Below are 57,318 nucleotides of genomic sequence, written 5' to 3'. Positions count from 1 at the left end.
CGAGTTGACCGGTATCCAATTTGGCGATGTCGAAGCACCAGAAGGATGGATTGTCAAAGTCGATTAAACCGAAAGCATCTGAGATCAAAGTGTCCAGGCTTCAATGAGAACAAGTCTTAACGAAAAGACGCAGTAGCTAATGTTTCTCTTCATTCGCTTTTAGGAATAGAAGGATGACGAATGACTCTTGCGGGGGTGGGATAAAGAAGGAATTTCTAACTAAATTCTTTCTGACCCACTCCCTTTTCTCTTGCGTCATCAAGAGAATTTTTGTAAAATAGAAAAAGTGAAAAGAGGGTTGAAATGAGAAAAAAAGATAAGAAAATTGAGATTCAAATCGTTGATAGTAAAGTAACCGTCGGGAAAGACACTTTTGATGGATTCACTTTGTCCATTGGAAAGAAAACGATTGGTGAAATTGCAGACATGTCTGGTCAATTTGCCATTATCAAAAATGGAAATGTGGATTCTCTTTACAAAAAACTTGAAAAAGCCGTTGAAATTTTAATAGAAAATTATAATTTGAATAAATAAGGGCTTGCAATCATAGTAAATCAATGGTATAATAGATCCTGTTGATTTATATGGAGAGATAGCGAAGAGGCTAAACGCGGCGGACTGTAAATCCGCTCCTTCGGGTTCGGGGGTTCGAATCCCTCTCTCTCCATTTCATCCATGGGGTATAGCCAAGCGGTAAGGCAAGGGACTTTGACTCCCTCATGCGTTGGTTCGAATCCAGCTACCCCAGTTCTTAGGTAATATCAGATAAGTGATAAAATATCTATCCAGGTATTTTATTTCTTTATAGGATGAGTCGTTAAAGATTGTAGTTGATCTCATTGCGAGTGCTTGCTTAGGAAAAATAATTATAAGTATGTCAAGTTTTAGAAAACTTGATTGTTGGAGGATTTTTTAGATGAATGAATTTGAAGATTTGCTAAACAGTGTTAGCCAAGTTGAACCAGGTGACGTTGTTACTGCTGAAGTATTGACAGTTGACGCGAACCAAGCTAACGTTGCAATCTCTGGAACTGGTGTCGAAGGTGTCTTGACTCTTCGCGAATTGACAAACGATCGTGATGCTGACATCAACGACTTGGTAAAACCAGGTGAAACACTTGAATTGCTTGTTCTTCGTCAAGTAGTTGGTAAAGATACTGATACAGTAACTTACCTTGTATCTAAAAAACGTTTGGAAGCTCGCAAAGCATGGGACAAATTGGTTGGACGTGAAGAAGAAGTTGTTACTGTTAAAGGAACTCGCGCTGTTAAGGGCGGACTTTCAGTAGAATTTGAAGGACTTCGTGGATTTATTCCAGCTTCAATGCTTGATACTCGTTTTGTACGTAACACTGAACGTTTCGTAGGTCAAGAATTTGATGCTAAAATCAAAGAAGTAGATCCAAAAGAAAACCGCTTTATCCTTTCACGTCGTGAAGTTGTTGAAGCTGAATCAGCTGCAGCACGCGCAGAAGTATTTGGTAAATTGAACGTTGGCGATGTCGTAACTGGTAAAGTTGCACGTATCACAAGCTTCGGTGCTTTCATCGACCTTGGTGGTGTTGATGGATTGGTTCACTTGACAGAATTGTCACACGAACGCAACGTATCACCTAAATCAGTTGTAACTGTAGGTGAAGAAATCCAAGTGAAAGTTCTTGACTTGAACGAAGAAGAAGGTCGTGTATCACTTTCATTGAAAGCTACAACACCTGGACCTTGGGATGGCGTTGAACAAAAATTGGCTGCTGGTGATGTTATCGAAGGAACTGTTAAACGTTTGACTGACTTCGGTGCATTCGTTGAAGTATTGCCAGGTATCGACGGACTTGTACACATCTCACAAATTTCACACAAACGTGTTGAAAATCCAAAAGATGTTCTTAAAGTTGGACAAGAAGTAACTGTTAAAGTTCTTGAAGTAAATGCTGCAGATGAACGTGTATCACTTTCTATCAAAGCTCTTGAAGAACGTCCAGCTCAAGAAGAAGGCGAAAAACAAGAAAAACGTCAATCTCGTCCACGTCGTCCAAAACAAGAAAAACGCGACTTTGATCTTCCAGAAACTCAAACTGGATTCTCAATGGCTGACTTGTTTGGCGATATCGAATTGTAATATTCAAAAGAGGCTAGGACAAAAGTCCTAGCCTCTCAATTGTTTTTGGATTGTCGAGCAAGACGCAGGGGTTGAGTGGGCTCTACTACGCTGATCTCATCAGCTTTTACAGCCCTACTCAACTGTGCGGAGGTGGGACAACGAAATCGAATTCTAACGAATTACCGATTTCTGTCCCACTCTCTTTTTTACTTGTAAAATTCTCAAGAATTTGATATACTATAACAGTTGCCACCCTTAGTGTAATGGATATCACGTAAGATTCCGGTTCTTGAGATGGGGGTTCGATTCCCTCAGGGTGGAAAGAAGAAAAGGTTGAGTGTTCTCAGCCTTTTATTTTTTTATTCAATTAAAAAAGACTCTCGAAATTTGAGAGTCTTTTCCAATCAGATTAGTTTTTTGATGCTTCTTGGAATTCAGGGTTTTTCCATGCTTCATCAATAATTGCTTTCAATTCTTTAGCAGAAGCGTGCATTTTTTGAAGTTCTGCATCATTCAATGGAATGTTTACTGGACGTACAATACCGTGTGCTCCAACAACAGCTGGTTGACCGATAAAGACATCATTGATTCCATATTGACCTTCTTGGAATACTGAAAGTGGAAGAACCGCATTTTCATCATCAAGAATAGCCTTAGTGATACGAGCAAGGGCAACAGCGATACCGTAGTATGTAGCACCTTTTTTGTTGATGATGGTGTAAGCCGCGTCACGAACACCTTCGAACAATTCAATCAATTCAGATTCTTGAACGTTTTGAGTGTCTTTAAGGAATTCTTCAAGGTTTACACCAGCGATGTTAGCGTGTGACCATACAGCGAATTCTGAGTCACCGTGTTCACCCATGATGTAGGCGTGTACTGAACGAGCATCCACATCCAATTTTTCAGCCAAAGCTTGACGGAAACGAGCAGAGTCAAGTGAAGTACCTGAACCGATAACGCGTTCTTTAGGGAATCCAGAGAATTTCCATGTAGAGTATGTCAATACGTCAACTGGGTTAGCAGCTACGAGGAAGATTCCGTTAAATCCTGATTCAACAACTTGTGTTACGATTGATTTGTTGATCGCAAGGTTTTTACCAACAAGATCAAGACGAGTTTCACCTGGTTTTTGAGGAGCACCTGCAGTAATTACAACAAGATCAGCGTCTGCACAGTCAGCGTACTCAGCCGCATAGATCTTCTTAGGTGAAGTGAAGGCAAGGGCGTGGCTAAGGTCAAGCGCATCTCCGACAGCTTTTTCGTGCAATTGAGGAATTTCGATAATTCCAAGCTCTTGTGCAATTCCTTGGTTAACAAGTGCAAAAGCGTAAGATGAACCTACAGCACCGTCACCGACAAGGATAACTTTTTTGTGTTGTTTAGTCAAAGTCATGAGTCTAAACGTCTCCTTCATTTTTTTTTGAGATAGATTCTCATACGTCTTCATTCTACCACTTTTGAAAGTCTTTGTCATCTGATACAGTATGAATCCTTGATGTAAACGTTTTTACGTTTGTGTTCCTAAGAAGAAAAATAGGCTAAAATGTGTTATAATAGTATGGTGAATTAAGTAAAGAGAGGCATTTTTTGAATGCAGGATAAGAATCTAATTGATGTGAATTTAACATCAGAAATGAAGACGAGTTTTATCGATTATGCCATGAGTGTTATCGTTGCTCGTGCCCTACCTGATGTTCGTGATGGTTTGAAACCTGTTCACCGTCGTATTTTGTACGGAATGAATGAATTGGGTGTTACACCAGATAAACCACATAAGAAGTCAGCCCGTATTACAGGGGATGTTATGGGTAAATACCACCCACACGGGGATTCCTCTATTTATGAAGCCATGGTTCGGATGGCGCAATGGTGGAGTTATCGGTACATGTTAGTGGATGGTCATGGAAACTTTGGTTCTATGGACGGTGATGGCGCCGCTGCACAACGGTATACAGAAGCCCGTATGAGTAAGATTGCTCTTGAAATGTTGCGGGATATCAATAAAAATACAGTTGATTTCGTTGATAACTATGATGCCAGTGAGCGCGAACCTTTGGTCTTACCTGCACGTTTCCCTAACCTTCTCGTCAATGGTGCTACTGGGATTGCTGTTGGGATGGCTACAAATATTCCTCCTCACAATCTGGGAGAAACCATTGACGCAGTGAAGCTGATGATGGATAATCCTGAGGTGACGACCCGTGAACTTATGGAAGTTCTTCCTGGTCCAGATTTCCCGACAGGTGCTTTGGTCATGGGGAAATCAGGTATCCACAAAGCCTATGAAACAGGGAAAGGCTCGATCGTTCTTCGTTCTCGTACAGAGATTGAAGTGACCAAGAGTGGCCGTGAACGGATTGTTGTCACTGAGTTCCCTTATATGGTCAATAAAACCAAGGTTCACGAGCACATCGTTCGCTTGGTGCAAGAAAAACGGATCGAAGGGATTACAGCTGTACGTGATGAATCAAACCGTGAAGGGGTTCGTTTTGTGATTGAGGTCCGCCGAGATGCTTCGGCTAACGTTATTTTGAACAACCTCTTTAAGATGACGCAAATGCAAACCAATTTTGGATTCAATATGTTGGCGATCCAAAGTGGTGTTCCAAAGATTCTTTCTCTTCGCCAAATTTTAGGGGCTTATATTGAGCACCAGAAAGAAGTGGTGACTCGCCGGACCATCTTTGATAAAGAAAAAGCGGAAGCACGTGCCCATATTTTAGAAGGTTTGCTCATTGCTTTGGATCACATCGATGAAGTGATCCGGATCATCCGCAATAGCCAGACAGATGCTGAAGCACAGGCTGAATTGATGGCGAAGTTCAAGCTTTCTGAACGTCAAAGTCAAGCCATTTTGGACATGCGTCTTCGTCGTTTGACCGGTTTGGAACGAGACAAGATCCAAAGTGAATACGATGATTTGGTTGCCTTGATTGCCGATTTGGCTGATATTTTGGCGAAACCAGAACGTGTGGCGACCATCATCAAGGAAGAATTGGAAGAAGTCAAACGCAAGTTTGGCGATGCTCGCCGAACTGAGTTGATGATCGGAGAAGTCCTTTCTCTTGAAGATGAGGACTTGATTGAAGAAACAGATGTCTTGATCACCCTTTCTAACAAAGGCTACATCAAACGTCTGGACCAAGCGGAATTTACGGCTCAAAAACGTGGTGGACGTGGGGTTCAAGGAACTGGTGTCAAAGATGATGACTTTGTCCGTGAACTGGTCTCTACGAGCACCCATGATCATTTGCTCTTCTTTACCAATAAGGGGCGTGTCTATCGTCTGAAAGGTTATGAGATTCCAGAATATGGCCGGACAGCCAAAGGATTACCAATCGTCAACCTCTTAAAATTGGACGAAGGTGAATCGATTCAAACCATTATCAATGTGGAGCAAGATCGCAGTGACGAAGCTTATCTCTTCTTTACGACGCGACAAGGTTTGGTCAAGCGGACCAATGTAGCTGAATTTTCAAATATCCGTCAGAACGGTCTCAAAGCTCTGAATCTACGTGATGAGGATGAATTGATCAATGTCTTCCTTACAGACGGTAATACTGACGTCATTATCGGTACCAAGTATGGTTATTCTGTCCGCTTTAATGAGGCTGTAGTCCGGAATATGGGGCGTTCTGCCACAGGTGTACGTGGTGTGAATCTCCGGGAAGGAGACAAAGTTGTTGGTGCAAGTGTCGTCACCGATCAGGATGAAGTATTGATCATTACCGAAAAAGGTTATGGAAAACGCACCATAGCGAGCGAATACCCAACTAAAGGCCGTGGCGGTAAAGGAATCAAGACAGCCAATATTACAGAGAAAAATGGTGCATTAGCTGGTCTTTTAACTGTTAAAGGGGATGAAGACCTGATGATCATCACTGATACTGGGGTCATGATCCGGACGGGTGTGGCCAACATTTCTCAGACAGGTCGTTCCACTCAGGGAGTGAAAGTGATGCGACTTGATCAGGATGCTAAAATTGTGACCTTTACAACAGTGCAACCTGATGAAAAGGATGAAGAAGTAGTGGAAGAAAACGAATAGATAAGGGGACAGCATGTCACGCAAAAGAAAAAAGAAAAAGAGTTTACGTAATGCTCTTATCAACATCGTTGCAACACTTTTGATTATTCTCTCGCTTCTCTTGATTTTCAATGCTCCGATCCGTAATATGATTATGGTTTGGCATACCAACCAATACCAGGTTAGCAAGGTCGATAAAAAAACCATTGACAAGAATAAAGAAGTGAAGACGAGCTTTGATTTTCAACATGTCCAGTCACTCTCGACGGAAGCCGTCATCAATGCCCAATGGCAAGCTCAAAAGCTACCAGTAATTGGGGGAATTTCGATTCCTGAATTAAACATGAACCTTCCGATCTTTAAGGGGCTTGAAAATGTAGCCCTCTACTACGGAGCAGGGACCATGAAGGAAAACCAAGTCATGGGGCAAGGCAATTATTCTCTTGCTAGTCACCACGTGTTTGGTCTAACTGGAGCAAATGCCATGTTATTCTCACCATTAGAGAAAGCCAAGGCGGGTATGAAGATCTACATCACGGACAAAGAAAAAATCTATACTTATGTCATCTCATCTGTTGAGACAGTGACTCCAGACCGTGTAGATGTTATTCAAGATCGTGAAGGCGTCAATGAGATCACCTTGGTGACCTGTGAGGATGCTGCAGCGACTTACCGTACGATTGTAAAAGGGAATTTGGAAACCTCTGTTGACTATGACAAGGCTCCAAAAGACATCCTGGATTCATTCAGCAAGTCTTATAATCAAATGCAACTTTAAGAAAATAAAGCCCGAGGCAGAGATGCTAGGGCTTTTTCTATGTAGGAAGCTAGGAGAAATTCTTGTAAAATTGTAAGAGATTGGTAATATTATGTAAGGAATTTGTCATAATATTGAGGGAAAATCAGTATATAATAGAGGAGAAAGAGTATGATAAGGAGGTAGAATAGTGACAAAAGAGCGAATTTATCATCTCTTGCATCATTTCTATAATCTCTTAGTAAACGATTTTCCACGAAATGGTTTAATTACGAAAGGTATCTACGAAGTAGAGCAGGTCTACCAAGCTTTAGAGGCCATTCCTCAGAGCCAGGAGTACTTGTTCCGCTGTGAAATTCAACAGTTTTTAAAGGAGCTTGAACAAGTTCAAACAGGTTATCAGATCCGCTTTAATAAAGATGAAGTCTTAGTGTTAGATGATTTGAAGGAAGAAATCGCCTGTAAATAATGAAAGGTTGTCGTTTTCTCCATTTATTACGAATTAATAAGTGAGGAGGAAATTATGTACGACATATCATTTATTGAACCATCTTTGCTTCCTAGAGAACGTTTGGTTTCTGAAGGAGTGGATAAGCTGAGTCACCAAGAATTGTTATCCATTCTCTTACGGACAGGCAATAAGCAAAAAAGCGTTTATGAGATTGCACAAGGTCTTTTGAGCTCAGTTAATAGTTTAAAGGAGTTAAGTCAATTAACCCTAGAGGAGCTACAGGAAATCTCTGGCATTGGCCGGGTGAAGGCCATCGAACTTCAGGCTGTGATTGAGTTTGGACGAAGGATTCATAAAGACGAATTAATGAGTTCTGAACAGATCATGAGCAGTCAGAAATTGGCCCATAAAATTCAACAGGAAATCGGCCATAAGAAACAGGAGCACCTGGTTGCTCTCTATTTAAATACGCAGAATGAAATTATTCATCAGCAGACCATTTTTATTGGAACCGTGAATCGAAGTATTGCGGAGCCACGTGAAATCCTGCATTATGCACTGAAGCACATGGCAACCTCTATCATCTTGGCTCACAATCATCCATCTGGTGCCGTATTTCCGAGTAAAAATGATGATGAAGTAACGCAACGAGTTTTAGAGGCCTGTGAAGTGATGGGCTTAACCCTATTAGATCACTTGATTGTATCTGAAGAAAACTATTATAGTTACCGTGAAGAAACCGATTATTTGGTATAAAATAGAGAGTGGGACAGAAATCGGTAATTCGTTAGAATTCGATTTCGTCGTCCCACCTCCGCACAGTTGAGTAGGGCTGTAAAAGCTGATGAAATCAGCGTAGTAGAGCCCACTCAACCACTGCGTCTTGCTCGACAATCCAAAAATAATTGAGAGGCTAGGACTTTTGTCCCAGCCTCTTTTCTTGTTAATGTATAAGTCTTTATTCTTCGTTTTTTCGCATGAAATAAAGGAGTGTTTGCAATTCACTAGTGAGATCGACATATTGGACGACGACATCCTTAGGGACTGTCAGATGCACTGGTGAGAAGCTAAGGATTCCCTTGACCCCAGCGTCTACTAAAAGACTAGCAACTTCCTGCGCTTTAATACTTGGGACAGTTAAAATTGCTGTTTGAATGCCTTCTTTTTTGAGATTCTCTTTGATCGTAGAAATCCCATAAATGGGGATCCCATCCTTACTTTTGGTATTAATCAGTTCATGATCATCTACATCAAAAGCCATGACAATTTTCATCTTATTGCGTTCATGGAAGCGATAGTTGAGGAGCGCACTTCCCATATTTCCGATCCCCACAATAGCGACATTGGTAATGGCATTGTCATTTAAGAGATCGGCAAAGAAGTTCATCAGTTTTTTTACGTCATAACCAAATCCACGTCTTCCTAATTCACCAAAATATGAGAAATCTCGTCGAACAGTAGCAGAGTCAATCCCAATTGCATCAGCAATTTGCTTGGAATTGGCGCGCTCTATTTTTTCAGAGTTAAAGCGTTTAAAAATGCGGTAGTAGAGCGATAAGCGTTTTGCTGTTGCGCGTGGAATTGGAGTATTTTTATCATGTTTCACAATATCACAACCTTTCCCTCTTATTGTATAGGAAGATTGTGAAAAAATCAACTATCTAGAGTGGTTTTTCAAAAATATTTTTGTCTAAAGAAAAAGCTGATGACGATGGGAGAGTTCCATCAGCATCAGCTTAGTTTTCAGCTTGTTCTACCTTTTTCAAAAAAGCATAGAGTCCATCGACTCGTCCTGTATAGGGGAGCTTTTCCCCCTTGTATTCAATGGATACGATTGAGTAAGAGTCAGGCAGGGTTACACAGCCTGAAAAATCTAGGATGCAGGCTGCAAGGTCGGGATAAGTAGTCGTTCGTTCTACTTGGTAAGCATCGATATAAGTTAGGGTTACCATATTAGGCCTCTGTTTTGTTGAAAATTTCTCTTTCGACAAGACTATCCATTAAGAAATAGAATTTTTGTTGGATAATGTCATTTTCTGGATTTTTAAAAATATTAACCAGGCGAAGCCCAGACTTGTCTGTAATATTGATCTTAAAACCTGTCAAATCTTTATTGAAAATGATTTTAAGTAGGAAGCCTTCGCCACTATTTGGAACGGCTTCGAGCAAACGATTTAACTCGTAATTTCCAACTTTTGTAACAGCGAATGTATTGTCACGTAAGGTATATTTTTTAACATTTGGGTGTAGACTATAGGTATATTTGCAGTCTTTCAATGAAACACTTGTTTCAAAAGCCATATTGTTCTCCTATGATATAATTTCTTTAAGTTTTGAGAGGAAGTCTTGAACCTCCTCTACGGTATTGAGTTCTGAAAAACTAATTCGAAGGGATTCTTTTAGGCGTGAGCTATCTTTTCCATATAGCGCCTCAAGGACATGGCTGGGTTGAACTGTACCAGCGGTACAAGCAGAACCTGTAGAGACAGAAATTCCAGCAAGATCGAGTCGCATCAGTAAAACGTCATTTTGGACACCCGGAAAGCCAAGGTTCCAAACAAATGGAATATGGTCGTCATTCGCATTTACGTAGTAGTCGTAGGCTGCTAAACCATTGACTAGCTCTTGGCCGAGTTTTTGAACCTGGTTGAAATTTTCTTCTTGATGAAGTGTAGCTTGCTGAAGCGCGGTTGCCATCCCGACAATAGAAATGAGATTTTCCGTGCTGGCTCTCATCTTACTTTCCTGATCCCCCCCATGGATGAGATTATCAAAATCTGGGACGGCTGCATAAAGGAAGCCGACTCCCTTTGGTCCGTGGAATTTGTGGGCAGAAGCACTGAGAAAATCAATTCCCAACTCTTCGGGATAGACAGGGACCTTTCCGATTGCTTGGACCGCATCAACGTGAAAGGCAGCTGGATGATCTTTTAAGAGTTCTCCGATTTCTTTAATCGGTAGAAGATCGCCTGTCTCGTTATTGGCAAACATGGTAGAGACAAGAATGGTATCCGGTCTAAGAGCCGCCTTGATATCACTAGCCTGAATGCGTCCATCTCTTGGTTGGACGATCGTAACTTCAAATCCGAAACGTTCTACAAGATATTCGATGGGTTCAAGAACCGCATGGTGTTCCAAAGCGGTCGTAATGATGTGTTTGCCATCTGCTTGGTGTTTCAAGCAGTAGCCTTTTATAACGGTATTATTACTTTCTGATCCACCTGAAGTGAAGAAAATACGATTTGGAAGAGTATGGAGAGACTGAGCAATTTGCTCGCGAGATTCTCGGAGAAGTTTACTAGCCATCCGTCCATGAGCATGAAGGCTCGATGGATTTCCAAAAGTGGTCTTCATAGTTTCAGACATTTTATCAATGACTTCAGGTAGAAGGGGAGTTGTTGCGGCATTATCAAAATATATCACATTAAGACCTTATTTCTTATGGTAGGCAAATAGAGGACTAACAGGTTTTCTTTCTTGAATGCGAACAATAGCTTCAGCGATCAGTTCGCTAGCTGTCAGATAGTTAATATTTTTTGGTGTTGGTCCATTTGGAGCAACAGAATCGGTTACTAAGATTTCTTTGATCGGAGCTTGATCTAATAATTCAACAGCACCTTTAACAAATAAGCCGTGGCTTGATACAGCATAAATTTCAGTAGCCCCTTCGCGTTCGACAATTTTCGCAGCTTCTGAGAATGTCTTACCAGTATTGAGGATATCGTCAATCAAGATTGCTTTCTTATCTTTAACATCCCCGATGATATAGCCATAATCACGGTTCGCATCATCTTGCTCGTAATCAATGATGGCAATCGGTGCATCAAGATATTCTGCTAAACTACGAGCCCGTTTGACACCTGAGTTTTTAGGGCTGACGACTACAACATCTGGACCTGTTAGACCTTTGTTGATGTAGTGCTCTGCAAAAAGTGGAATGGTAAAGAGGTTATCCACGGCAATATCAAAGAAACCTTGGACCTGAACAGCATGGAGATCAAGTGTGACGACGCGATCCACCCCAGCTTTGACCAACATGTTTGCGACGAGCTTAGCTGTGATTGGTTCGCGAGGAGCAGCAGTTCGGTCTTGGCGAGCATAGCCAAAATAAGGCATGACCACATTGACGGTGTTTGCGCTAGCCCGTTGGCAAGCATCCACCATGATTAACAATTCCATCAAGTGATTGTTAACAGGAAAACTGGTTGATTGAATGATATAAATATCATATCCACGAACACTTTCCTCAATATTGACTTGGATTTCACCATCTGAAAACTGACGGGATGAAATTTTCCCAAGCGGAACCCCAGCATGATCCGCGATTTTTTGCGCAATCTCTGGGTTTGAATTGAGAGAGAAGAGCTTCATATTTTTTTTATCTGACATGTGATTCCAACCTCATTTAGATTTTTGATCTTAGCACTATTTTAGCAAAAATTTGCGATAATTTCAGCTTTTTTACAATCTTTCAGCTAATCTAGCGATTTTATTTTTTGCTGCTTTGTAGACGATTCCATGGTCTGAAATGAACTGATGAAAATTTTCTTCCTGTTCAGCAGTTTCCACCTCAATTTCCAACTCATAATCTTCAGTGTCTAGATAGAGACTGTGGTCTAGTGCCACCAAGCCTGCAGCTGTTTCTTTTTCGAATCGTTCTGTTGTCAGGCTTCCCCAGACAGCAAGTTGTTCAACTGGGATTCCTTTTGACTCCAAGAGGTTTTTGATTTCTCCATCAGGAAACTGTTGTTGTTGAAGAATCTCCTTGGTTTCTTCTGGGCTGAGTGCTTGATTGTACTCGAAATGGCCAACTGTTTCAGGAACTTTGAGGGTCAATTCCGCCTGATCTGTGAAGGTACGCACCCGCAAGGCCATTTTTTCCTTGCGGATGAGCTGGTCGGGTGTATCGATATAGTGGTTGGTTTGGACAACCAATTCTGTATCAGCAAAAAGTGGAAGGAGGGATTGGTATTCCTCCTTATCTAGCAAGGTTTTGTATTCAATTTCTAAATGGTTCATTTTGTAGTCCTTTGCTTTTTTTCGAAAGCGATTCATGATATAATAAGAGATGTGTTTATTGTATACAAAAATGGTTCAGATTACAAGGTGGTAGGATGACAATTGATTGGGAAAACTTCTTAGATCCTTATATCCAAGCAGTTGGGGAATTAAAAATCAAACTGCGTGGGATTCGAAAGCAATATCGTAAGCAACAAAAGCATTCTCCAATCGAGTTTGTGACAGGTCGTGTTAAGCCGATTGAGAGCATCCGAGAAAAGATGATCCGAAGAAATATTTCTGAAGAAAATCTGGCACAGGACATGCAAGATATTGCTGGTCTTCGCATCATGGTCCAGTTCGTAGACGATGTCGAAGAGATCCTAGAGGTTCTGAGACAACGGCAGGATATGCGCGTGGTCCAAGAGCGAGATTACATTCGCCACAAGAAATCAAGTGGCTACCGGAGTTACCACGTCGTGGTGGAGTATCCAGTCGACACCATTGATGGAAATGAAACAATCTTAGCAGAGATTCAAATTCGGACCTTGTCCATGAATTTTTGGGCAACGATTGAACACTCGCTCAATTATAAATATAAAGGAGACTTTCCAGACGAGATCAAAAAACGCTTAGAGACGACAGCAAACCTGGCCTATCTCTTGGATGAAGAGATGGGGGCAATTCGGGATGCGATTCAGGAGGCTCAAGCCCTGTTTGATCCACTTCATCGTAAGTTAAATGATGGCGTTGGAAATAGTGATGACACAGATGAAGACTACAGGTAAAAAAGTATCCATTATTCGCAATCGCAAGCGTCAAAGTGAAGAGGTTTTTCAGCAGTTGCGCTACAAGCTTAGGAAAAATAATTTTATTTTGACGGAGAAGCATCCGGATATTGTGATTTCAATTGGTGGTGATGGGATGTTGCTATCGGCCTTTCACAAGTATGAACACCAGTTGGATCGGGTACGATTTGTTGGCGTCCATACCGGACACTTAGGATTTTATACAGATTACTTAGACAGTGAAATCGATAAGCTGGTTGAGAACTTAAAATATGATACTGGAGCTAAGGTTTCCTACCCCATTTTGAATGTCAAGATCACTTTCGACAATGGGGAAACCCGTACCATGAGAGCCTTGAACGAAGCGACAATTAAGAGAAGCGACCGGACCATGGTTGCCGATCTTACCATCAATGGGGTTGATTTTGAGCGCTTTAGAGGAGACGGCATTACTGTTTCGACTCCTACAGGAAGTACGGCTTACAACAAATCCTTGGGAGGAGCAGTACTTCACCCAACTATTGAGGCGCTGCAGATTGCGGAAATTGCTAGTCTCAACAACCGTGTTTATCGTACCTTGGGTTCTTCTGTCATTGTCCCTAAAAAGGATAAGATCGAGATTACACCGACGCGTCCTGGCTTCCACATTATCTCTGTCGACAATTCAACCTATTCCTATCGCAACATTGCAAAGGTAGAATACCAGATCGACAACCATAAGATTAATTTCGTGGCAAGCTCCAGTCATACCAGTTTCTGGAATCGGGTCAAGGATGCCTTTATCGGAGATGATAGAGAATGAGATTTGAATTCATTGTCGATGAGCATGTCAAGGTCAAGACCTTTCTGAAAAAACACGAGGTTTCTAAGGGCCTCTTAGCAAAGATTAAGTTTCGTGGTGGCCAAATCCTTGTCAATGGACGTCCGGAGAATGCGATTTATTTGTTGGATATTGGGGATCGCTTGGTCATTGACATTCCAGCAGAAGAAGGGTTCGAAACCCTAAAACCCATGGATCGGCCTTTGGATATTTTGTTTGAAGATGATCATTTTTTGGTCTTAAACAAACCCTTTGGCATTGCCTCGATTCCAAGTGCGATTCATTCTAATACCTTAGCAAATTTTGTAAAAGGCTATTATGTGAAGCAGGGATATGAGAATCAGCAGGTTCACATTGTCACTCGCCTGGACAAGGACACTAGTGGCGTTATGCTCTTTGCCAAACATGGTTATGCTCATGCTCGATTAGATAAGCAATTGCAGTCTAAAACGATTCAAAAACGCTATTATGCCTTGGTCAAGGGATCTGGGAAGCTTGATCCTGTCGGAGAGATTATTGCTCCGATTGCGCGTGATGAAGATTCAATTATCACCCGCAAGGTAGCTAAAGGCGGCAAGTATGCCCATACTAGCTATCAGGTTGTTCAATCTTTTGGTAATATTCACCTAGTGGATATTCAGTTACACACAGGTCGAACCCATCAGATCCGCGTTCATTTTACCCATATTGGTTTTCCGCTCTTGGGAGATGATCTCTATGGCGGAAGTTTAGAAGACGGCATTGAGCGCCAAGCCCTTCATTGTCATCGTCTATCCTATTATCATCCATTTCTAGAGGAAGAATTGGTCATAGAAAGTCCACTGCCTCCAGATTTCCAAGCTGTATTAACACAGCTTCAAACTAGTTATTAATTATTAAAAGGAGTAAAACTCATGGAAGTTTTCGAAAATCTCAAAGCCAACCTCGTTGGTAAGAATGCTCGTATTGTATTACCAGAAGGTGAAGAACCTCGTATCCTCCAAGCGACAAAACGCATTGTGAACGAGACAGAAGTAACCCCTGTCTTGCTTGGTAATCCGGATAAAATTCGGATTTATCTTGAAATCGAAGGGGTTTTGGATGGATATGAAGTCATCGATCCTCATTCTTATCCAGGTTTTGAAGAAATGGTAGCTTCCTTGGTAGAACGTCGTAAGGGCAAAATGACTGAAGAAGAAGCGCGTCAAGTCTTGAAAGACGACGTTAACTATTTTGGTGTCATGTTGGTGCACATGGGAATTGTTGATGGGATGGTTTCTGGTGCGATTCACTCAACAGCCGCAACCGTTCGTCCGGCCTTGCAAATTATCAAAACTCGTCCAAATGTAAAACGGACTTCAGGGGCTTTCCTTATGGTTCGTGGATCTGAACGCTACTTGTTCGGCGACTGTGCCATCAACATCAATCCAGATGCTGAAGGATTAGCCGAAATTGCTATCAATTCAGCTATCACAGCCAAGATGTTTGGTATTGATCCAAAAATTGCTATGTTGAGCTATTCAACAAAAGGATCTGGTTTCGGTGAAAGTGTTGATAAGGTTGTAGAAGCGACTAAGCTTGCCCATGAACTTCGTCCAGACCTTGAAATTGACGGGGAATTGCAATTTGACGCAGCCTTTGTCCCTGCAACTGCAGCCTTGAAAGCTCCAGGAAGCAAGGTGGCAGGACAAGCCAATGTCTTTATCTTCCCAGGTATTGAGGCAGGTAACATTGGATACAAGATGGCAGAACGTCTTGGTGGCTTTGCGGCGGTAGGTCCTGTCTTGCAAGGGTTGAACAAACCAGTCAACGACCTCTCTCGTGGATGTAATGCAGATGACGTGTACAAATTAACCTTGATTACAGCGGCACAAGCAGTAGAACAATAAGAATGATTGAAAGGCTCAGGATGATCTTGAGCCTTTTTCTTTATAAAATCAGAATTTCTAAACTATAACTCATTCTATGGTATACTAGGAATATGTTAGATTTAAAAGATTACGGGATTATCATGTGGGAGGAGGAAAAAATTGCTTCCTTCCGAGAAAAGTTATTAGCCTGGTATGATGCCCATAAACGGGATCTCCCCTGGAGACGGACGCAAGATCCTTATAAAATATGGATCTCAGAAATTATGCTCCAGCAGACACGTGTCGATACGGTTATTCCCTATTATGAGCGCTTTCTGGACTGGTTTCCAACTGTCGCTGATTTGGCTCAAGCTCCTGAAAAAAGGCTCTTAAAAGCATGGGAAGGCTTGGGCTATTACTCACGAGTCCGCAACATGCAGAAAGCTGCCCAGCAGATTATGGGGAACCACGGAGGAGTGTTTCCATCAAGTTATGAGGCTATCTCAAAACTTAAGGGAATTGGGCCTTATACTGCTGGTGCCATTGCGAGTATTGCTTTTGGCCTACCGGAGCCTGCTGTGGATGGTAATGTCATGAGAGTACTGGCTCGCTTGTTTGAAGTGGACTACGATATCGGAGTCCCGACCAATCGCAAGATTTTCCAAGCCATGATGGAGATCTTGATTGATCCAGATCGTCCTGGTGATTTCAATCAGGCTTTGATGGATTTGGGATCAGATATTGAATCCCCAGTCAACCCGCGGCCGCAAGAGAGTCCTGTCAAGGAGTTTAGCGCAGCCTATCAACATGGGACCATGGATCGTTATCCCATTAAGGCTCCTAAGAAGAAACCGGTACCTGTCCATCTAACAGCCTTTATTATCAAGGATAGCCAAGGGCGCTATTTGCTGGAGAAAAATGAGCGAGAAGGGCTTTTGTCAGGTTTTTGGCATTTCCCTTTGATCGAAGTGGATAGCCTATCTGAGAACCTAGGCCAATTGTCACTACTGGATGGGCAGGGTCATTTAGTAGACAACCCAGAAATTCTCTCCTTTGAGCAGGACTATGATTTGGTCATTGATTGGCAGGATAGGTCTTATCCTATCGTTCAGCATGTTTTTTCGCATCGCAAGTGGCAGGTTCAACTTCGATACGGCTTGGTAAAAGAAGGAGAGCAAGAATCAAGTGAATCGACTGTTTGGTTAAGACCTGAGGAATTTTCAGATTATCCTTTTGCCAAACCCCAGCAAAAGATCTGGGAAGCATTTAATAAATGAACGTTTATTTTAATTTAATATAGAGCATAAGTTTATGAAGATAGAATAGGATTATGTAAGTTATATGGATTATATACCAGATTATTCAGATAAAAATTTTATTGGATCTCGTAGTATATTTGCTAGTATTCTCTATTTTATATTAGCTTGTTTTAATTATATTATGGCTGGCGTATATTATTATATTATTTACAAATTATATTCTAATCATGTGAAAATCAGCTTTATCTTAATTTATTTATTTATTTTTTACAATTTATTTTGGTTAACACGTGAGTTAAATTTTAAAATACTTCACTGGCTTGGTTACCACGCCTCGCCAAAATATTATGGAAGTTTTAAAAGCAGGTTTCCTTTATTCAATAAAATAACGAAAACATATAAAATGCATTACAGAAGAAGATCAAAGAAACACCAATTTCTATTCTTATGCAGTTATTTGCTTTATTTAAATTTTGTGCCTATATGTTTCTTTCTTTATTTTTATTTTATAAGGTACTATACAGTTATGAACTATACAACTGACTTTAAAAATGTAAATAAAATATATCTTACTATCTTCTTAATCTTGATATTTGCTACCATATTCATAAATGAATTACTATTTGAAAAGTACAGAAAATGGTTTACAAAACGCTTTAATCTTGATGATAGGCTAGAGGAGCATGAATTTCCAATATTTTTCTTAAAAGAAAAGAAGATTTATTAAAATAGTTCGATTAAAAGATTTTGACAATTTTTATTGAGAACGAAAAATAGCTAGAGAATCATCTCTAGCTATTTTTTCTTATAAATGAGCAAAGGCTTTGATTTCTTCTTCAGACATGGAAGAGTCGCAACGAACATTGACTTCGCCGGATTCAACATGTAAAAATCCAGGGACAGTTGGAATACCGTAAGTTGAGCGGAAGGCTTGTAATGCGTCTAGCTGACTTGGTTCTTCACTATTGATGAAGTAGATATGAGCTTTTGTTTCAGCTACGACAGTTGCTAACTTACTAGCAAACTTCCGGCAGTAAGGACAAGTCTTGCGTCCGATAAAGAAGGTTGCTGTTTCTTTTTGATCGATCGCTTCTTGCGCACGCGCTACAGTTGTAACTTCAAGATCTTTAATATCTTCTAAAAATTGTTCCATGAGATTACCTCGCTTTCTTCTAAATCTAGTATGCCATATTTTCTAAAAAATCGCTGGTATTTGCTACGAAAGAAAGAGAAAAGCTCCATTGAGGAGCTTTTCATGTTTTAGCCTACAAAAGCATTAATTTCTGCTTCGATATTCGCAATTTTTTCTTTAGCATCTGCTTCAGATTCACCAACTGTAGCAATGTAGAATTTGATTTTTGGTTCGGTACCTGAAGGACGAACAGCAAACCATGAATCATCAGCCAAGATGTATTTCAATACGTTACTTGGAGGAGTTGTTAATTTTTCAACGCCGTCGGCAGTAGTAGCTGTTTGTTCCAAGAAGTCTTCTGTCTTAGAAATGTCTGTATTGTTAAATTGTTTAGGAGCATTGCCACGGAATTTATCCATGATTTTCTTGATTTCAGCAGCTCCATCCACACCTGAAAGGGTAACAGAGATGGTTTTTTCTGCGAAGTAGCCGTATTGTTTGTAGATTTCTTCGATACCATCTGCCAAAGTCATACCACGTGAGCGGTAGTAAGCTGCGATTTCAGCAACGATAAGAACGGCTTGGATAGCGTCTTTGTCACGTACGAATGGTTTGATGAGGTAACCGAAGCTTTCTTCAAAACCAAGCATGTAAGTGTGGTTGTGTTGTGTTTCAAATTCATGGATTTTTTCACCGATAAATTTGAAACCAGTCAAGACGTTAAACATGGTTGCGCCGTAGCTTTTTGCAATCTTGGTCACCAACTCAGTGGATACGATGGATTTACAAAGAGCAGCATTGGCAGGAAGAGTACCGGCTGTTTTGTGAGCTTCAAGAATATATTTAGCAATGATCGCTCCGATTTGGTTACCAGAAAGGTTGAGGTAAGAACCATCTGGTTGGCGGATTTCAACACCAAGGCGGTCTGCATCTGGGTCAGTTGCAACCAATACATCAGCGTCTACTTTGCGGCCAAGTTCTTCAGCAAGAGCAAAAGCAGCTTGGTTTTCAGGATTTGGAGATTTAACAGTTGAGAAGTCAGCGTCTGGAACAGCTTGAGCTTCAACAACTTGAACTGCTTCAAATCCAGCTTGTGCAAGAGCACGACGAGCCAACATTTCACCTGTACCATGAAGAGGAGTGTAGACAATCTTCATGTCGCGACCGTATTCATTGATCAAGTCTTGGTTGATGTTAACGCCTTTCACTTCTTTCAAATATTCAGCGTCGACGTTTTCACCGATAACTTCAATCAAGCCGTTAGCTTTGCTTTCTTCAAGATCAGCCAATTGAACAGTGAATGGATTTTCGATCGCACGGATGTAATCTGTCAATGCATCCGCATCTGCAGGTGGCATTTGTCCACCGTCTTCACCATATACCTTGTATCCATTAAATGGAGCAGGGTTGTGGCTAGCTGTTACCATGATCCCAGCAAATGTGTGGAGGTGACGAACAGCAAATGACAATTCAGGTGTTGGACGAAGGCTTTCAAATACATAAGATTTGATACCATGGGCAGCCAAAACTTGAGCAGATTCAAAAGCGAACTCAGGAGAGAAGTGACGGCTGTCATAAGCAATGGCAACTCCACGTTTTTTAGCTTCTTCCCCTTTTGATTCGATCAATTGGGCCAATCCTTCAGTTGCTTGGCGAACAACATAGATATTAATACGGTTGGTACCAGCACCGATTAATCCACGCATACCAGCTGTTCCGAATTCAAGGTTAGTGTAGAAGGCATCTTCTTTTGTTTTTTCATCCATTGCGACCAACTCATCACGAAGGTAAGCTGGTAATTCAGCAAAGTCGAGCCATTTTTGGTAGTTTTCTTGATAGGTCATGCAAGCGTCTCCTTTTTGCGTTATATTTAATCGCTTTCATTATAGCAGATTTTTTCAGAAAATTCTAGCTATAATTGTAAATCTTTTCAAAAATAATAAGCATTTAACCATTAAAAAAGCCAAGACGAATCTGTCTTGACTTGGAAGATTATTTTAATTTTTCAAGAGATGGAACGACTGCACTGGTAATGAGTACTGTCGCAATGACTTCGATGAGTGAGTTAGTAGACACAATCAAGCCAAGGAAATGTTGAATTCCCCCTCCAAAACTGTTACCAAAGAAGAAGTAAATCCCACTTAGAACGAAAACAGTATTGGTCATAGAGCCGACAATTCCAGCGATCACAAGTCCAGTACGATTGCGAATCCAGCGATAGACGAAGTATGGGGTTACTCCGATGAGAATCCGAGGGACTATGGCAATGATAAGGGAGTAGAGATTCCCGTGAGGGACAAAGGGACTAAAGAGATAGCTAGCGGGTGTTATAACCAGGGTATTCATAGTGAGGCTAAAGAGTCCCATGAGAAGTCCTAAGATAGCTCCAATCCGTGGACCGTATATGATAGAGGCGATCACGACAGGAATATGAACCAAGGTTGGTTGAATGCCTGATGGAACAAATTGCAGAATGAAGGACGTCACAAAGTGAATGGTGATCATCACCGCAAAAAAGATGGCAATTCGTGAAATAGAAGATGATTTTCTCATAAACAATTCTCCTTAACAGTTTCTACAATAGTTTCTACAGGCGCTAGAGCTCCAGCACCTTTGTCCCCACAAGCAAGAACAGCATCACGAGGTTGGATAATCTGGTAACCATAGTCTTGTAAGAGCTTTAGATTTCGTTGGGTAGCGGGATGTTCTAACATTTTTGTATTCATAGCAGGGGCCAGTAATTTTTTAGTTCTTTGTGGCAAGGCTAGAGCTGTGCTTGTGACCATATTATCTGCCAGTCCCATAGCCAATTTAGCAATGGTATTGGCACTGGCTGGCGCGACAAGAAAGAGGTCAGTTTCTTTCCCAATGTCGATGTGCTCGATCCGCCGTGGATCGTCTTCCACCATAACATCTAGCCCTACTTGGTTTTTTGAAAGAACTTGCAAGGTTAAAGGGGTGATAAATTTTTGGGCTGAAGGAGTCATGAGGACCTTCACTTCAATTCCCAATTTGGTTAGTTGGCTGGTAATATCAGCAGCCTTATAGGCGGAAATACTACCGGTAACCGCTAAAGTAATGTGTGTCATATGTTCCTTTTTATTTGATATAACGTAGGATAGCCTCTGCGATTTCTGTTTTCGTAGAAGCTTCTAGGACCTGATCATCTGTCACTAGATAGGCTTGATGCTGACCGTTCTGAATCTTGGTCAGATCATTGGCAACGATCATGCTGGCATGATTTTTAACCAAGCTTTCACGCGCTACATGGATCAACTCTTCAGAAGAAACGTCGACTAAAAGCTTAAAGCCGATCAGTTGAATAGCAGGGTTCCATTCTTTGACGAGCGAGATAATCTTGGGATTTTTCTTTAGAAAGAGCACTTGGTATTCTTCTTTGGAAGAAATTTTCGCTTCCTGATTTTCGCGATGGATAAAGCTATGAAGGTCTTGAGCCTTCTCAACTTCCTCAAGGCCTGTCATGTAAACAGGTGTGTAGTCTGAGACTGCCATAGCGTGAATCAAAACCTGATGATGAGGGACTTCCGTTTTCATTTGTGTGAGAAGTTCTTCGACATTCTGGATCAATAGAAGTCGAAGCTGTGGATGAGGATCGGGTTTAAGCGCGGTAGGCGTTGTGATCAAGGTCACCTGATGTCCCTTTGCAAGAGCCATTTCTGCAAGGATTTTCCCTAGGCTCCCGGTGGAATGATTGGTGATCGAACGAACACTATCAATGGCTTCGCTCGTCCCACCTGATGTAATTAAAATATGCATATGCTTATTTTACACAAAAAAGATACGTAAGTAAAGTTCTGAAGCTATTAGGATTAACTATGTATAGCCATAAAATTTAGATAAAAAACGAACGTTCGATTCAAAAGGTGGAAAAACCATGTTATTTTCGCGAATTTTAGGTATAATAGATCTATCAAATATAAAGGAGTCCCTTATGAAAACAGATATCGAAATTGCTCAAAGCATTGAACTCCAACCGATTGTGGACGTTGTTAAGAAAATTGGTTTGGTTGACGATGATCTTGAATTGTATGGAAAATACAAGGCAAAATTGAGCTTTGATAAGATTCGTAAAGTTGAGAAAAATCCAGTAGGAAAACTTATCTTAGTCACTGCGATCAACCCAACTCCAGCTGGAGAAGGGAAATCAACCATTACCATTGGTCTAGCAGATGCTTTGAATAAAATCGGTAAAAAAACCATGATTGCCATTCGCGAACCTTCTTTAGGTCCAGTTATGGGGATTAAAGGTGGTGCTGCTGGTGGTGGCTATGCCCAAGTTCTACCGATGGAAGACATCAACCTTCATTTCACAGGGGATATGCATGCGATCACAACGGCTAATAACGCTCTCTCAGCATTGATTGATAATCATTTGCATCAAGGAAATGAGCTAGGTATTGACCAACGTCGGATTATCTGGAAACGAGTAGTGGACTTGAATGACCGTGCTCTTCGTCATGTCTCTGTCGGTCTTGGCGGTCCTTTAAATGGGATTCCGCGTGAAGACGGATTTGATATTACCGTTGCTTCTGAGATTATGGCCATCCTTTGCTTGGCGACAGATATTGAAGATTTGAAACGTCGTTTGGCCAACATCGTGATTGGTTACCGTTATGATCGTAGCCCGGTCTATGTCCGTGATTTGGAAGTGGAAGGGGCACTTGCCTTGATCCTCAAAGATGCGATCAAGCCAAACTTGGTTCAAACCATCTATGGTACACCTGCCTTTGTTCACGGTGGTCCATTTGCCAATATCGCCCATGGATGTAACTCTGTGTTAGCAACGACGACAGCTCTTCATTTAGCCGACTATACGATTACAGAAGCTGGTTTTGGGGCTGACCTTGGCGCTGAAAAATTCCTTGATATTAAAACTCCAAACTTGCCTACATCACCAGATGCGGTTGTGATTGTAGCGACTCTCCGTGCTCTTAAGATGAACGGTGGAGTGATCAAGGATGCTTTGACTGAAGAGAATGTAGAAGCTGTTCGTGCTGGTTTTGCCAACTTGAAACGTCACGTTGAAAATATCCGTAAGTTTGGCATTCCTGCAGTGGTTGCCATCAATGAATTTATCACTGATACAGAAGCAGAAATTGCTGCTTTGAAAGAATTGTGTGCTGAAATTGATGTGCCAGTTGAACTTGCAAGTGTATGGGCGAATGGTGCGGACGGTGGAGTTGACCTTGCTGAAACCTTGGTTAAAACCATCGAAACAAGTCCAGCTAACTACACACGCTTGTATGATAATAACCTTTCTGTTGAAGAAAAAATTGAAAAGATTGTTACAGAAATTTATCGCGGTACTAAGGTGAATTTTGAGAAGAAAGCCAAGACACAAATTGCCCAAATCGTGAAAAATGGATGGGATAAGTTGCCAATCTGTATGGCCAAAACACAATATAGCTTCTCTGATAATCCAAATGCCTTGGGAGCTCCTGAAAACTTTGAAATCACTATCCGTGAAGTGGTTCCAAAATTGGGAGCAGGCTTTATTGTCGCTTTGACTGGGGATGTCATGACCATGCCTGGTTTACCAAAACGTCCAGCTGCTTTGAATATGGATGTGGCTGATGATGGAACAGCCATCGGTTTGTTCTAATAGCTAGATATCTAAAAACAACTTCTGTTCAAATGAGCAGAAGTTGTTTTGGTCTTGTTAATCAATCATTATTCAGTAAGGAGTTGGTACCTGATTTTTCGATAGATTATGATGAGCTGTAGGGTCATGGGAATCCAGATAAGGGGTTCGCAGAGAATGACCCCCATGTAGCCGGTGTGAGGAATAATCCACAGAACGAAGAAAATTTTTCCAAACAATTCAATAAAACTGGATGTGAGTGGGGTTAATTTTTTACCCATTCCCTGTAGGGCATTTCTCAGGATGATGAGACTCGCCAAAATAGGATAAAAGCAAGAGCTGATCTGGAGATAAAGACTGGCATTTGCAATGAGATCAGGATTTGTCGAGCCGGAAATAAAGCTGGTTAAAGACGGACTTGTGAAGAATAGAAGAGCAGCAACCAAGACAGACCAAACCCAAGAAAGAAGGTTGGCAATGGTAACGCCTTTTTTGATCCGCTGGAATTGCTCTGCGCCAAAATTCTGCGAGATAAAGGTTGTGATACTTGAGGCGATAGCAGTAATCGGTAAAACGGCAAAGGACATGATACGACGGGCTGCGACCTGTGCACTGATAATGGTTGTTCCAAGCTGATTAATAGCGGATTGGAGGATAACCGTTCCAATCGAAACGATGGAAGTCATGAGGCCCATGGCAAGGCCCTGACTTAGCAGATCCTGATAAAGCTCCTTGTCCCAAACAAAATCCTTGCGATGCGGGAGCAGAAAAGGGACCTTCTTACGAATATAGAGAAGACAAAGAAGGGCCGAAATACCCTGGGCAATAATGGTCGCAATTCCAGCGGATTGGACTCCGAGATGGAGTTGGGTAATAAAATAAAGATCGAGAAGAATATTGAGAACGGCAGCGATAATCAGGAAGTAGAGTGCCGCTATGCTATCGCCAACAGCTCTAAGAAGTCCAGCGCAAAGATTATAGGCAAAGGTCACAGCCACACCATTGACAATAGTGGAGATATAGAGATAAGACTGAGACACAATTGCTGATGGGGTCCCTAAAAATTGGAGCAGGGGAAAAAGTCCAACAGCACCAATGAAGATCACAAAGAGACTGAGGATGCCACCAATAATAGCAGTTGCGGCGACTGATTTTCGTAATTGGTCTTCGTTTTTGGCTCCATAATTTCTCGCGATAATAATCCCCATCCCATTTCCAACACCGACAGCAAATCCAACGATCAAATCAAATATGGCAGAGGTTGCTCCAACGGCAGCCAATGATTTTTGACCTAAAAAACGCCCCACAATCATAACATCCGAGGTATTGTAGAGTTGTTGAAAGATATTGGATAAAAGAATAGGAAAGGCGAAACTCAAAAGAGCGGGTAAAATAGGACCATCTATGAGATCCACACGTTGAATTCTTTTCATAGTGTCATTATACCAACTTCAGGAACCAGCGACAAGCGTCGATAGTTGAAGGCCCTTACATTTTTTGGTATAATCAGGGCAGAAAAGGAGGCTTTTATGAGCTTAACCAGTAAATTAATTACGGAAACGTTCCCAGATCTGGACAAGGTCGAGAGGCTGAATATCGAGGCATTCCCAGAAGAAGAGCGAGTCCCTATGTCGGAATACCTGCGTTATACGGACAATGACGATGCTAATTTTTTTGCTTTTTATAACGAAGAAGAATTTGTAGGATTTGCTTTTTCTATCTATAACCAGAAAGCTTTTTATGTTAGCTTCTTTGCCATTATGCCCCACCTACGTAGCCACGGTTATGGTCAAGAAATCATTGAAAAATTGGTAGAATTTTACCAAAGAACCATGATTCTTGAAGTGGAACGTTTGGATGAAGAATGTGACAATCTAGAGCAACGTCAGTCTCGGATGGATTTCTATAAGCGAAATGGATTTAAAACTGCCAATGCCTTTTTAGAATACGAAGGACTGAGCTTTGAAATTCTCTATCGGGGTGACCACTTTGACGAAGAGGCTTATCGCGATATTTTCCGTAAACTGCAGGAAGAAAATTATTTCGATTTCCGCATTAAATATAGACGCTTTAGTGACCACTAGACAAGAAGGAGGCTGGGACAAAAGTCCTAGCCTCTCAATTATTTTTGGATTGTCGAGCAAGACGCAGTGGTTGAGTGGGCTCTACTACGCTGATTTCATCAGCTTTTACAGCCCTACTCAACTGTGCGGAGGTGGGACGACGAAATCGAATTCTAACGAATTACCGATTTCTGTCCCACTCTCTTTTAGTTTAGATATTTAATGAAGAACTCAATCAGTTTCATGATTTGTGTAAAGAACCAAGGCAGAAATAGAAAAGCTAGGAAGGTAACATGCCATTTCCAATAAAGTGAAACCAAGCCAACGGTTTCTCGAATCCAAGCGGATGGGAGATAGTAAAAGGCTGTTCTTGAACCGATACTTCGACCAGGTATTTTCAATCGTCTCATAAAGACACCTGCACGGAGCGCGTGAAAAGAATTGGTCACCACAAGGACTCTCTTGCCAAGCCCCTCTTCTTCAAGGATACGCTTGCTAAAGGTCAGGTTTTCAAAAGTAGTACGAGAGCGATTCTCGATGAGAATGGCGTCTTCTGGCACCCCATGTTCCATCAAGTATCTGGCCATAGCTTCCGCCTCAGCGATCAGCTCATCTGACCCTTGACCACCAGAAACAATCAACTTTGGTCGTTTCTTGAACTGCTCATAGACGGCCTTTCCCTTCTCAAGACGCTGGGCCAAGAGTGGGGGAATCTTGTCTCCGATCAAACCTGAGCCAAGGATGATGATGGCGTCTGGCTCTTTGCGAACTGGAAAGAGATTGCAAAAAGTCCCATAGGATACATAAGAGAGGTAGAGAAAAGTCATGTAAAACAGGGCGAAGTCAGTCAGATAAATGAGGATGTCATTCCCTGGGAAATAGGGTAGAAAATGTAGTGCCAAAGCTCCGATAATAAACAGCCCATAGAGCAGAGAGAGGAGGTTGGCCAGCCTTTTTCCTTCAAAAGCCATCATTTGACGTCCGTTAAAAAGGAGAAAGATAGATGAGAAAATAATGCTGAGAAAAACGAGGATGGAAATCACCACAAAGACAATCATTGCAATTTGTTGATTAAACCATAACTCAGTTCGAACGACTAGTAAAAATGCAGAAATCAGTAGAAAAAGCCCCAAGTTTATCGAAAAGAGATAAGCATTGAAAAGCCTTCTGCGATCACTCATAAAGAACAATAAAAAGATAAGAGCTGGAAATAACCAGAATAGATATAGATACATGTTTTGCCCCTCGTAAAATCTTACATCCATTGTACCATAATGACTGATAAAAATAGCGGATTGTTCATACAAATAAGTTGCATTCTTCAAATGAATTTGATAAAGTTAAGATTATCGTTTTTTAAGGAGATCGTATGTTACGAAAAGGTTCCCTGACAGGTTTATTACTGTTTGGTATTTTTTTTGGTGCTGGAAACCTGATTTTCCCGCCGACTCTTGGTGCTTTATCGGGTAATCAATTTTGGCCAGCTATTGCTGGGTTTGTCCTTTCAGGAGTGGGAATTGCCATTGTGACCTTGATTATCGGGACACTCAATCCCAAAGGTTATATTGATGAGATTTCTCGTAAGATTTCACCTGTTTTCGCAATTGTATACTTAGTTGCGCTGTATCTTTCGATTGGTCCTTTCTTTGCCATTCCAAGAACGGCGACGGTATCTTTCGAAGTGGGGACAGCCCCCTTATTAGGTGGAATGAATGCCAGTTTAGCACTTTTCATTTTTACCCTGGTCTACTTTTTGCTTGCCTTTCTGATTGCTTTGAATCCATCTAAGATTCTAGATCGAATCGGTCGTATTTTGACCCCGATCTTTGCGATTCTTATTTTGATCTTGGTCGTTCTGGGAGCTTTAAAATACAGTGGACATGTTCCAATGGTGGCCACAAAAGCCTATCAGGCTTCTGCCTTTGGGCAAGGATTTTTAGAGGGCTACAATACCTTGGATGCCTTGGCATCTGTTGCCTTTAGTGTGATCGCAGTGACGACCTTGAATCAACTTGGATTTTCAAGTAAGAAAGAATATATCAAGACTATTTGGTTGGTTGGAATTGTCGTAGCCCTTGGTTTTAGTGTGCTATATATCGGTTTAGGATTTCTGGGGAATCATTTTCCAATTCCGGCTTCTGTTATGGCATCTGATACCAATAAAGGGGTGTATGTATTATCAGAAGCAACCAAAGCGATCTTTGGTCCGACTGCTCAGATTTTCCTAGCAGGAATGGTGACGGTAACTTGCTTTACCACAACCGCTGGTTTAATCGTCTCTACCAGTGAATTCTTCCATAGCACCTTCCCTAAGGTCTCTTACAAGGTCTATGCAAGTGTCTTCACTTTGATTGGTTTTGCGATTGCCAACCTAGGCTTGAATGCCATTATTGCTTTCTCATTGCCAGTCTTGATGATTCTTTACCCAATCACCATTACCATTGTATTGATTGTGATAGTGAATAAATTTGTGGCTCTTTCAAAACCAGGAATGCAACTGACTATTTTCTTGGCCAGCTTGGTCTCTCTTGCAAGTGTTCTGGCAAGTACCTTTAAAATTTCACTAGTAGAAAAGGGGATTGCTTTGCTTCCATTTGCAGCTCAATCTCTTCCATGGTTGGTTCCAGTAGTTATCGGGATTCTTTTATCGCTCGTATTACCAAATAAACAAACGGCAGAAGAATAAGTATATTAGAAACTCTAAAGTTTTGTGCTTTAGGGTTTTTCTTTTGAAACTAGTACCTAAATCCAAAATATAGCAAAAGAACGTAGCAGAAATTTTTATTATAGGTCAATCAATGTTATACTGAATGTAGCATATCAATATACGGAGTGAACTATGAATCCAATCATTTTTTCATTGACAGTTTTTCTTGCGGGTATTCTGTCTTTCTTTTCTCCCTGTGTCTTTCCTTTGCTGCCGGTTTATATTGGAATCTTGCTAGGAAGTGATCAGGAAAAGGCTATCCGATTGTTCGGGAAAAAAATTCGCTGGCATGGCTTGCTGAAAACCCTATGTTTTATTGCTGGTATTTCTGTTATTTTCCTCCTCATTGGTTTTGGAGCGGGCTTACTTGGAAAGATCATGTACACCAATTGGTTCCGTTATCTGATGGGAGCCCTCATCATTATCCTTGGTCTTCATCAGATGGAAGTCTTTCACTTTCATTTCCTTGAGAAGCAAAAAACAATGGATTTTGGAGCCAACAAACAGAAGAATGAGTTGTTTTCAGCTTTTCTCCTCGGTCTTGGTTTTAGTTTTGGTTGGACGCCTTGTATTGGTCCGGTATTAGGATCAGTTCTTGCTTTAGCAGCATCAGATGGGCAAGATGCTCTTATGGGAGCTATTTATCTCCTTGTTTATACATTGGGAATGGCTCTTCCGTTTTTACTTTTGGCCTTAGCATCTAGTCTGGTCTTACCTTACTTTAATCGTCTCAAACCCCATTTGTTATTGCTGAAGAAAATCGGCGGAGCCATCATTATTCTAATGGGAATTCTCTTACTCTTGGGACAATTGAACAGTTTGTCATCTATCTTTTCATAAAATAATCCGGAGGTATAACACATGATGAAAGGTATTAAATACGCTTGTTTCTCAGTTCTCTCTTTAGCTTTGCTGTCAGCTTGTTCCATGAATCAATCCAGTGAGAGTAGTATGGACAATCAGCCAACAATGAATACAACAACGAATAAGAATGCTTTGGTAGGAAAAGACGCTAGTGACTTTGAACTAAAGGATATGAAGGGGAATACGGTTAAACTTTCAGACTACAAAGGGAAGAAGGTTTATTTGAAATTTTGGGCAACCTGGTGTGGCCCTTGCCGGCAAAGTATGCCTGAACTAGAGAAATTGGTCAAGGATACGGATAGAGACTTTGAAATTCTGACCATTATGGCACCAGGACTCCAAGGTGAAAAAACAGAAGAAGAATTCGTCAAATGGTTTGATCAACAAGATTACAAGTCCGTACCGGTCTTGTACAATCCAGACGGTTCTGCATTTGCAGATTATCAGGTTCGCTCTATTCCTACAGAAGTCTTTATAGACAGTCATGGGAAAATTGGACATGTCCAATTAGGGGCAATTTCAAACGAAGATGCTAAGAAGATCATCAAAGACTTACAATAAAAAAATGAAGCACGAAGCTTCATTTTTTTATTAGTTGCTTGCACCAGAAGTGGCATCGGCATCTCCGTGCCCTCCGTCACCATGTCCTCCAGCATCTGAAGCACCAGAAGTTGCATCTGCACTACCGTGTCCACCAGCAGGAGCAAATGGACCGCTTCCGCCAACTAGACGTTGTCCTGTTGTTTGTAGGTACCAGTCCAACCATGGTTTGAAGTTGAAGACAATCTCATTGATACCAGCGTATGAACCATCTTCATAGTACATAGCTTGGTAGTTGTGAGTGTTGATCACACCCTCAGGAGATCCTGGAACAATGGTCCGAACATAGTCTTGGTTACCGTTACGAAGGGTACCAATAACCCATTCCACGTTTTTCATACGTGCTGGTGGTAGGGAACCATGAACGGTTGACATCCGGCTTCCTGATTGAGGTGGCACGCGTTTGGCAAACATGGTATCAGGATCTTGATGGGCATTGTTGTAGTAGAGGAATTGGTTGTTATCATCGGCATAGGTCAATTCAAATGGCATAGCCTTTAAGAACATATCAATTTGGTTAACGGTTAGGATACCGTGGTCGAGTTTGACATAGGTATCGCCGGAAACGGCACCAGTGATTTCAGCTACTTTTTCTACCCAATCTGGATCGTCAGGATCGACTTCAGTAACAGTTGTAGCGATTGGATGATTACAATCCAAGTCTTCTGGTTCAATTGGTTTTGGTTTTTTCAATTTAGATACAACCTCAACGTATTTCATAAAATTATCCAAGCAGGTTTCAAGGAATTTGACGGTTCCCTCGTTAATGATATTGCCGTCTTCGTCAAAAGCTTCTTTTGCTTTTCCAAGAAGGAATTCATTTCCTGGAAGGGTATAAGCATTGACACCTGGAGCATCAAGGATCTTACGGAGGTGAACCTGTGCGCGTGAAGTCCCTTGATCATAGTAAGAAGCACCGACGATCATAACCGGTTTGTTTTCAAATGGATGCACCTCGAAAGATAGCCATTCAAGAACAGACTTGAGAGCAGCAGAGATCGTATGGTTGTGCTCTGGAGTGGCAATGATGACACCATCTGCACGAGTGATTTTGTTATATAAAAGACGTAATTGGAAACTTTCGTCCCATTTTTCATCTTGATTAAACATTGGAACTTCGTCGATTTCAAGAACTTCCAATTCAAATTTGATCTTAAATTGGCGGCGAATGAATTCCAAAAGTTTACGGTTATATGATTGATCGTAGTTCGATCCTACAAGTCCAACAAATTTCATGCTAGTATGTCTCCTATCTTACAAGTTTTCCCAGTCAAATTCTTCAGCATCTTTGCGAAGTAATTCTTGGGCGTTGCGCAATTTGTCTGTGATTTTTACAAACACACGGAAATCATTGAAGACGGCATCTAATTTTTGAATGACATCTAAATCCACCAAGTCTCCATTTTGATCAAAGGCTTGCAATGAATGGGAGAGCAAGAATTCATCTGGCAAGACATTCGCTTTAATTTCAGGAGCATTTAAGATTTGGCGAAGTTGGAGTTGGGCGCGTGAAGATCCCAACGTACCGTATGATGCCCCAGTAATCATGACCGGTTTGTTCAACAATGGGAAGACTCCGTATGAGAGCCAAGCGAGTGCACTCATCAAGACTGCTGGAATAGAGTGGTCGTATTCTGGAGTTCCAATAATGACCCCATCAGCTTCTTCAATTTTTGCAACAATATCTAAGACAGCTTCAGGAACTTGTTTGTCGGCTGGTTTGTTAAAGACAGGGATATCTTTAATTTCAACCAATTCGATCTCAGCCTTATCAGCAAAATGTTTTTGCATGTATTGAAGCAGTTGACGGTTTGTAGAACGTTTGGAGTTTGTCCCCACAATCGCAATAAGTTTTATCATGGAAAATTCCTTTCTGATAGGAGAATTATAAATAAGATTGAAGCCCACTTGTATAGGCGATCTTGCCTGATTGAGAAACCAATAAGGTATCTATACCAGGAAGTGATTCAACAGTGTTGAGGATAGAAGCAGGAGATTCCCCGAACAGGCGGGTAGTCCATATCTCCCCGTCTACGGATCGATCAGATATGATGGTGATACTGGCTAAGTCTGTCTCAACCGGATAGCCCGTCGCGCTATCAAAGATGTGGTGAAACGACTGGCCGTCAACTTCTAAATGACGCTCGTAGATGCCAGAGGTGACAACAGATTTATCCTTAACTGAGAGGACCAGTAGGTGCTGACCTCTTTTTTCGACAGGATTTTGAATGCCAATCCGCCAGGGCTGTTGTTTGACGGGGTGTTGACCGACAGTGAGGATATTTCCTCCAAGATCGATCAAGGCATCTGTTACTCCCTGGCTCTTTAAAAAGGTCGCAATGCAGTCTGCACTATAGCCCTTAGCCAAGGCTCCCAAATCAATCTTCATTCCAGGACGCGTCAGAAAGACCGTATGGTTTTCTGGGTCGAGCTGGATTTGGTGAGGATCGATCTTGGCCAGGGCTTGATCAATTTCCCCTTGCTGGGGACGTCTAGCATCTGAAAATCCAATTCGCCAGGTCTGTACAAGAGGACCAATGGCAATGTTTAAATGGCTGTCTTGAGCTTGACTATGCAAGGTACCTAATGCAATCAGTTCAAAAAGATCTGGATGAACTTGGACAGGAGCAATACCAGCTTGGTGATTGACCTCCATGAGTTCAGAACTTGCATCATTAGCACTGAAGCGATGTTCGTAGGAGCGAAGAAGCTCAAAGCAGCGGGCTAAGAGTTCATTCGCTTGTGGGTGACAGATCGAAACAGTGATGGTCGTTCCCATCAAACGTTCGGATCGACTACTTAGGTCCACTAAAAATCTATCCTTTCCTATTTTCACTCACTTACAGTATATCAAAAAGATATCGTTTTCACAATCCTTTCGAGCATATTGTTTGACATTTTTTGAAACATGTGAAGTGTGATTTTCTGGAAAATTGAAAAAAAGATCACAAATTCTGAGCAAAATAATTGTAACCGATATCATTTTTATGATATACTCAAGAAGTAAATTAAATTAAAGGTAGGATTTATTCTATGAGTAAAATCGTTGTTGTAGGGGCAAACCATGCCGGAACAGCTTGTATCAACACTATGTTAGATAATTTTGGAAATGAAAATGAAATTGTGGTTTTTGACCAAAACTCAAACATTTCATTCCTTGGATGTGGGATGGCGCTTTGGATCGGTGAACAAATCGATGGTCCTGAAGGTCTTTTCTACTCTGACAAAGAAAAATTGGAAGCAAAAGGTGCGAAAGTCTACATGAACTCTCCTGTTCTTTCAATTGACTATGATAACAAAGTGGTAACAGCGGAAGTTGATGGGAAAGAACACAAAGAATCTTACGAAAAATTGATCTTTGCGACTGGATCAACACCAATCATTCCTCCAATTAAAGGAGTTGAAATCGTACCTGGTAACCGCGAATTCAAAGCAACACTTGAAAATCTTCAATTCGTTAAATTGTACCAAAATGCTGAAGAAGTCATCGAAAAATTGAAAGACAACAGCAAACACTTGAACCGTATCGCCGTAGTTGGTGGTGGTTACATCGGTGTTGAACTTGCTGAAGCTTTCGAACGTCTTGGTAAAGACGTTGTCTTGGTGGATATCGTGGACACTGTCTTGAATGGCTACTACGACAAAGACTTCACTGACATCATGGCGAAAAACTTGGAAGACCACAACATCCGTTTGGCACTTGGACAAACGGTTCAAGCGGTTGAAGGAGATGGTAAGGTAGAACGCCTTGTAACCGATAAAGAAACCTTCGATGTAGATATGGTTATCTTGGCTGTTGGTTTCCGTCCTAATACAGCTCTTGCTGATGGTAAGATCGAACTCTTCCGCAACGGTGCCTTCCTTGTTGATAAGAAACAAGAAACGTCACTTCCAGGTGTATACGCAGTTGGTGACTGTGCGACTATCTTCGATAACGCTCGTAACGAAATGAGCTACATCGCTCTTGCGTCTAATGCGGTTCGTTCAGGTATTGTCGGTGCCTACAATGCGACTGGTCATGAATTAGAAGGAATCGGTGTTCAAGGTTCTAACGGTATCTCTATCTACGGCCTTCACATGGTTTCAACTGGTTTGACGCTTGAAAAAGCGAAAGCTGCAGGCTTCAATGCCACTGAAACTGGCTTTAACGACCTTCAAAAACCTGAATTTATCAAACACGATAACTATGAAGTTGGTATCAAGATCGTCTATGATAAAGATACTCGTCAAATCCTTGGAGCTCAAATGGTATCACGTGATAGCGCCATTTCAATGGCTATCCACATGTTCTCACTTGCGATTCAAGAACACGTGACGATTGATAAATTGGCCTTGACAGACTTGTTCTTCTTGCCACACTTCAACAAACCATACAACTACATCACAATGGCAGCTTTAACTGCTGAATAATAGCTAAAGTTCTATTAAAAACTTTCCTTAGGTGAGTACGGACGTCAGCGAACTTCGTAGAAGTTCCATGACTAATTATTGAGCCTAAGGTCTCAATAATTCCGAGTGCCTGAAACTCTATTGTTTCAGGCACTTTTCTCACAGCGGAAAGTTTTGACTTTTCTTTATTCGTTCCATAATAAATAGAACATATTTATATTTCTTTGTAGAATTTCTTAACTTATTTTACTTGATAAAATGGTTTGTTTACATTCTAAACAAAACTAACAAGGGTAGTTTTGTTTTTTTCTGTCTTTCCATGTATTCAGAGGCAGTGAAATAAGGTATAATGAATAGGATAAGAGTTTGAAGGAGTTAGGGAATGTCTGCTAAAGAAGAAGCCTTTAAAAATGAATTTCAATTTGCCTCTAGTTCAATTGTGGCCCATATTGTCAGAGGTGTTCTGGTTGGGATCGTAGTGGGCTGCATCGTCTCGAGTTTTCGTTTTTTGATCGAACATATTTTTCATTTTGTTCAAGGCGTTTACAAGGAGATGTCGACTCAACCATTTTATTTGTTTGCGATGCTGTTGGGTTATGGGGTGATCGTACTGATTGCTGGTCGCCTCATTCGCACCAATCGGGATATCAAGGGATCAGGAATTCCGCAAGTCGAAGCGGAGCTTAAGGGCCTCTTAGCTGTGAGCTGGTGGGATACCTTGTGGAAGAAGTATATTCTAGGTGTCTTGGCCATCGGAAGTGGCTTGATGCTTGGTCGTGAAGGTCCTAGTATTCAATTAGGTGCAATGGGTGGAAAAGGAGTGGCCCATCATTTAAAGGTCAGCCCGGTTGAGGAGCGGTCTTTGATTGCAAGTGGGGCTGCTGCTGGTCTTGCTGCTGCCTTTAATGCACCTATAGCGGGGCTTTTATTTGTGGTTGAAGAGGTCTACCATCATTTTTCACGCTTCTTTTGGATTTCGACCTTAGCTGCTAGTTTGACGGCTAATTTTATTTCACTCAATGTCTTTGGTCAAACACCAGTGCTTCATATGCCACAAAATATTCCACCGCTCCATCTGTCTCAGTACTGGATTTATCTTTTTCTTGGAGTCTTTTTAGGGGCAGCAGGGTATGTCTACGAAATAGTGGTTCTCAATATCGGTCGATTGTATCGCTTACTTGAGAAGATTTTCCATGTTCCTTCTCATTATTCTTCTTTATTTGCCTTTGTCTTGATTCTTCCAATCGGCTATTTTCTTCCCCAAATTCTTGGTGGTGGAAATCAATTGGTCTTGGATTTGGCTCGAGTACCGTATCCAGTGCTGACCATCCTTCTTTATTTTGCGATCCGTTTCATCTGGAGTATGTTGAGCTATGGTAGTGGCTTGCCAGGAGGCATCTTCCTTCCAATTTTAGCATTAGGATCTCTTTTAGGGGCCATCGTTGGAACCTTCCTCCAAAACATTGGCTTTATCTCTCAAAACCAGCTGCCTCTTTTCATCATTTTAGGAATGAGTGGGTATTTTGGGGCTATTTCAAAAGCGCCATTAACAGCTATGATCTTGGTAACAGAGATGGTCGGTGATATTCGCAGTTTAATGCCCCTAGGTATGGTGACCTTGCTGGCTTATATGATCATGGATCTCTTCCATGGAGCGCCAGTCTATGAAGCCATGCTCGAGCAATTGTTGCCGGATAAGGCGCAAGAAGAAGGAGAGTTAACTTTAATTGAGATCCCTGTATCAGAAAAGATTGCAGGAAAGCAAGTCCATGAACTGCACCTCCCTCAAGATATCTTGATTACCACGCAAATGCGAAGCGGTAAGAGCTATACGGTCAATGGTGCGACCCGCTTGTATCTTGGAGATAGCATCTTTGTGGTGGTTAAAGAATCCGAAATCGGACGGGTCAAGGATATTCTTTTGTAAAAGACAGATTCTCAGAAAAGCTTTTCTATTATTAAATTTTCAGACAATTATTGAAAAATGAGAAAATATCTGGTAGAATAAGGGCAAGAACAAATGAGGAGAAGTCTTTCATGAAAAAATATAGTCTACTCTTATTGAGTGTTGCTCTTTTAGCAGGGTGTGCAAATTCTACTAGCAAACAGTCGAATCAAAAGACGCAAACCAGCTCAACGGTGCAATTGTCGAAGGATGACCAGAAGACCTTGGACAATGCGACAGCTGAATACAAAGACTTTGTTGAAATGCAAATTGACCAATTGCTCAAGGATACAGAAGGATTCCGTGCTACCCTAAAAGACGGTAATTTGGAAGAAGCCAAAAAGCAATATCCCTTGATCCGTATGGCCTATGAACGTTCCGAACCGATTGCTGAAACCTTCGGGGAATCGGATGTCAAGATCGACTACCGCTTGGTGGATTATGTGGATGAAAATAAATCAGAAGATGGCTGGTCAGGTTTCCACCGGATTGAGCGTATCCTTTGGGAAAACAATACCACAGATGGAACAGACAAATACGCTGACCAACTAGTGAACGATATCAAGGAGTTGAAAGCTAAGATCGCAACCGTTGATGTGACTCCTGATGTGATGCTAACTGGGGCTGTCGATCTGCTCAATGAAGTGGCAACGCAAAAGATTACAGGTGAAGAAGAAGTCTTCTCTCATACAGATCTTTACGACTTCCGTGCAAACATTGAAGGGGCTGAAAAGATCTTCTCTCTCTTTAAACCTTTGATTGAGAAAAAAGATGCCAAATTGGTTAAAACCTTGGAAGCAGAATTTAAGAATGTTAATGCTTTATTGGACAAACACATGACAGATGATTCAAACTATAAGTCTTACACAGATTTATCCAAGGAAGATACCAAGGAATTGGCAGAAGCTGTGACCAAACTTGGTGAACCTTTGTCTCAAATGGGTGTGATTTTAGATGGGAAATAAGAAAAATGGCTGACGAAAAATTTTTAGATAAAAAAATGGACCGTCGTGAATTTCTTAAAAAAGCAGGTATTGGAGGGGCTGGTCTAGCGCTGGGCCTCTCTGGTGCATCTGCTTTTTTCGCTAATCAGGACAGTTCCAGCAAAAAAGCTTATGATGGGGATGAAGACATCTCCTTTTATGGCAAGCATCAAGCAGGGATTACGACGCCCATGCAGAAGGCTTGCTACTTGGTGGTGTTAGACCTTCACACGACGGACAAAAAAGAAGTCATCCAGCTCTTTAAAGACTGGACTGATTACAGTAGTAAATTAGTCGAAGGGGAATTGGTCAAAAAAGATGGGGCCAATGCCCTCTTGCCACCAACAGATACAGGTGAAACAGTAGGACTCAACCCCTATCGCTTGAGCCTGACTTTTGGGGTTTCTGCTTCCTTTCTAAAGAAACTGGGCTTGGAGTCCAAACGTCCGAAACTTTTTCGTGATTTGCCTCCATTTCCAAAGGAGCAGTTGCAGGACAAATACACTGGTGGCGATATCGTCATTCAGGCCTGTGCAGATGATGAGCAGGTAGCCTTTCATGCGGTGCGAAATCTGATTCGTAAGGGTCGAAATACCATTACCATGAAGTGGAGCAAATCAGGATTTGCAGCTATTGGCGACCGAAAAGAAACGCCGCGCAACCTCTTTGGTTTCAAGGATGGAACAGCAAATGTCACGACGGAGAAGGACTTTGATAAGGTCGTCTGGACTGACAGCAAGGACTGGATGAAGGGTGGTTCCTATATGGCTCTTCGCCTAGTGCAAATGCACTTGGAAACTTGGGATCGAACCAATTTGCAGGAGCAAGAAAACACCTTTGGTCGCTACAAGGAGTCCGGTGCTCCCTTTGGTAAAACCAACGAATTTGATGAAGTAGATTTATCTAAACTACCAGTTGATTCACATGTCCGTTTAGCCAAAGAAGTCGATCGACCGATTTTACGCCGGTCATATTCCTATTCGGATGGCATCAATGAACAGACTGGGCAATTTGATGCCGGCTTGATCTTTATCGCGTTTCAAAAGGATCCGAACAGCTTTGTCAAAATCCAAACCAACTTGGGCGCAGTCGACAAAATGAACGAGTACATCACCCATATCGGAAGTGGACTCTTTGCTTGCTTTGCAGGTGTTGAGAAAGGAGGGTATCTTGGTCAAGCACTCTTTGAATAAATTCTTGATCTTGTTCGGTCTTCTTGCCTTGTTCTGGACTCATCCAGTGGCTGCGGAGTCTTATAGCGATCTCTTTATCAAGATTACAGATGCAACAACCGCTGTAGAAAATAAGAACCAGGATAAGGCCAAGGCATTAATCGCTGAGATTCAGGCTGCTTTTGAATCCAAAGACCACCATGATTCCAAGGCAGGGAAAAAAGTTAGCCAAGCCTTAGCTATAAAAGGGGAGGTAACTAAAGACGATCTCACCAAGATCTCATCAGCCTTGCTCGCTTTTGAAAAAGAACAAAATCCGGTCGATTTAGAGGCGGAAAAAGACAAACTCGTGAGTCGCCTCGCTCCTTACTTTAAGAACCTACAAGAGGCCATTACGGCTAAGGATCTGGATGAAACTCGTCAAACCTATGCCGATCTCAATAATACCTGGACGCGAAACGAAGCGGTGGTCAGAGATCACAGCACAGCCTACTATGGTAAAATCGAGACGGCCATTTCGCTTTTGCGCAGTAGTATTGAAACAGAGCCTACCGATTTTACCAACATCCAGTCCTCTTATGATGACCTCAAAAATGGGATTGATGCCTTTGTAAAAGGAGAAGCCATTAGCAATGCCAGTACGGATTTGACGTTGAACGATGGGATCAAGCTTTTGGAGAAGGCGCAAAGCCAATTCCAATCCGGCGACGATAAGTCTGCTGCAGCGACTATGAAGCAGTTTATCACCATCTGGCCAACTATCGAAGGGGATGTCAGCACGACCAATCCCAGTCTCTACACGCGCGTAGAGAGCGAATCCCCGGTCATTATGGTCAAGGGGAAAGAGAAGGCCTATCAAGAGAAATTACAAGGATTGATCAGAGACCTGTCTGCGATCGATACGACAGCTTCTTACAACGCCTTTGATGCCATGTTGATTCTTTTGCGTGAAGGAGTAGAAGCCCTTCTGATCGTCATGGCACTTGTGACGACCCTTAAGGCTGCTAAGATGAGGAAAGGCCTTAAATGGGTTTACGGTGGAGCTATTGCGGGTGTTCTTGCCAGTGCAGCGATTGCTCTTGTTTTGCAAGTAGCATTTCCAGCTGTTACTTCGGGGTCTAATCGGGAAATCATTGAAGGTGGCGTTGGGATTTTCGCTGTGGTCATGATGATTCTCATCGGAATTTGGCTCCACAGCAAGTCCTCTGTCAAACAGTGGAATGCCTTTATGGACCGTCAGATGAAGTCTGTAACGGCTACAGGAAGTTTTGTTTCTATGTTTGCCCTCAGTTTCTTAGCAGTCTTTCGTGAAGGGGCTGAGACCATTCTCTTCTACGTTGGGATCATTCCACGGATTACAACCGCGAATTTCTTACTGGGAATCGGGCTTGCCGTAGCCGTTCTCATCATCATTGCAGTGGCGATGACCAAGGCCAGTCAAGCGATCCAACCTCATCGGATCTTTTTCATTCTGACGTGGTTGATTTACGCCTTGGCCTTCAAGATGCTTGGTGTCAGCATCCACGCCCTACAGTTGACCAATATCCTACCGAGTCATTTGGTCAATGGACTTCCAACCATCGATTGGGTAGGGATCTATCCAAGCTGGGAAGTTCTTCTTCCTCAAGGTATCTTTGTGGCCTTGATCGCACTCGTTACGGTGAGACAACATGGCAAAGAGTAGAGCAGATAAAATGACCATTGTCGAGCACTTGGTCGAATTTCGAAAACGATTAATTGCAGTGGTCTTGTGTTATATTATCGTCTTCATCGTAGCCTTTGTATTTGGAGGAGAACTCTACCAAACCTTAACAGCTAGCCTCCATCAAAAACTGCTGGTACTAGGGCCAAATGATATCCTCTGGATCTATGTATCGCTGGCAAATATTACAGCCTTTAGCCTGACCCTGCCCTTTATTGTCTACCAGATTTGGCAATTTGTAAGGCCGGCTCTGAAGGAGAAGGAGGCGCGTGCAGTCTTTGCCTACATCCCAGCTAGCTTTATTTGCTTTGTACTGGGGCTTGCATTTGGTTATTTCTTTGTCAGTCCAGCTATTTTAGAGGTCCTGATGCGCTTGGGAGAAGGGCTGTTTGATACCCAATTGACGGCACAAAATTATTTAACCTTCTTATGGCACACCACCTTGCCTTTAGGGGTCTTGTTTGAGTTACCAGTTTTGGTCGCTTTTCTGACCTCGATTGGGATCTTGACACCACAGTTTTTAATAACCTACCGACGTTACGCTTACTTTGTTCTGCTGGTCTTAGCCGTCGTGCTAACCCCTGCAGACTTTATCAGTGACTTGGCCATGACACTCCCTTTGATCCTCTTATTTGAAGTCAGTGTCGCCATCAGTAAAGTCATCTATTCAAGAAAAAGGAGAAACTAATGGGAATTTTACGTGATATTGGAGCACCAGGTTTGATCATCATCATCCTGGGCGCCCTCTTGATTTTTGGACCAAAACGCCTACCAGAGTTGGGCCAATCCATCGGCAAAATGTTTGCTGAATTTAAGACAGCTGTCAACAAAGGCAGTGAAGAAGCCGATCAAGACACCAAAGAAGCTAAAGAAGAAAAAGAATAATCAGACAATTTTCAAAATTCTATTGAGTTCGATTGCATAAAAAGGTATAATAAGACAAGTACTTGCAATCGACGAAGGAGGAAACCATGATTATTACGATTTTGTCACTCATTTTCTATTTCAGCTATATCGGATTCTTATGCTGGTTGGTCGTAAAAATTGTCGAAAAATTGTTCAATTTCTTGTTGAACCGTTAATAAAGAAACAATCCATTTCACCCTGAGTGAGTGGATTTTTTGTGTCCAATTCAGTTAGAAAGATTCAAACAAAGAGGTTTTAACGGTCTCAGATTGAAGATAAAGTCATATAAAAAACTTTCCTTAAGTGAGTACGGACGTCAGCGAACTTATTAGAAGTTCCATGACTAAATCAAAATACAAAGGGCGTCTGCGGATAAAGTCAAAAGAGGAAATTAGAAAGCAAGTGAAACAACACAACAAAACCATCGTTTTACTGACTGTTTTGTTTATTGCTATGCTTTCCATTTAAATGTTTTTATATCTTTCAACTTCTAGTATTTCTTGTTACTAGTGATGGACTATATCGTTTGTTTTTCTTATTTATTTTAAAAGAATGTTAAGCTTAATAGAAATACAGTAATTACAAGATTGTAATATATTCTGTTATAGCTTTATGTGGCATGGGTATAAATTGATATGACTTTTATTATCTATGGTATAATGAGATAAATTTGGAGTTGTAGAGGCGAGCATTTGGAAGAACATAGACCTGATTTTAGAGATATAAAATCATTTGAAGAATTTAACAGATACTACTGGTATCGAGAAGAGCTTTCACAAATTTGTAAGTACCTTGGATTAGAATACAGATGTACAAAAAAAGAATTAAATCATATTATAGAACAATATTTTAGGGGAAATAGAGTAGAAAAAGTTTTGAGGAAAAGAAACAAAAATCAAACCGAAATAATAACCCTAAATACATCATTACTTGAATGTGGGTTTTCCTTTAATCAGAAATTTCGTGATTATTTTTCAGCTGTAACAGGTGTTAATCCGTTTAAGTTTAATGCTGATATGGCAACTGCTTGGAGAAAAGTAAAACGGGACAACAACATAAATTTTACAATCCAAGATATGATTAAAATATACTATGGAGAGTCAGACTACGCCAAGTATGATAATTCAGCTTGCCAATGGAATCAATTTCTAAAAGACTTTTGTGCCGATGAATTTAGCAATCATTACTCCAACAAGTTAAAAGTTGCGGCTATCCTTTGGAATGAAGTTAGAGATTCAAAAAATAAAAAAATTTATTCACGGGGACTTCTAAAAGAATATAGCTACAAAATAGAGGAGTACTGTAAGTAAACAACTTCAAGTTTGTCGAACGGAATATAAAGTATTAAAGACGATAGCACTCTGTTTTTGCAGAGTGCTTTTTTGTTTTATAGAATATAAGAGAATGTGGGATACTTGCTTTCTCTGCTAGATGATCGAGCAGAGAAAGATTTATTAGATATGACATCAGTCAGCTAAACCCTTTTAGCTGGCTTTTTTGTTAGCGACTCGGTCATTAACTTGCTTGTCAAAATATAATTCGGTATCATAGATATATAATGTTTGGTAAGTAAGTCCTATTGTCAGTTCGGAACAAGTAGATAGGAGAAGGGGAGAAAAAACTAGTGAATAAAGACCAATTGATAGAGAAACCAGAAATAAATATTGTTGGGGTTATTGCAAATCATCAGTTTAACTGGTATATTTGTTCAAACGAAATGTGGACAATGGATATCGATAAATATATTCAGGCATACCAGGAAGCAGGTCTGGATGTTGATTTCTCCTATTTACCTGAGATTCAGCAGAATCTTCATGTGATTACAAAAAGCAATCTTGAGAGCTACTTAGAAATGTATAAAGATGATTGGCTGAAGGTGACGGTTGAAGAATTGATCTCAATGATCAAACGTTCAATGGAAGAGGAGAACTTGAATTCAGAGATTATTCTGGAAGGAAAAGCCTTGCTTCCGGATCTTTTCATCGATTTTGATAAAGAAGAATTTTATTCAAACCATCTGGGGATGAAAAACTACGAAAGATATGTGCCAAACGGATGGAAGTTTTTTTCAGGACGTTTTGATCATTTGATCCCCAAAGAGGAGCAATATTGGATTGAAGAGACCAAGAAAACTGAAGGAACTAGTCTTCTATTCATATAAAAATAATACAGTTTAAAAGTATTTCATGAGACTGTGAAATGCTTTAAAATTTCGCCACATTTCAAATCTTTATATTCCGTTTCGTTAGGAATAGCGATGGAAAGCCAACCAAATATGCTATACTGAAGTAGATAGAAGGAGGAGCGACTGATGAGCAGAAAGTGGGTAAAGATCATTGCTATTTTAATTTTCATCCTATCCGGTAGTTACTTTGTCTACAATAAACTAACGAAGCCGAATCTTGGACCGAAAACAACAAAGCTCTATAAGCATGGTTTTCTTTTGCTAGAAGAACAAATCGGAACCTACATCAAAGAACACTATACTGGGATTGAGAAGATTGAGTTCTCCCCAATCTACGTTACTGAAGAAGGGTCAACATTCTCAAATGCCTATGTGCGTCCGACGATCTATGACAAGTATGGAAATAAAGCTACTCTGGGAGATAAAATAAAGAAATTTATTCCATTAAGTTATGGATTGATTTCAGACATTGTTCTTGATTTTGATGGAGGTGGCAATGAAGTCATTGAGTTACTGGACTCAAATGGCAAACCTGTAGACGTTTCAAATGAGGAGCATTTGCCTAAGAGAGCTATACTCACAGAGGCAAGTAGTACAGATGAAAATATTGAATTATTAGTAGAAGATGGTCAGTTAATAGGAGTCGTAAAGGATGATAAAGGAAGCCCTGGTGCAGAAATTGTTTATAATACGGAACTCCATAAAGGAGACGCGAGAGAGTAGCGCTAACCAATGAAATAGAATGAAAAAGAAAGGACAAAACACATGCAGTATTATTTTATCGGTGGCCTAGGTGGTAATAGCTACCATCTGGCTCCACTAATGGATGAGCTAGGCTTTCCTGTGACCTTTCTAGATCCCTATAGGGAAATGATTCAGACAGAAAACGATCTTCGTGATTGGTTCCAAGGTCGGGTTGGCCAGGTGGGAGAAATCTGTTTATTGGGTCATTCCTTAGGTGGAGATTTGGCTCGTTATCTGGCTAGTGAGTTTCCTCAGATTCAGGCTTTGATTCTCCTGGATGGGGGGTATCTGGATATGGAAAAGATCCTGCCTCTTGAAGAAGAACTAGAAGGCACGTCGTCTTTCATGAAGCAACAAGTCTTTGCAACTTTAGAAGAAGCCGTGTTATCAGAACTTGGTGATGGAGAAGATCCTACTCCTATAGCGCGAAAAGCAGTAGAGGCTAGCTTTCGCTGGAATCCAGCAAGTGAACAATATGAATTAAATCTGGATCTCGAAAAGGTCATGGCCTTATTTCGTCTACGGCGTCAGATCAAGGCTTACCAAATTCCACTGGCAGACCTGCCTGTCCTCTTTATTGGACCTCGATACCAAGAAGAACCTGAATGGAGAAAAGAAGCTCTGAAGCAACTAGATCCCCAGATCAAGCAAGTTTTGCTAGATGCTTTGGGGCACGAACTGTATACAGAGGCGCCAGAAATTGTAGCTAGAGAAGTCAACAATTGGCTCCAAAATGTTCATAAATAAAACCTGTTTTCTTTTTTGAAACAGGTTTTTATCTTGTAATTTCCGAACGTTATTTCCTATAAAATCATTCCCATTGCATTAGGTCCGTATCTTTGGTATAATCTATCAAGGAAACGTCAAGAGACGTAGCGATGCGCTTGCGCATAGGTAGGTCAGTTTTTAGAAAAGAGATTTTTCAATCTATGTTAAATGAATTTCCTATTTTCGACTATGAAGATATTCAGTTGATTCCCAACAAATGTATCATCAATAGCCGGTCAGAAGCAGATACAACCGTCCAATTTGGAAAGCATACCTTCAAGCTTCCAGTCGTTCCGGCTAATATGCAGACGATTTTAGATGAGAATGTCGCAGAGCAGTTGGCGCGTGGTGGTTACTTCTACATCATGCACCGTTTTGATGAAGCGGGTCGGATTCCTTTTGTCAAACGCATGCATGATCAAGGTTTGATCGCTTCCATTTCGGTTGGTGTTAAGGAATACGAATACGACTTTGTGAGTCAATTAAAGGCAGATGCGCCTGAGTACATCACTATTGATATCGCACACGGTCATGCGGATAGTGTCATTCGGATGATTCAACACATCAAGAAAGAATTACCAGATACCTTTGTCATTGCTGGAAATGTTGGAACTCCTGAAGCTGTTCGTGAATTGGAAAATGCGGGAGCTGATGCGACTAAGGTCGGAATCGGCCCTGGTAAGGTTTGTATCACCAAAGTGAAGACTGGATTTGGTACAGGTGGTTGGCAATTGGCTGCTCTTCGCTGGTGCTCAAAAGCAGCGCGTAAGCCAATCATTGCGGATGGTGGTATTCGGACTCATGGTGATATTGCCAAATCGATTCGTTTCGGGGCATCTATGGTCATGATCGGTTCTCTCTTTGCAGGACATATTGAAAGTCCTGGTAAAACAGTAGAGATTGATGGAGAGTCTTTCAAAGAGTACTATGGATCTGCTTCAGAGTACCAAAAAGGTGCTTATAAAAACGTCGAAGGTAAGAAGATTTTATTGCCTGCCAAGGGTCATTTGCAAGATACCTTGACAGAAATGGAACAAGATTTGCAAAGTTCGATCTCTTATGCAGGAGGCCGAAAATTAGCAGATTTGAAACATGTTGACTATGTGATCGTTAAGAATTCTATCTGGAATGGCGATGCACACTAATTGAATTACTTATTTATTTCACGAATGGGCGTGATGTTTCTACAAGGTGCCGGAACACCTAACAATAAGTAAGTCGGGATTATTTCTCTTTCTAGAGAGATTTCAAGGCTTGCTTAGCAGGCCTTTTTGTATTTTGTGAATGAAGTAGAGGATTTTTTAAAAAAGTAGGAGGAAGTATGAAATTACTTGAAGAGCGCATCTTAAAAGATGGCAATGTTTTAGGTGAGAATATCCTCAAGGTGGACTCCTTTTTGACCCACCAAGTGGATTTTAAATTGATGAAAGAAATTGGTCAGACTTTTGCGGATCGGTTCAAAGATGCTGGCGTGACGAAAGTCGTAACCATTGAAGCATCTGGAATTGCACCAGCCCTTTATGTAGCAGAAGCCTTGGATGTTCCCATGATCTTTGCTAAGAAGGCGAAAAACATCACGATGAATGAGGGCATCTTGACGGCTGAGGTTTATTCCTTTACCAAGCAAGTGACCAGCACCGTTTCAATTGCTGGTAAATTCTTGGATCCATCAGATAAGGTTTTAATCATTGACGATTTCCTTGCAAATGGTCAGGCAGCCAAAGGCTTGATTCAAATCATCGAACAAGCTGGTGCTCAAGTCGAAGCGATTGGGATCGTGATTGAAAAATCCTTCCAAGATGGACGGGGATTGTTAGAAGAGTTGGGATATCCAGTTGTATCCCTCGCACGTTTGGACCGTTTTGAAAATGGTCAGGTTGTATTTAAGGAGGCAGACATCTAATGCAAAAACAAGAAAGCCATTCACAGGCGGCCATTCTAGGCTTGCAACACCTTTTGGCCATGTATTCGGGATCTATTTTGGTGCCGATCATGATCGCAGGAGCTTTGGGCTATAATGCTCATCAACTAACCTATCTCATCTCTACAGATATCTTCATGTGTGGGGTCGCAACTTTCCTTCAAGTGCAGCTCAATAAATACTTTGGGATCGGTCTTCCGGTAGTCCTTGGGGTTGCCTTCCAGTCTGTGGCACCTCTCAGCATGATCGGGGCTAGCCATGGTAGTGGTGCCATGTTTGGTGCCTTGATTGTCTCAGGGATTTATGTCATCCTTGTCTCTGGTTTCTTCTCTAAGATTGCCAATCTCTTCCCATCTATTGTAACGGGATCTGTTATTACAACCATTGGTTTGACTTTGATTCCAGTAGCGATTGGAAATATGGGAAATAATGCGCCAAAACCAACCGTTCAAAGCTTGATTTTGGCTGTGGTGACCATTCTCATCATTTTAGTTGTTAATATCTATACGACTGGGTTTATTAAATCCATTTCAATTTTGATTGGTTTGATCGTAGGTACTGCTATTGCGGCTTCTATAGGCTTGGTAGACTTCACACCTGTGGCTCAAGCACCAGTCGTTCACGTTCCAACGCCTTTCTTCTTTGGAGCTCCTAAGTTTGAAATCACCTCAATCGTCATGATGTGTATCATCGCGACAGTTTCTATGGTCGAATCAACAGGTGTTTATCTTGCTCTTTCTGATATTACCAAAGATCCAATTAATAGCACGCGCCTTCGCAATGGTTATCGTGCTGAAGGGTTGGCCGTTCTCCTCGGTGGTATCTTCAACACCTTCCCTTACACTGGATTCTCACAAAACGTTGGCTTGGTGAAATTGTCTGGTATCAAGACTCGCTTGCCAATCTACTATGCCGCTGCTTTCCTTGTTCTTCTTGGTCTCCTTCCTAAGTTTGGAGCCTTGGCACAAATCATCCCAAGTCCAGTTCTTGGGGGAGCGATGCTAGTCATGTTTGGTTTTGTATCGATTCAAGGGATGCAGATTCTTGCGCGTGTTGATTTTGAACACAATGAGCACAATTTTTTGATCGCTGCTGTATCGATTGCTGCAGGGGTTGGTTTGAACAACAGCACCCTCTTCAATGGTCTTCCAACAGGATTCCAAATGTTCTTTGCGAATGGAATTGTCGTTGCCAGTGTCTTGGCGATCGTTCTCAATGCTATTTTAAACCGCAACAAAAACTAAACTCACATGAACCGGAGGTCCTTGGATCTTCGGTATTTTTGACTTTTAAAGAAACATATAGTAGAGTGGAAGAGGAGAAAATCTGATTTGATGAGAAGAGAGTTAGAATCATGTATTTAACCTATCACTTTAAAGAGCGCTTGCGCTTGTTTTTGAGTTTATTTTTGCCGATTTTAATCTACCAATTGGCCAATTATTCAGCCAGCTTTGTCGATACAGCCATGACCGGTCAGTACCGGACCCTTGATTTGGCTGGTGTTTCTACAGCTACCAGTCTGTGGAATCCATTTTTTACTTTTCTGACAGGGATTGTCTCTGCGCTGACACCGATTGTTGGGCATCATTTAGGAAAGGGAAATAAAGAACGTATTGCTGGCGATTTTTACCAATTCCTCTATATGTCATTTGGTATGGCCATTCTCTTAATAGGCTTTGTTTGGGGGATTGCACCCATGATTCTCAAGCAGATCGGCTTAGAAAACGTTGTTGCGCAAATAGCCATTCGCTACTTATATTTCCTTTCTCTAGGAATCTTACCTTTGTTGCTCTTTAGTATCGTGCGGACCTTCCTCGATACCTTGGGCATGACGCGTCTATCCATGTACTTGATGCTCTTGCTTTTGCCTCTCAATGCTTGTTTTAACTATATCCTGATCTATGGAGCATTTGGTTTTCCTGAGATGGGAGGAGCAGGAGCAGGTCTTGGAACCTCTCTGGCCTACTGGGTCTTGTTGGCCATTGCGGTTTTGATCTTGTGCAAACACCCCAAGGTAGCACCTTTCCAATTGTGGAAGCCTCAACCTTATGATTTTAAAGGGATGAAAGAAGTACTGCGCCTTGGGCTTCCAATTGGTGGAATTGTTTTTGCAGAAGTCATCATCTTCTCGCTGGTTGGTTTGTTAATGGCAAAATTCCCATCACTGACCATTGCGAGCCACCAATCGGCCATGAATTTTTCTACCCTGATGTATGCTTTCCCAGTTAGTATCTCCAGTACTATGGCGATTATCGTTTCTTTCGAACTGGGAGCAGGAAGACCAGAAGTGGTCAAACAATATTGCCGTTTGGGACGACTGACAGCCTTTGGCTTTGCCATTGTCACCCTGGTCTTTCTTTATACATTCCGCTTTCAATTGGCGGGGCTATACGGCAAGGATCCAGTCTTTGTGCAGCAAACTGCTATTTTTATGACCTATAGTCTCTTTTTCCAAGTAGCTGATACCTTTGCAGCACCTCTTCAAGGGATTTTGCGGGGCTATAAGGATACAACCGTTCCTTTCTTATTAGGAGTTTTTAGCTATTGGTGTATTTCTATTCCTTTAGGGATTTTCCTTGATCATGTGACCAATCTTGGTCCCTATGCCTATTGGATTGGTCTTATTTCTAGCCTTGTCGTGAGTGGTATTTGCTACCAACTTCGGCTCTGGCAGATCGAAAAAAAGCAAAAAAACTAAACTAAAGTCTGGGAGACCAGGCTTTTTATGTATCGTAAATAGTATAAATTTTCTGAAAGTTCTTGACAATTGATGCCAAAGTGGTAAGATTAGGAGGTAGAAATGAAGTACTAGAAGGAGAACAAGATGAGAAGTGATATGATCAAAATGGGGATCGACCGAGCACCAGCGCGTGGTCTCCTCTATGCAACAGGGCAAGTAAAATCAGCAAAAGATATGCAAAAGCCCTTTATAGCAATTTGTAACTCCTATATCGATATCGTTCCAGGGCATGTTCACTTACGTGAATTAGCAGATATTGCCAAGGAAGCTATTCGCGAGGCCGGTGGGATTCCTTTTGAATTTAATACCATCGGTGTCGATGACGGAATCGCTATGGGCCATATCGGGATGCGTTATAGTTTGCCATCTCGCGAGTTGATCGCTGATACTGCTGAAACGGTCATCAATGCCCACTGGTTTGACGGGGTTTTCTACATTCCTAACTGTGATAAGATTACACCAGGGATGATTTTGGCGGCCATGCGTACTAATGTGCCAGCAGTATTTTGTTCTGGTGGCCCTATGAAGGGTGGCGTTGACATGACGGGGCATCAAGCGACTCTCTCCAGTTTGTTTGAAGCAGTAGGGACTTATCAGGCTGGTGATATGAGCATGGATGAGCTAGATTTCCTGGAAAAAAATGCTTGCCCAACTTGTGGCTCTTGCTCTGGTATGTTTACCGCCAATTCCATGAACTGTTTGATGGAAGTATTAGGCCTTGCTCTTCCTGGAAATGGTACTATCCTAGCTGTTTCAGATGAACGCCGGGAATTAGTTCGCCAAGCAGCCAAACAATTGGTAGAGAATATTAAAAAAGGTATCCGCCCACGGGATATTGTGACCAAAGAAGCCATCGATGATGCCTTTGCGCTTGATATGGCCATGGGTGGTTCAACCAATACTGTTCTCCATACGCTTGCGATTGCGCGAGAGGCTGGGATTGACTATGATCTCAAAGATATCAACGAAATTGCCAAGAGGACACCTTATCTCTCTAAAATTGCACCTTCAAGTGTCTACACTATGCATGATGTGCACGAAGCTGGTGGTGTTCCAGCCATTATCAATCAGTTGATTAAAAAAGGAGCCATTAAGGGTGATCGTATCACAGTTACTGGTAAAACCTTGAAAGAAAACGTAGCTGGTGCGGAAATCAAAAATGAAGAAATTATCCATCCAATTGAGCATCCTATCTCAACAGTTGGTGGTTTGTCTATCCTTTACGGAAATATTGCTCAAGATGGAGCGGTTATCAAGGTCGGTGGCGTCGATCCGTCTGTGACCACTTTCCGCGGTAAGGCTATTTGTTGCGATTCACAAGATCAAGCCCTTGAGTTGATTGACAATGGAACAGTCAAGAAGGGACATGTCGTTGTCATTCGTTACGAAGGTCCTCAGGGTGGTCCTGGTATGCCAGAAATGTTGGCGCCAACTTCTAAGATTGTCGGACGCGGTCTTGGTAAGGATGTGGCTCTCATTACGGATGGTCGTTTCTCAGGAGCTACTCGTGGGATTGCGATTGGTCACGTTTCTCCAGAAGCAGCAGAAGGTGGAAATATCGCCTTAATTGAAGATGGGGATGACATCGTGATTGACCTTCCAAATCGTACCCTTGATTTGCTTGTCGATGATGCAACGCTTGAAGAACGCCGTAAACACTTGAAACCTTTCAAATCTAAGATTTCAAGTGGATGGTTGCGCCGTTACACTGCTTTTACTAAATCAGCTAATGTCGGTGGAACTCTGATGAGTGATGAAGAATTCGAAGAACGTAAAGCAGAACGTCAAGCACAAGAAAAATAAGAAAAACCCTTTCCTGCTATGTGTTATCACAAGCAAGAAAGGCTTTTTTAGTGGAAATATTATTTGGTGCGCATTTCACCTTGAGGGAAGTAGGTTCCTTCAGGCATATCATTAATGATAACGTGAACAGCTGACTGAGGAGCACCAGTATTGCGGACAACAGCCTCCGTTACTTCTTTGGCGAGGGCTTTCTTTTGTTCCAAAGTGCGTCCTTCAAATAGATCAATTCGTACAAATGGCATAGGGCCACCTCCTAAATTTTTTATAGGACTATTTTATCACATTTTGGGATACAAAGGTCAGCAAAATTATGGTAAAATGATAATGAAACACATTTTAGAGAGAACAGAAGGAAAATGGCACAATTATATTATAAATATGGGACCATGAACTCAGGTAAAACCATTGAGATTTTGAAGGTGGCCCATAATTATGAAGAGCAAGGCAAAAGCGTCGTTATCATGACCTCAGCAATCGATACGCGCGATGGATTTGGAGTGGTTTCTAGCCGGATTGGTATGAAACGGGAAGCCGTTGCGATCGAAGACGAAACCGATATCTTTGGCTTTATTAAAAACCAAGCAATCAAACCTTACTGTGTCTTAATCGATGAAGCTCAGTTTTTGAAACGCCACCATGTCTATGATCTGGCAAGAGTCGTGGATGAACTGGATGTGCCGGTGATGGCTTTTGGCCTCAAAAATGATTTTCGAAATGAACTCTTTGAAGGTTCTAAACACCTCCTCTTGTTAGCGGACAAGATCGAGGAAATCAAAACCATTTGCCAATACTGTTCCCGAAAGGCGACCATGGTCTTGCGCACCCAAGCGGGCAAACCTGTCTACGACGGAGAGCAGATCCAGATTGGTGGACACGAGACCTATATCTCGGTTTGCCGCAAGCATTATTTTAATCCGGACATACTAACTGAAAGCGTCTAGAACGTTTTAGAGAGGTTAATAATGTCTATTTGTTTAAAAGATATTACAATAGAAAATTATTTTGACGTTTTAAATCTAGAAGTTCATCCAAACCAAAGGAATTTTATTGCATCCAATTCCGTTAGTTTAGCTGAAGCCTATGTATATGATAAAAATGGTGATTTTATAGCTCCCTTAGCAGTTTATGATAAGGAAGTATTAGTTGGTTTTGTTATGATTGCCTATGACCGGAAAATTGGGATCAGTAAGGGGGACTACTTGTTATTTCGTTTTATGATCGATAAACGATTTCAAGGTTTAGGCTATTTTAAACCGACTATGGATGCAGTCATTGACTTTGTTCGAACAGAGCCAGCTGGAAAAGCAACAAGTCTTTGGTTATCTTATGAACCGGAAAATAATCAAGCGAGATCTTGCTATCTCCATTATGGATTTAAAGAAACTGGCCAAGTCATAGAAGACGAAATTGTAGCAATCTATGATCTAACAACCTAGAATTAAGGAGCAAACATGAATATCTATGATCAACTACAAGCTGTAGAAGACCGTTATGAAGAGTTAGGGGAGTTATTGAGTGACCCAGATGTGGTCTCTGATACCAAACGCTTTATGGAGCTTTCAAAAGAAGAGGCTTCCACTCGTGACACGGTGACAGCTTACCGTGAGTACAAGCAAGTCCTTCAAAATATCGTCGATGCTGAAGAAATGATCAAGGAAGCAGGTGGCGATGCAGATTTGGAAGAAATGGCCAAGCAAGAGCTGAAAGATGCCAAGGCTGAAAAAGAAGAGTACGAAGAAAAACTGAAGATTTTACTTCTTCCAAAAGATCCAAACGATGACAAGAACATTATCTTGGAAATTCGTGGGGCAGCAGGAGGAGACGAAGCACAGTTGTTTGCTGGTGACCTCTTGCAGATGTACCAAAAATACGCGGAAAGCCAAGGTTGGCGCTTTGAGGTCATGGAAGCTTCCTACAATGGCGTTGGTGGGATCAAAGAAGTAGTGGCCATGGTTTCTGGTCAATCAGTCTACTCGAAACTCAAGTATGAATCTGGTGCCCACCGGGTACAACGGGTCCCTGTGACTGAAAGCCAAGGTCGTGTCCATACCTCTACAGCAACCGTTCTGGTCATGCCAGAAATTGAAGAAGTTGAGTACGACATTGATCCAAAAGACCTTCGGATTGACATCTACCACGCTTCTGGTGCGGGTGGACAGAACGTCAATAAGGTCGCTACAGCCGTTCGTATCGTTCACTTGCCAACCAATATCAAGGTCGAGATGCAAGAAGAACGGACGCAACAGAAGAACCGCGAAAAAGCCATGAAGATCATCCGTGCGCGTGTGGCTGACCACTTTGCTCAGATTGCCCAAGACGAGCAAGACGCTGAGCGGAAGTCTACTATCGGGACTGGTGACCGTTCAGAGCGGATCCGGACTTACAACTTCCCTCAAAACCGTGTGACCGATCACCGGATCGGCTTGACCCTTCAAAAATTGGACACCATCTTATCTGGTAAACTGGACGAAGTGGTCGATGCTTTGGTCTTGTATGATCAAACACAAAAACTAGAAGAGTTGAACAAATAATGTTGTTGGGACCATTATTAGCCCAGTATGAAGAAGAATTAATAGCCGTTGGAGAGGAAGCAGAAAGCCTCTCCTTCGCGTATCGTGCTTTAAAAAACTGGACCTTTACAGACTTTGTCCTTGCCTTGCAAAAAGAAGTGGAAGTAGAGGACCAGGCTTTGCTTGAATCCATCTTTGAGCAGTTGAAACATCACATTCCTGCCCAATATATTATTGGCAGCGCAGAATTTTGTGGCCATATTTTTACAGTGGATGAGCGCGTGCTGATTCCACGCCCTGAAACGGAAGAATTGGTCGCTCTTATTCTCGAAGAAAACGATGAGAAAGCTTTACGAGTTCTGGATATCGGAACAGGTAGTGGGGCCATTGCTATTAGCCTAGCCCTTGCTAGACCTACCTGGCAGGTTCAAGCTAGCGATGTCTCAGAAGAGGCTTTAGCCCTGGCTCAAGAAAATGCCAAGCAGTTAGAAGCTGTCCTTGAATTCAAGTCGTCAGATGTACTGGACGAACTAGAAGGTCCTTATGACCTGATTGTGTCCAACCCTCCCTATATCTCTCGAGATGATGTGGAAGAAGTCGGAGCCAATGTTTTAGCCTCTGAACCTCACTTAGCTCTTTTTGCGGAACGTGATGGATATGCCATCTACGAAAAGATTGCCCAACAGGCACCAAATGTTTTAACACCAGACGGAAAGATTTATTTAGAAATTGGTTATAAGCAAGGAGCCAAAGTAAAAGAGCTCTTTCAAGAAGCGTTTCCTAACAAACGCGTTCGCGTTCTGAAAGACCAATTTGGACAAGATAGAATGGTAGTAGTAGACAATGGATCACATTGAGAAAGAATTAGAAGCAGGACGTGCGGTTATTCTGCCAACTGAGACAGTCTATGGTATTTTCGCCAAAGCTTTGAATAAAGAGGCAGTCGATTATATATACGAATTAAAACGTAGACCGAGAGACAAGGCTCTGAATTTAAATGTAGCCGGCGGCGAAGATATTCGACTTTATTCGAAAAATCAACCTAACTATTTAACAAAACTGATTGATTCATTTTTACCAGGGCCTCTCACTATTATTCTTCAGGCGAATGACAAGGTACCTGGCTGGATTCATTCAGGATTGGATACAGTTGGTTTCCGTATACCGGCTCACCCAAAGACATTGGATTTAATTCGTAAATACGGCCCTTTAGTTGGTCCTTCCGCAAATCTCTCTGGTCATGCAAGTGGAACAAAGTATAAGGCTATTGTAAGCGAGTTTGATCAAGTGGTTCCTGGTATAGAGGATGATGACTTCTTGACTGGACAAGATTCAACTATTTTGGATATCTCTGGTTCCAAGGCCAGGATTTTGCGGCAAGGTTCTATAACGAAAGCTGACTTTCTTGCACAAGTGCCCGAGCTTTCATTTGAGGAAGATGAACTTCCTCAGTGATAATGTACATAAATAATTTTTTATAAAGGAGTAGACCGATGATTTTTGATAAAGAAGATTACAAAGCTTATGATGCAGACCTATGGAATGCGATCGCTAAAGAGGAAGAGCGTCAACAAAACAATATTGAGTTGATTGCTTCTGAAAATGTTGTCTCTAAGGCAGTGATGGCTGCTCAAGGGTCTATTCTGACAAATAAGTATGCCGAAGGCTATCCTGGCCGTCGTTACTATGGCGGGACAGATGTGGTCGATGTGGTCGAAAGTCTCGCGATTGAACGGGCCAAAGAAATCTTTGGTGCTAAATTTGCCAACGTTCAACCACATTCAGGAAGTCAGGCAAACTGTGCTGCCTATATGGCCTTGATTGAGCCTGGTGATACTGTCATGGGGATGGATTTAGCTGCCGGTGGGCATTTGACGCACGGAGCTTCTGTGAGCTTCTCTGGTCAAACCTATAACTTTGTGTCCTATAGTGTAGATCCTGAAACAGAGCTCTTGGATTTTGATGCCATCCTAAAACAAGCCCAAGAAGTGAAGCCAAAACTCATCGTCGCTGGTGCCTCAGCCTACTCTCATATCATTGATTTCTCTAAATTCCGTGAGATTGCGGATGCAGTAGGAGCAAAGCTCATGGTTGACATGGCCCATATTGCTGGTCTCGTGGCAGCGGGTCTCCATCCAAGTCCAGTTCCTTATGCCCATATCACGACTACGACTACTCACAAGACCCTTCGTGGCCCTCGTGGAGGCCTGATCTTGACTAATGATGAGGAGTTAGCTAAGAAAATTAACTCTGCTATTTTCCCTGGTATTCAAGGAGGACCGTTGGAGCATGTCGTTGCAGCCAAAGCTGTCGCTTTCAAAGAAGCGTTGGATCCTGCCTTTAAAGAGTATGCAGCTAACGTGATTAAGAACAGTCAGGCCATGGCTGATGTCTTCTTGCAAGATCCTGATTTCCGTGTCATTTCAGGCGGAACAGAGAACCACCTTTTCCTTGTCGACGTCACTAAAGTCGTTGAAAATGGGAAAGTGGCGCAAAACTTGTTGGATGAAGTCAATATCACCCTCAACAAGAACTCTATTCCTTATGAAACCTTGTCTCCATTTAAGACCAGTGGGATTCGGATTGGTGCAGCTGCCATCACCGCTCGTGGTTTTGGTGAAAAAGAAAGTCGCACCGTTGCTGAACTGATGATCAAAGCGCTGAAGAATGCGGACAATCAAGAAGTATTAGACAAAGTGCGTAGCCAAGTTAAAGCCTTGACAGACGCCTTTCCACTTTACGAGGACTAAACCATCCTATGGATATTTACGTAAAAAAAGCCATCATTCATCAATTTAGCCCAGGTGATACCGATCTCTATCTGGCAGATAAATTTCTCAATATCACACCTAAAATCGAGGAATACTTGCGTAAGAAGATTGAACGGGTCTACTCGGATGAAGCCAAGACTGGTATTTTCGAAGAGGACAATCCTTTTCTTGAGATGATCTCAGATGACCTATTAGAAACTTCGGTCGTAGTAGCGAATCGCTGGAAGGAAGAATTTGTCGTCTCTGAGAATCAAAAAACCAACGATTTGGTTTTTGTTGAGTTTTCAAAAGAAGGGGTGGACCATTTTGCCTTTCTTCGGATTGCCTTACGGGAAACCCTGACGCATCTTGGTGGTGAAGTGGACAATCCGATTAAGTTGACGCAAAATAATCTACCTGGTTTTGGGACTGGTGCAGATGAAGCTTTGGTCATCAATCTTCAAAGCCGCAAATACCACTTGATTGAAAAACGAATCAAGTACAATGGGACTTTCTTGAACTATTTTTCTGAGAATCTGTTGCAGGCGCAACCCAAGATCTCTCCTAAAAAATCGATCAAGGCACTAGAAAAAACAGCCCAGAAGATTGCGGAAAGCTTTAACACAGATGATTTTCAATTTCAATCAAAGGTTAAATCAGCTATTTTTAATCATATTGAGGAAGAAAATAAACTCTCTCCTGAGAAATTAGCGGATGATCTCTTCGACGACAATCTGACAGCTCGCCTTAGTTTTATTGACCAAGTTAAAGAAGCTGTACCAGAGCCTGTCACCTTTGAAGA

General features: G+C 41.7%; 58 protein-coding genes, 3 tRNA genes and 1 riboswitch (2 of these 62 only partly in view). Of the genes, 43 read left to right on the top strand and 18 right to left on the bottom strand.

Annotated elements, in window-relative coordinates; all coding sequences use genetic code 11:
* The 6 genes from SM122_RS02195 to SM122_RS02170 form a co-directional block, all read left to right on the top strand.
* On the top strand, positions 1-67 hold the final stretch of the coding sequence (locus SM122_RS02195) for a branched-chain amino acid aminotransferase (RefSeq protein WP_118095110.1). The gene continues 956 nt to the left of window position 1, outside the view; the window shows 67 of its 1,023 coding nt (coding positions 957-1,023); its start codon lies beyond the left edge, outside the window; it ends in the stop codon at positions 65-67.
* A gap of 236 nt (positions 68-303) precedes the next feature.
* Complete coding sequence (locus SM122_RS02190) at positions 304-534, top strand: DUF2969 domain-containing protein (RefSeq protein WP_324737760.1); 231 nt, start codon at positions 304-306, stop codon at positions 532-534.
* A 52-nt stretch (positions 535-586) separates the two neighbouring features.
* Positions 587-667, top strand: a tRNA-Tyr gene (locus SM122_RS02185).
* Positions 668-676: 9 nt separating this feature from the next.
* A tRNA-Gln gene (locus SM122_RS02180) sits at positions 677-748 on the top strand.
* A gap of 168 nt (positions 749-916) precedes the next feature.
* Positions 917-2,116 carry a 30S ribosomal protein S1 gene (gene rpsA, locus SM122_RS02175; protein WP_003011990.1) on the top strand — a complete coding sequence of 400 codons (1,200 nt, stop codon included), beginning with the start codon at positions 917-919 and terminating at the stop codon, positions 2,114-2,116.
* Positions 2,117-2,347: 231 nt separating this feature from the next.
* Positions 2,348-2,419 (top strand) — tRNA-Arg (locus tag SM122_RS02170).
* 88 nt (positions 2,420-2,507) lie between these two features.
* Here SM122_RS02170 and SM122_RS02165 read toward each other — a convergent pair.
* A complete protein-coding gene (locus SM122_RS02165) occupies positions 2,508-3,494 on the bottom strand; it encodes an L-lactate dehydrogenase (protein WP_037607876.1) in 987 nt (328 codons plus the stop codon).
* Between the two features lie 198 nt (positions 3,495-3,692).
* Here SM122_RS02165 and gyrA point away from each other — a divergent pair, with 198 nt between their 5' ends.
* From gyrA to radC, 4 genes are all read left to right on the top strand, one after another.
* Entirely contained in the window at positions 3,693-6,149 is a 2,457-nt protein-coding gene (gyrA, locus tag SM122_RS02160) for a DNA gyrase subunit A (RefSeq protein ID WP_223345094.1), read from the top strand.
* A gap of 13 nt (positions 6,150-6,162) precedes the next feature.
* Positions 6,163-6,906, top strand: a complete 744-nt coding sequence (locus SM122_RS02155; protein ID WP_125826340.1) for a class A sortase — start codon at positions 6,163-6,165, stop codon at positions 6,904-6,906.
* A 169-nt stretch (positions 6,907-7,075) separates the two neighbouring features.
* Positions 7,076-7,354, top strand: a complete 279-nt coding sequence (locus SM122_RS02150; protein WP_195327126.1) for a porphobilinogen deaminase — start codon at positions 7,076-7,078, stop codon at positions 7,352-7,354.
* A 54-nt stretch (positions 7,355-7,408) separates the two neighbouring features.
* Complete coding sequence (gene radC / locus SM122_RS02145) at positions 7,409-8,092, top strand: RadC family protein (protein ID WP_070846282.1); 684 nt, start codon at positions 7,409-7,411, stop codon at positions 8,090-8,092.
* Between the two features lie 202 nt (positions 8,093-8,294).
* Here the strand turns inward: radC and SM122_RS02140 are convergent, their stop codons facing one another.
* The 6 genes from SM122_RS02140 to SM122_RS02115 form a co-directional block, all read right to left on the bottom strand.
* Complete coding sequence (locus SM122_RS02140) at positions 8,295-8,942, bottom strand: redox-sensing transcriptional repressor Rex (protein ID WP_049474902.1); 648 nt, start codon at positions 8,940-8,942, stop codon at positions 8,295-8,297.
* Between the two features lie 130 nt (positions 8,943-9,072).
* Positions 9,073-9,288 carry a DUF4649 family protein gene (locus SM122_RS02135; protein ID WP_031576287.1) on the bottom strand — a complete coding sequence of 72 codons (216 nt, stop codon included), beginning with the start codon at positions 9,286-9,288 and terminating at the stop codon, positions 9,073-9,075.
* Between the two features lies 1 nt (position 9,289).
* Entirely contained in the window at positions 9,290-9,637 is a 348-nt protein-coding gene (locus SM122_RS02130; protein ID WP_009730974.1) for a DUF1831 domain-containing protein, read from the bottom strand.
* 9 nt (positions 9,638-9,646) lie between these two features.
* On the bottom strand, positions 9,647-10,759 hold the full coding sequence (locus SM122_RS02125) for a cysteine desulfurase family protein (protein ID WP_195327127.1): 1,113 nt from the start codon (positions 10,757-10,759) through the stop codon (positions 9,647-9,649).
* A 9-nt stretch (positions 10,760-10,768) separates the two neighbouring features.
* Complete coding sequence (locus tag SM122_RS02120; protein WP_003007186.1) at positions 10,769-11,725, bottom strand: ribose-phosphate diphosphokinase; 957 nt, start codon at positions 11,723-11,725, stop codon at positions 10,769-10,771.
* 72 nt (positions 11,726-11,797) lie between these two features.
* On the bottom strand, positions 11,798-12,355 hold the full coding sequence (locus SM122_RS02115) for a CYTH domain-containing protein (protein ID WP_155169180.1): 558 nt from the start codon (positions 12,353-12,355) through the stop codon (positions 11,798-11,800).
* Between the two features lie 95 nt (positions 12,356-12,450).
* Here SM122_RS02115 and SM122_RS02110 point away from each other — a divergent pair, with 95 nt between their 5' ends.
* The 5 genes from SM122_RS02110 (at position 12,451) to mutY (ending at position 17,048) form a co-directional block, all read left to right on the top strand.
* Complete coding sequence (locus SM122_RS02110) at positions 12,451-13,122, top strand: GTP pyrophosphokinase (RefSeq protein ID WP_155169182.1); 672 nt, start codon at positions 12,451-12,453, stop codon at positions 13,120-13,122.
* The gene (locus SM122_RS02105) at positions 13,106-13,924 is read left to right on the top strand and encodes an NAD kinase (protein WP_282184817.1); all 819 of its coding nucleotides are present in this window, start codon (positions 13,106-13,108) and stop codon (positions 13,922-13,924) included. The genes SM122_RS02110 and SM122_RS02105 overlap by 17 nt, the downstream gene beginning before the upstream one ends.
* Positions 13,921-14,814, top strand: coding sequence for an RluA family pseudouridine synthase (locus SM122_RS02100; RefSeq protein WP_195327128.1), 894 nt, complete (start codon positions 13,921-13,923; stop codon positions 14,812-14,814). The genes SM122_RS02105 and SM122_RS02100 overlap by 4 nt, the downstream gene beginning before the upstream one ends.
* A 21-nt stretch (positions 14,815-14,835) precedes the next feature.
* Positions 14,836-15,810, top strand: coding sequence for a phosphate acetyltransferase (pta, locus tag SM122_RS02095; RefSeq protein ID WP_021153149.1), 975 nt, complete (start codon positions 14,836-14,838; stop codon positions 15,808-15,810).
* Positions 15,811-15,902: 92 nt separating this feature from the next.
* Positions 15,903-17,048: an A/G-specific adenine glycosylase gene (gene mutY, locus SM122_RS02090; RefSeq protein WP_324737759.1), complete on the top strand. Its 1,146-nt coding sequence runs from the start codon at positions 15,903-15,905 to the stop codon at positions 17,046-17,048.
* Between the two features lie 787 nt (positions 17,049-17,835).
* On the opposite strand, the gene SM122_RS02085 is transcribed toward mutY, so the two are convergent.
* The 5 genes from SM122_RS02085 to SM122_RS02065 all read right to left on the bottom strand — a co-directional run bounded on the left by SM122_RS02085 (position 17,836) and on the right by SM122_RS02065 (position 21,939).
* On the bottom strand, positions 17,836-18,183 hold the full coding sequence (locus SM122_RS02085; RefSeq protein WP_195327130.1) for a thioredoxin domain-containing protein: 348 nt from the start codon (positions 18,181-18,183) through the stop codon (positions 17,836-17,838).
* Between the two features lie 107 nt (positions 18,184-18,290).
* Entirely contained in the window at positions 18,291-20,006 is a 1,716-nt protein-coding gene (locus SM122_RS02080; RefSeq protein WP_195327131.1) for a phospho-sugar mutase, read from the bottom strand.
* A gap of 148 nt (positions 20,007-20,154) precedes the next feature.
* On the bottom strand, positions 20,155-20,715 hold the full coding sequence (locus SM122_RS02075; RefSeq protein ID WP_195327132.1) for an ECF transporter S component: 561 nt from the start codon (positions 20,713-20,715) through the stop codon (positions 20,155-20,157).
* Complete coding sequence (gene coaC / locus SM122_RS02070; protein ID WP_195327133.1) at positions 20,712-21,251, bottom strand: phosphopantothenoylcysteine decarboxylase; 540 nt, start codon at positions 21,249-21,251, stop codon at positions 20,712-20,714. Before coaC ends, SM122_RS02075 begins: the two co-directional genes overlap by 4 nt.
* Before the next feature lie 10 nt (positions 21,252-21,261).
* The gene (locus SM122_RS02065; protein WP_195327134.1) at positions 21,262-21,939 is read right to left on the bottom strand and encodes a phosphopantothenate--cysteine ligase; all 678 of its coding nucleotides are present in this window, start codon (positions 21,937-21,939) and stop codon (positions 21,262-21,264) included.
* A 175-nt stretch (positions 21,940-22,114) separates the two neighbouring features.
* On the opposite strand from SM122_RS02065, the gene SM122_RS02060 reads away from it, so the two are divergent.
* Positions 22,115-23,785 (top strand): formate--tetrahydrofolate ligase, encoded by a 1,671-nt coding sequence (locus tag SM122_RS02060; RefSeq protein WP_195327135.1) that lies wholly within the window; start codon positions 22,115-22,117, stop codon positions 23,783-23,785.
* 68 nt (positions 23,786-23,853) lie between these two features.
* Here SM122_RS02060 and SM122_RS02055 read toward each other — a convergent pair whose 3' ends face one another.
* A complete protein-coding gene (locus SM122_RS02055) occupies positions 23,854-25,197 on the bottom strand; it encodes an MATE family efflux transporter (RefSeq protein WP_195327136.1) in 1,344 nt (447 codons plus the stop codon).
* A gap of 96 nt (positions 25,198-25,293) precedes the next feature.
* On the opposite strand from SM122_RS02055, the gene SM122_RS02050 reads away from it, so the two are divergent.
* Complete coding sequence (locus tag SM122_RS02050; protein ID WP_195327137.1) at positions 25,294-25,848, top strand: GNAT family N-acetyltransferase; 555 nt, start codon at positions 25,294-25,296, stop codon at positions 25,846-25,848.
* Positions 25,849-26,033: 185 nt separating this feature from the next.
* Here the strand turns inward: SM122_RS02050 and SM122_RS02045 are convergent, their stop codons facing one another.
* Positions 26,034-27,062 carry a YdcF family protein gene (locus SM122_RS02045; RefSeq protein ID WP_155169192.1) on the bottom strand — a complete coding sequence of 343 codons (1,029 nt, stop codon included), beginning with the start codon at positions 27,060-27,062 and terminating at the stop codon, positions 26,034-26,036.
* A 134-nt stretch (positions 27,063-27,196) separates the two neighbouring features.
* On the opposite strand from SM122_RS02045, the gene brnQ reads away from it, so the two are divergent.
* The 3 genes from brnQ to SM122_RS02030 all read left to right on the top strand — a co-directional run bounded on the left by brnQ (position 27,197) and on the right by SM122_RS02030 (position 29,959).
* Positions 27,197-28,513: a branched-chain amino acid transport system II carrier protein gene (brnQ, locus tag SM122_RS02040; protein ID WP_155169194.1), complete on the top strand. Its 1,317-nt coding sequence runs from the start codon at positions 27,197-27,199 to the stop codon at positions 28,511-28,513.
* 153 nt (positions 28,514-28,666) lie between these two features.
* Positions 28,667-29,374 (top strand): thiol-disulfide oxidoreductase-associated membrane protein CcdA2, encoded by a 708-nt coding sequence (ccdA2, locus tag SM122_RS02035; protein WP_049473243.1) that lies wholly within the window; start codon positions 28,667-28,669, stop codon positions 29,372-29,374.
* A gap of 21 nt (positions 29,375-29,395) precedes the next feature.
* A complete protein-coding gene (locus tag SM122_RS02030; protein ID WP_080976928.1) occupies positions 29,396-29,959 on the top strand; it encodes a TlpA family protein disulfide reductase in 564 nt (187 codons plus the stop codon).
* A 30-nt stretch (positions 29,960-29,989) separates the two neighbouring features.
* On the opposite strand, the gene SM122_RS02025 is transcribed toward SM122_RS02030, so the two are convergent.
* Genes SM122_RS02025 through SM122_RS02015 form a run of 3 tightly spaced genes read right to left on the bottom strand, consistent with a single transcriptional unit; the run spans position 29,990 to position 32,807 of the window.
* Positions 29,990-31,234, bottom strand: a complete 1,245-nt coding sequence (locus SM122_RS02025) for an NAD(P)H-dependent oxidoreductase (protein WP_023918071.1) — start codon at positions 31,232-31,234, stop codon at positions 29,990-29,992.
* Positions 31,235-31,252: 18 nt separating this feature from the next.
* Positions 31,253-31,858, bottom strand: a complete 606-nt coding sequence (locus SM122_RS02020; protein WP_023918073.1) for an NADPH-dependent FMN reductase — start codon at positions 31,856-31,858, stop codon at positions 31,253-31,255.
* A 25-nt stretch (positions 31,859-31,883) separates the two neighbouring features.
* Positions 31,884-32,807 carry an FAD:protein FMN transferase gene (locus tag SM122_RS02015; protein WP_324250316.1) on the bottom strand — a complete coding sequence of 308 codons (924 nt, stop codon included), beginning with the start codon at positions 32,805-32,807 and terminating at the stop codon, positions 31,884-31,886.
* 224 nt (positions 32,808-33,031) lie between these two features.
* Between SM122_RS02015 and nox the strand changes: the two genes are divergently transcribed.
* From nox to ilvD, 16 genes are all read left to right on the top strand, one after another.
* Positions 33,032-34,408 (top strand): H2O-forming NADH oxidase, encoded by a 1,377-nt coding sequence (nox, locus tag SM122_RS02010; protein ID WP_003001563.1) that lies wholly within the window; start codon positions 33,032-33,034, stop codon positions 34,406-34,408.
* A gap of 361 nt (positions 34,409-34,769) precedes the next feature.
* Positions 34,770-36,314, top strand: coding sequence for a ClC family H(+)/Cl(-) exchange transporter (locus tag SM122_RS02005; protein ID WP_155169196.1), 1,545 nt, complete (start codon positions 34,770-34,772; stop codon positions 36,312-36,314).
* A 110-nt stretch (positions 36,315-36,424) separates the two neighbouring features.
* The gene (efeO, locus tag SM122_RS02000; RefSeq protein ID WP_049474923.1) at positions 36,425-37,297 is read left to right on the top strand and encodes an iron uptake system protein EfeO; all 873 of its coding nucleotides are present in this window, start codon (positions 36,425-36,427) and stop codon (positions 37,295-37,297) included.
* A 5-nt stretch (positions 37,298-37,302) separates the two neighbouring features.
* Positions 37,303-38,508 (top strand): iron uptake transporter deferrochelatase/peroxidase subunit, encoded by a 1,206-nt coding sequence (gene efeB, locus SM122_RS01995; protein ID WP_155169198.1) that lies wholly within the window; start codon positions 37,303-37,305, stop codon positions 38,506-38,508.
* Positions 38,486-40,171: an FTR1 family iron permease gene (locus SM122_RS01990; protein WP_195327139.1), complete on the top strand. Its 1,686-nt coding sequence runs from the start codon at positions 38,486-38,488 to the stop codon at positions 40,169-40,171. Before efeB ends, SM122_RS01990 begins: the two co-directional genes overlap by 23 nt.
* On the top strand, positions 40,158-40,877 hold the full coding sequence (gene tatC, locus SM122_RS01985) for a twin-arginine translocase subunit TatC (protein ID WP_195327140.1): 720 nt from the start codon (positions 40,158-40,160) through the stop codon (positions 40,875-40,877). Before SM122_RS01990 ends, tatC begins: the two co-directional genes overlap by 14 nt.
* Positions 40,877-41,074 (top strand): Sec-independent protein translocase subunit TatA/TatB, encoded by a 198-nt coding sequence (locus SM122_RS01980; RefSeq protein WP_003007243.1) that lies wholly within the window; start codon positions 40,877-40,879, stop codon positions 41,072-41,074. The genes tatC and SM122_RS01980 overlap by 1 nt, the downstream gene beginning before the upstream one ends.
* A 713-nt stretch (positions 41,075-41,787) precedes the next feature.
* Positions 41,788-42,405: an SAP domain-containing protein gene (locus SM122_RS01975; RefSeq protein WP_023918090.1), complete on the top strand. Its 618-nt coding sequence runs from the start codon at positions 41,788-41,790 to the stop codon at positions 42,403-42,405.
* Positions 42,406-42,719: 314 nt separating this feature from the next.
* Positions 42,720-43,256 carry a hypothetical protein gene (locus SM122_RS01970; protein WP_023918092.1) on the top strand — a complete coding sequence of 179 codons (537 nt, stop codon included), beginning with the start codon at positions 42,720-42,722 and terminating at the stop codon, positions 43,254-43,256.
* Between the two features lie 150 nt (positions 43,257-43,406).
* Positions 43,407-44,003: a hypothetical protein gene (locus tag SM122_RS01965; protein ID WP_023918094.1), complete on the top strand. Its 597-nt coding sequence runs from the start codon at positions 43,407-43,409 to the stop codon at positions 44,001-44,003.
* Positions 44,004-44,045: 42 nt separating this feature from the next.
* Complete coding sequence (locus tag SM122_RS01960) at positions 44,046-44,771, top strand: alpha/beta fold hydrolase (RefSeq protein ID WP_195327141.1); 726 nt, start codon at positions 44,046-44,048, stop codon at positions 44,769-44,771.
* Positions 44,772-44,953: 182 nt separating this feature from the next.
* Complete coding sequence (gene guaC / locus SM122_RS01955) at positions 44,954-45,937, top strand: GMP reductase (RefSeq protein ID WP_021153179.1); 984 nt, start codon at positions 44,954-44,956, stop codon at positions 45,935-45,937.
* Positions 45,927-46,022: riboswitch (purine riboswitch) on the top strand. Its footprint overlaps the gene before it by 11 nt.
* 91 nt (positions 46,023-46,113) lie before the next feature.
* A complete protein-coding gene (locus SM122_RS01950) occupies positions 46,114-46,695 on the top strand; it encodes a xanthine phosphoribosyltransferase (protein ID WP_003001484.1) in 582 nt (193 codons plus the stop codon).
* Complete coding sequence (locus SM122_RS01945; RefSeq protein ID WP_195327142.1) at positions 46,695-47,957, top strand: nucleobase:cation symporter-2 family protein; 1,263 nt, start codon at positions 46,695-46,697, stop codon at positions 47,955-47,957. Before SM122_RS01950 ends, SM122_RS01945 begins: the two co-directional genes overlap by 1 nt.
* A 110-nt stretch (positions 47,958-48,067) precedes the next feature.
* A complete protein-coding gene (locus SM122_RS01940) occupies positions 48,068-49,411 on the top strand; it encodes an MATE family efflux transporter (protein WP_195327143.1) in 1,344 nt (447 codons plus the stop codon).
* Positions 49,412-49,537: 126 nt separating this feature from the next.
* The gene (gene ilvD / locus SM122_RS01935; RefSeq protein ID WP_195327144.1) at positions 49,538-51,256 is read left to right on the top strand and encodes a dihydroxy-acid dehydratase; all 1,719 of its coding nucleotides are present in this window, start codon (positions 49,538-49,540) and stop codon (positions 51,254-51,256) included.
* A 59-nt stretch (positions 51,257-51,315) separates the two neighbouring features.
* On the opposite strand, the gene SM122_RS01930 is transcribed toward ilvD, so the two are convergent.
* Positions 51,316-51,498, bottom strand: coding sequence for a 4-oxalocrotonate tautomerase (locus tag SM122_RS01930; protein ID WP_001117401.1), 183 nt, complete (start codon positions 51,496-51,498; stop codon positions 51,316-51,318).
* Positions 51,499-51,612: 114 nt separating this feature from the next.
* Here SM122_RS01930 and SM122_RS01925 point away from each other — a divergent pair, with 114 nt between their 5' ends.
* The 7 genes in view from SM122_RS01925 to SM122_RS01895 are tightly spaced (at most 38 nt apart) and all read left to right on the top strand, a layout consistent with a single transcriptional unit that may run on beyond the window.
* Positions 51,613-52,197 carry a thymidine kinase gene (locus tag SM122_RS01925; RefSeq protein ID WP_195327145.1) on the top strand — a complete coding sequence of 195 codons (585 nt, stop codon included), beginning with the start codon at positions 51,613-51,615 and terminating at the stop codon, positions 52,195-52,197.
* A gap of 21 nt (positions 52,198-52,218) precedes the next feature.
* Positions 52,219-52,692: a GNAT family N-acetyltransferase gene (locus SM122_RS01920; protein ID WP_195327146.1), complete on the top strand. Its 474-nt coding sequence runs from the start codon at positions 52,219-52,221 to the stop codon at positions 52,690-52,692.
* A gap of 15 nt (positions 52,693-52,707) precedes the next feature.
* Positions 52,708-53,787: a peptide chain release factor 1 gene (gene prfA / locus SM122_RS01915; RefSeq protein ID WP_003007273.1), complete on the top strand. Its 1,080-nt coding sequence runs from the start codon at positions 52,708-52,710 to the stop codon at positions 53,785-53,787.
* A complete protein-coding gene (gene prmC, locus SM122_RS01910; protein WP_155169214.1) occupies positions 53,787-54,623 on the top strand; it encodes a peptide chain release factor N(5)-glutamine methyltransferase in 837 nt (278 codons plus the stop codon). The genes prfA and prmC overlap by 1 nt, the downstream gene beginning before the upstream one ends.
* Positions 54,610-55,221 (top strand): L-threonylcarbamoyladenylate synthase, encoded by a 612-nt coding sequence (locus tag SM122_RS01905; protein WP_125826366.1) that lies wholly within the window; start codon positions 54,610-54,612, stop codon positions 55,219-55,221. The genes prmC and SM122_RS01905 overlap by 14 nt, the downstream gene beginning before the upstream one ends.
* A gap of 38 nt (positions 55,222-55,259) precedes the next feature.
* Positions 55,260-56,516, top strand: coding sequence for a serine hydroxymethyltransferase (glyA, locus tag SM122_RS01900; RefSeq protein WP_045759440.1), 1,257 nt, complete (start codon positions 55,260-55,262; stop codon positions 56,514-56,516).
* An 8-nt stretch (positions 56,517-56,524) separates the two neighbouring features.
* Positions 56,525-57,318, top strand: the 5' portion of a protein-coding gene (locus tag SM122_RS01895) for a nucleoid-associated protein (RefSeq protein WP_155169216.1). It continues 181 nt past the right edge of the window; 794 of the gene's 975 nt are visible here — the first part of the coding sequence; the start codon lies at positions 56,525-56,527; the stop codon falls past the right edge of the window.

Source organism: Streptococcus gingivalis, from assembly GCF_035544715.1.
Lineage (GTDB): Bacteria > Bacillota > Bacilli > Lactobacillales > Streptococcaceae > Streptococcus > Streptococcus gingivalis.
Note: the sequence above shows the minus strand (reverse complement) of the source record. Positions and strands in the feature narration are given on the sequence as shown.

What these genes read in the sequence shown, in the direction of transcription:
- SM122_RS02190 (WP_324737760.1), top strand. Translation starts at nt 304, where the DNA reads ATGAGAAAAAAAGATAAGAAAATTGAGATTCAAATCGTTGATAGTAAA.
- rpsA (WP_003011990.1), top strand. Translation starts at nt 917, where the DNA reads ATGAATGAATTTGAAGATTTGCTAAACAGTGTTAGCCAAGTTGAACCA.
- SM122_RS02165 (WP_037607876.1), bottom strand. Translation starts at nt 3,494, where the DNA reads ATGACTTTGACTAAACAACACAAAAAAGTTATCCTTGTCGGTGACGGT.
- gyrA (WP_223345094.1), top strand. Translation starts at nt 3,693, where the DNA reads ATGCAGGATAAGAATCTAATTGATGTGAATTTAACATCAGAAATGAAG.
- SM122_RS02155 (WP_125826340.1), top strand. Translation starts at nt 6,163, where the DNA reads ATGTCACGCAAAAGAAAAAAGAAAAAGAGTTTACGTAATGCTCTTATC.
- radC (WP_070846282.1), top strand. Translation starts at nt 7,409, where the DNA reads ATGTACGACATATCATTTATTGAACCATCTTTGCTTCCTAGAGAACGT.
- SM122_RS02135 (WP_031576287.1), bottom strand. Translation starts at nt 9,288, where the DNA reads ATGGTAACCCTAACTTATATCGATGCTTACCAAGTAGAACGAACGACT.
- SM122_RS02130 (WP_009730974.1), bottom strand. Translation starts at nt 9,637, where the DNA reads ATGGCTTTTGAAACAAGTGTTTCATTGAAAGACTGCAAATATACCTAT.
- SM122_RS02120 (WP_003007186.1), bottom strand. Translation starts at nt 11,725, where the DNA reads ATGTCAGATAAAAAAAATATGAAGCTCTTCTCTCTCAATTCAAACCCA.
- SM122_RS02115 (WP_155169180.1), bottom strand. Translation starts at nt 12,355, where the DNA reads ATGAACCATTTAGAAATTGAATACAAAACCTTGCTAGATAAGGAGGAA.
- SM122_RS02110 (WP_155169182.1), top strand. Translation starts at nt 12,451, where the DNA reads ATGACAATTGATTGGGAAAACTTCTTAGATCCTTATATCCAAGCAGTT.
- SM122_RS02105 (WP_282184817.1), top strand. Translation starts at nt 13,106, where the DNA reads ATGAAGACTACAGGTAAAAAAGTATCCATTATTCGCAATCGCAAGCGT.
- SM122_RS02100 (WP_195327128.1), top strand. Translation starts at nt 13,921, where the DNA reads ATGAGATTTGAATTCATTGTCGATGAGCATGTCAAGGTCAAGACCTTT.
- pta (WP_021153149.1), top strand. Translation starts at nt 14,836, where the DNA reads ATGGAAGTTTTCGAAAATCTCAAAGCCAACCTCGTTGGTAAGAATGCT.
- mutY (WP_324737759.1), top strand. Translation starts at nt 15,903, where the DNA reads ATGTTAGATTTAAAAGATTACGGGATTATCATGTGGGAGGAGGAAAAA.
- SM122_RS02085 (WP_195327130.1), bottom strand. Translation starts at nt 18,183, where the DNA reads ATGGAACAATTTTTAGAAGATATTAAAGATCTTGAAGTTACAACTGTA.
- SM122_RS02080 (WP_195327131.1), bottom strand. Translation starts at nt 20,006, where the DNA reads ATGACCTATCAAGAAAACTACCAAAAATGGCTCGACTTTGCTGAATTA.
- SM122_RS02075 (WP_195327132.1), bottom strand. Translation starts at nt 20,715, where the DNA reads ATGAGAAAATCATCTTCTATTTCACGAATTGCCATCTTTTTTGCGGTG.
- coaC (WP_195327133.1), bottom strand. Translation starts at nt 21,251, where the DNA reads ATGACACACATTACTTTAGCGGTTACCGGTAGTATTTCCGCCTATAAG.
- SM122_RS02065 (WP_195327134.1), bottom strand. Translation starts at nt 21,939, where the DNA reads ATGCATATTTTAATTACATCAGGTGGGACGAGCGAAGCCATTGATAGT.
- SM122_RS02060 (WP_195327135.1), top strand. Translation starts at nt 22,115, where the DNA reads ATGAAAACAGATATCGAAATTGCTCAAAGCATTGAACTCCAACCGATT.
- SM122_RS02055 (WP_195327136.1), bottom strand. Translation starts at nt 25,197, where the DNA reads ATGAAAAGAATTCAACGTGTGGATCTCATAGATGGTCCTATTTTACCC.
- SM122_RS02050 (WP_195327137.1), top strand. Translation starts at nt 25,294, where the DNA reads ATGAGCTTAACCAGTAAATTAATTACGGAAACGTTCCCAGATCTGGAC.
- SM122_RS02045 (WP_155169192.1), bottom strand. Translation starts at nt 27,062, where the DNA reads ATGTATCTATATCTATTCTGGTTATTTCCAGCTCTTATCTTTTTATTG.
- brnQ (WP_155169194.1), top strand. Translation starts at nt 27,197, where the DNA reads ATGTTACGAAAAGGTTCCCTGACAGGTTTATTACTGTTTGGTATTTTT.
- ccdA2 (WP_049473243.1), top strand. Translation starts at nt 28,667, where the DNA reads ATGAATCCAATCATTTTTTCATTGACAGTTTTTCTTGCGGGTATTCTG.
- SM122_RS02030 (WP_080976928.1), top strand. Translation starts at nt 29,396, where the DNA reads ATGATGAAAGGTATTAAATACGCTTGTTTCTCAGTTCTCTCTTTAGCT.
- SM122_RS02025 (WP_023918071.1), bottom strand. Translation starts at nt 31,234, where the DNA reads ATGAAATTTGTTGGACTTGTAGGATCGAACTACGATCAATCATATAAC.
- SM122_RS02020 (WP_023918073.1), bottom strand. Translation starts at nt 31,858, where the DNA reads ATGATAAAACTTATTGCGATTGTGGGGACAAACTCCAAACGTTCTACA.
- nox (WP_003001563.1), top strand. Translation starts at nt 33,032, where the DNA reads ATGAGTAAAATCGTTGTTGTAGGGGCAAACCATGCCGGAACAGCTTGT.
- SM122_RS02005 (WP_155169196.1), top strand. Translation starts at nt 34,770, where the DNA reads ATGTCTGCTAAAGAAGAAGCCTTTAAAAATGAATTTCAATTTGCCTCT.
- efeO (WP_049474923.1), top strand. Translation starts at nt 36,425, where the DNA reads ATGAAAAAATATAGTCTACTCTTATTGAGTGTTGCTCTTTTAGCAGGG.
- efeB (WP_155169198.1), top strand. Translation starts at nt 37,303, where the DNA reads ATGGCTGACGAAAAATTTTTAGATAAAAAAATGGACCGTCGTGAATTT.
- tatC (WP_195327140.1), top strand. Translation starts at nt 40,158, where the DNA reads ATGGCAAAGAGTAGAGCAGATAAAATGACCATTGTCGAGCACTTGGTC.
- SM122_RS01980 (WP_003007243.1), top strand. Translation starts at nt 40,877, where the DNA reads ATGGGAATTTTACGTGATATTGGAGCACCAGGTTTGATCATCATCATC.
- SM122_RS01965 (WP_023918094.1), top strand. Translation starts at nt 43,407, where the DNA reads ATGAGCAGAAAGTGGGTAAAGATCATTGCTATTTTAATTTTCATCCTA.
- SM122_RS01960 (WP_195327141.1), top strand. Translation starts at nt 44,046, where the DNA reads ATGCAGTATTATTTTATCGGTGGCCTAGGTGGTAATAGCTACCATCTG.
- guaC (WP_021153179.1), top strand. Translation starts at nt 44,954, where the DNA reads ATGTTAAATGAATTTCCTATTTTCGACTATGAAGATATTCAGTTGATT.
- SM122_RS01950 (WP_003001484.1), top strand. Translation starts at nt 46,114, where the DNA reads ATGAAATTACTTGAAGAGCGCATCTTAAAAGATGGCAATGTTTTAGGT.
- SM122_RS01945 (WP_195327142.1), top strand. Translation starts at nt 46,695, where the DNA reads ATGCAAAAACAAGAAAGCCATTCACAGGCGGCCATTCTAGGCTTGCAA.
- SM122_RS01940 (WP_195327143.1), top strand. Translation starts at nt 48,068, where the DNA reads ATGTATTTAACCTATCACTTTAAAGAGCGCTTGCGCTTGTTTTTGAGT.
- ilvD (WP_195327144.1), top strand. Translation starts at nt 49,538, where the DNA reads ATGAGAAGTGATATGATCAAAATGGGGATCGACCGAGCACCAGCGCGT.
- SM122_RS01930 (WP_001117401.1), bottom strand. Translation starts at nt 51,498, where the DNA reads ATGCCATTTGTACGAATTGATCTATTTGAAGGACGCACTTTGGAACAA.
- SM122_RS01925 (WP_195327145.1), top strand. Translation starts at nt 51,613, where the DNA reads ATGGCACAATTATATTATAAATATGGGACCATGAACTCAGGTAAAACC.
- SM122_RS01920 (WP_195327146.1), top strand. Translation starts at nt 52,219, where the DNA reads ATGTCTATTTGTTTAAAAGATATTACAATAGAAAATTATTTTGACGTT.
- prfA (WP_003007273.1), top strand. Translation starts at nt 52,708, where the DNA reads ATGAATATCTATGATCAACTACAAGCTGTAGAAGACCGTTATGAAGAG.
- prmC (WP_155169214.1), top strand. Translation starts at nt 53,787, where the DNA reads ATGTTGTTGGGACCATTATTAGCCCAGTATGAAGAAGAATTAATAGCC.
- SM122_RS01905 (WP_125826366.1), top strand. Translation starts at nt 54,610, where the DNA reads ATGGATCACATTGAGAAAGAATTAGAAGCAGGACGTGCGGTTATTCTG.
- glyA (WP_045759440.1), top strand. Translation starts at nt 55,260, where the DNA reads ATGATTTTTGATAAAGAAGATTACAAAGCTTATGATGCAGACCTATGG.